At 69.2% G+C, this 56,615-nt stretch carries 54 protein-coding genes (2 of these 54 cut by a window edge); 22 read left to right on the forward strand and 32 right to left on the reverse strand.

The window, feature by feature from the left end; all coding sequences use genetic code 11:
* Both HOV77_RS22640 and HOV77_RS22645 read left to right on the forward strand, forming a co-directional pair.
* Positions 1-273 carry the final stretch of an ABC transporter permease subunit gene (locus tag HOV77_RS22640; protein WP_290864765.1) on the forward strand. It extends 774 nt beyond the left edge of the window, so the window shows 273 of its 1,047 coding nt (coding positions 775-1,047); its start codon lies beyond the left edge, outside the window; the stop codon is at positions 271-273.
* A gap of 89 nt (positions 274-362) precedes the next feature.
* Entirely contained in the window at positions 363-1,124 is a 762-nt protein-coding gene (locus HOV77_RS22645) for a GNAT family N-acetyltransferase (RefSeq protein WP_290864767.1), read from the forward strand.
* A gap of 3 nt (positions 1,125-1,127) precedes the next feature.
* Here HOV77_RS22645 and HOV77_RS22650 read toward each other — a convergent pair whose 3' ends face one another.
* Genes HOV77_RS22650 through HOV77_RS22680 form a run of 7 tightly spaced genes read right to left on the reverse strand, consistent with a single transcriptional unit; the run spans position 1,128 to position 7,707 of the window.
* Positions 1,128-2,072, reverse strand: a complete 945-nt coding sequence (locus HOV77_RS22650; protein ID WP_290864769.1) for an ABC transporter substrate-binding protein — start codon at positions 2,070-2,072, stop codon at positions 1,128-1,130.
* Positions 2,069-3,226, reverse strand: coding sequence for an LLM class flavin-dependent oxidoreductase (locus HOV77_RS22655; protein ID WP_290864771.1), 1,158 nt, complete (start codon positions 3,224-3,226; stop codon positions 2,069-2,071). Before HOV77_RS22655 ends, HOV77_RS22650 begins: the two co-directional genes overlap by 4 nt.
* Positions 3,227-3,229: 3 nt before the next feature.
* On the reverse strand, positions 3,230-4,117 hold the full coding sequence (locus HOV77_RS22660; protein ID WP_290864773.1) for an LLM class flavin-dependent oxidoreductase: 888 nt from the start codon (positions 4,115-4,117) through the stop codon (positions 3,230-3,232).
* Positions 4,114-5,145, reverse strand: a complete 1,032-nt coding sequence (locus HOV77_RS22665) for an ABC transporter substrate-binding protein (protein WP_290864775.1) — start codon at positions 5,143-5,145, stop codon at positions 4,114-4,116. Before HOV77_RS22665 ends, HOV77_RS22660 begins: the two co-directional genes overlap by 4 nt.
* Positions 5,142-5,861: an ABC transporter ATP-binding protein gene (locus HOV77_RS22670; protein WP_290864777.1), complete on the reverse strand. Its 720-nt coding sequence runs from the start codon at positions 5,859-5,861 to the stop codon at positions 5,142-5,144. The genes HOV77_RS22665 and HOV77_RS22670 overlap by 4 nt, the downstream gene beginning before the upstream one ends.
* A complete protein-coding gene (locus tag HOV77_RS22675) occupies positions 5,858-6,703 on the reverse strand; it encodes an ABC transporter permease (protein ID WP_290864779.1) in 846 nt (281 codons plus the stop codon). Before HOV77_RS22675 ends, HOV77_RS22670 begins: the two co-directional genes overlap by 4 nt.
* Positions 6,700-7,707, reverse strand: coding sequence for an NrtA/SsuA/CpmA family ABC transporter substrate-binding protein (locus HOV77_RS22680; protein WP_290864781.1), 1,008 nt, complete (start codon positions 7,705-7,707; stop codon positions 6,700-6,702). Before HOV77_RS22680 ends, HOV77_RS22675 begins: the two co-directional genes overlap by 4 nt.
* A 188-nt stretch (positions 7,708-7,895) precedes the next feature.
* On the opposite strand from HOV77_RS22680, the gene HOV77_RS22685 reads away from it, so the two are divergent.
* Genes HOV77_RS22685 through HOV77_RS22695 form a run of 3 tightly spaced genes read left to right on the forward strand, consistent with a single transcriptional unit; the run spans position 7,896 to position 11,987 of the window.
* Positions 7,896-9,875: an APC family permease gene (locus HOV77_RS22685; RefSeq protein WP_290864783.1), complete on the forward strand. Its 1,980-nt coding sequence runs from the start codon at positions 7,896-7,898 to the stop codon at positions 9,873-9,875.
* A gap of 10 nt (positions 9,876-9,885) precedes the next feature.
* Positions 9,886-11,310 (forward strand): ATP-binding protein, encoded by a 1,425-nt coding sequence (locus HOV77_RS22690; protein ID WP_290864785.1) that lies wholly within the window; start codon positions 9,886-9,888, stop codon positions 11,308-11,310.
* Positions 11,307-11,987, forward strand: a complete 681-nt coding sequence (locus HOV77_RS22695) for a response regulator (RefSeq protein ID WP_290864787.1) — start codon at positions 11,307-11,309, stop codon at positions 11,985-11,987. Before HOV77_RS22690 ends, HOV77_RS22695 begins: the two co-directional genes overlap by 4 nt.
* Here HOV77_RS22695 and HOV77_RS22700 read toward each other — a convergent pair.
* A complete protein-coding gene (locus HOV77_RS22700) occupies positions 11,966-13,378 on the reverse strand; it encodes an MFS transporter (RefSeq protein WP_290864789.1) in 1,413 nt (470 codons plus the stop codon). The genes HOV77_RS22695 and HOV77_RS22700 overlap by 22 nt on opposite strands.
* 88 nt (positions 13,379-13,466) lie before the next feature.
* Between HOV77_RS22700 and HOV77_RS22705 the strand changes: the two genes are divergently transcribed.
* Positions 13,467-14,210, forward strand: a complete 744-nt coding sequence (locus HOV77_RS22705; protein ID WP_290864790.1) for a TetR/AcrR family transcriptional regulator — start codon at positions 13,467-13,469, stop codon at positions 14,208-14,210.
* 29 nt (positions 14,211-14,239) lie between these two features.
* Positions 14,240-15,232: a DNA topoisomerase IB gene (locus HOV77_RS22710; RefSeq protein ID WP_290864793.1), complete on the forward strand. Its 993-nt coding sequence runs from the start codon at positions 14,240-14,242 to the stop codon at positions 15,230-15,232.
* 122 nt (positions 15,233-15,354) lie between these two features.
* Here the strand turns inward: HOV77_RS22710 and HOV77_RS22715 are convergent, their stop codons facing one another.
* Positions 15,355-16,224: a glucose 1-dehydrogenase gene (locus HOV77_RS22715; RefSeq protein ID WP_290864795.1), complete on the reverse strand. Its 870-nt coding sequence runs from the start codon at positions 16,222-16,224 to the stop codon at positions 15,355-15,357.
* A 220-nt stretch (positions 16,225-16,444) separates the two neighbouring features.
* Between HOV77_RS22715 and HOV77_RS22720 the strand changes: the two genes are divergently transcribed.
* The 3 genes from HOV77_RS22720 (at position 16,445) to HOV77_RS22730 (ending at position 18,989) form a co-directional block, all read left to right on the forward strand.
* Positions 16,445-17,710, forward strand: a complete 1,266-nt coding sequence (locus HOV77_RS22720; protein ID WP_290864797.1) for a glycosyltransferase — start codon at positions 16,445-16,447, stop codon at positions 17,708-17,710.
* Positions 17,711-17,798: 88 nt separating this feature from the next.
* A complete protein-coding gene (locus HOV77_RS22725) occupies positions 17,799-18,554 on the forward strand; it encodes an ATP-binding protein (RefSeq protein WP_290864799.1) in 756 nt (251 codons plus the stop codon).
* Positions 18,555-18,629: 75 nt separating this feature from the next.
* Positions 18,630-18,989, forward strand: coding sequence for an STAS domain-containing protein (locus HOV77_RS22730; protein ID WP_290864800.1), 360 nt, complete (start codon positions 18,630-18,632; stop codon positions 18,987-18,989).
* On the opposite strand, the gene HOV77_RS22735 is transcribed toward HOV77_RS22730, so the two are convergent.
* Both HOV77_RS22735 and HOV77_RS22740 read right to left on the reverse strand, forming a co-directional pair.
* Positions 18,959-19,843, reverse strand: a complete 885-nt coding sequence (locus HOV77_RS22735; RefSeq protein ID WP_363260758.1) for a GNAT family N-acetyltransferase — start codon at positions 19,841-19,843, stop codon at positions 18,959-18,961. The genes HOV77_RS22730 and HOV77_RS22735 overlap by 31 nt on opposite strands.
* Before the next feature lie 87 nt (positions 19,844-19,930).
* Entirely contained in the window at positions 19,931-20,827 is an 897-nt protein-coding gene (locus HOV77_RS22740; RefSeq protein WP_290864802.1) for a LysR family transcriptional regulator, read from the reverse strand.
* A gap of 170 nt (positions 20,828-20,997) precedes the next feature.
* Here HOV77_RS22740 and HOV77_RS22745 point away from each other — a divergent pair, with 170 nt between their 5' ends.
* Positions 20,998-21,450: a hypothetical protein gene (locus tag HOV77_RS22745; protein WP_290864804.1), complete on the forward strand. Its 453-nt coding sequence runs from the start codon at positions 20,998-21,000 to the stop codon at positions 21,448-21,450.
* Here the strand turns inward: HOV77_RS22745 and HOV77_RS22750 are convergent.
* Both HOV77_RS22750 and HOV77_RS22755 read right to left on the reverse strand, forming a co-directional pair.
* Positions 21,447-22,478, reverse strand: coding sequence for a magnesium and cobalt transport protein CorA (locus HOV77_RS22750; RefSeq protein ID WP_290864806.1), 1,032 nt, complete (start codon positions 22,476-22,478; stop codon positions 21,447-21,449). The two genes, HOV77_RS22745 and HOV77_RS22750, sit on opposite strands and share 4 nt — an antisense overlap.
* Before the next feature lie 46 nt (positions 22,479-22,524).
* Entirely contained in the window at positions 22,525-23,244 is a 720-nt protein-coding gene (locus tag HOV77_RS22755) for a 50S ribosomal protein L11 methyltransferase (protein WP_290864808.1), read from the reverse strand.
* Between the two features lie 115 nt (positions 23,245-23,359).
* Between HOV77_RS22755 and HOV77_RS22760 the strand changes: the two genes are divergently transcribed.
* From HOV77_RS22760 to HOV77_RS22775, 4 genes are all read left to right on the forward strand, one after another.
* Positions 23,360-23,563, forward strand: a complete 204-nt coding sequence (locus tag HOV77_RS22760) for a cold-shock protein (RefSeq protein ID WP_290864810.1) — start codon at positions 23,360-23,362, stop codon at positions 23,561-23,563.
* 157 nt (positions 23,564-23,720) lie between these two features.
* Positions 23,721-24,818 carry a phospho-N-acetylmuramoyl-pentapeptide-transferase gene (gene mraY, locus HOV77_RS22765; protein ID WP_290864812.1) on the forward strand — a complete coding sequence of 366 codons (1,098 nt, stop codon included), beginning with the start codon at positions 23,721-23,723 and terminating at the stop codon, positions 24,816-24,818.
* Between the two features lie 139 nt (positions 24,819-24,957).
* The gene (locus HOV77_RS22770) at positions 24,958-25,980 is read left to right on the forward strand and encodes a putative sulfate exporter family transporter (RefSeq protein WP_290864814.1); all 1,023 of its coding nucleotides are present in this window, start codon (positions 24,958-24,960) and stop codon (positions 25,978-25,980) included.
* A 38-nt stretch (positions 25,981-26,018) separates the two neighbouring features.
* Complete coding sequence (locus HOV77_RS22775; RefSeq protein ID WP_290864816.1) at positions 26,019-26,984, forward strand: LysR family transcriptional regulator; 966 nt, start codon at positions 26,019-26,021, stop codon at positions 26,982-26,984.
* 22 nt (positions 26,985-27,006) lie between these two features.
* On the opposite strand, the gene HOV77_RS22780 is transcribed toward HOV77_RS22775, so the two are convergent.
* A complete protein-coding gene (locus HOV77_RS22780; protein WP_290864818.1) occupies positions 27,007-28,158 on the reverse strand; it encodes an amidohydrolase in 1,152 nt (383 codons plus the stop codon).
* 207 nt (positions 28,159-28,365) lie between these two features.
* Between HOV77_RS22780 and HOV77_RS22785 the strand changes: the two genes are divergently transcribed.
* Both HOV77_RS22785 and HOV77_RS22790 read left to right on the forward strand, forming a co-directional pair.
* Entirely contained in the window at positions 28,366-29,925 is a 1,560-nt protein-coding gene (locus HOV77_RS22785; protein WP_290864820.1) for an RICIN domain-containing protein, read from the forward strand.
* A 361-nt stretch (positions 29,926-30,286) separates the two neighbouring features.
* Positions 30,287-31,195, forward strand: coding sequence for a helix-turn-helix transcriptional regulator (locus HOV77_RS22790; protein WP_290864822.1), 909 nt, complete (start codon positions 30,287-30,289; stop codon positions 31,193-31,195).
* A gap of 10 nt (positions 31,196-31,205) precedes the next feature.
* Here HOV77_RS22790 and HOV77_RS22795 read toward each other — a convergent pair whose 3' ends face one another.
* Positions 31,206-31,412, reverse strand: a complete 207-nt coding sequence (locus HOV77_RS22795) for a DUF397 domain-containing protein (RefSeq protein ID WP_290864824.1) — start codon at positions 31,410-31,412, stop codon at positions 31,206-31,208.
* Between the two features lie 451 nt (positions 31,413-31,863).
* Here HOV77_RS22795 and HOV77_RS22800 point away from each other — a divergent pair, with 451 nt between their 5' ends.
* The 3 genes from HOV77_RS22800 to HOV77_RS22810 all read left to right on the forward strand — a co-directional run bounded on the left by HOV77_RS22800 (position 31,864) and on the right by HOV77_RS22810 (position 32,800).
* Positions 31,864-32,034, forward strand: a complete 171-nt coding sequence (locus HOV77_RS22800) for a hypothetical protein (protein ID WP_290864825.1) — start codon at positions 31,864-31,866, stop codon at positions 32,032-32,034.
* Between the two features lie 156 nt (positions 32,035-32,190).
* Entirely contained in the window at positions 32,191-32,406 is a 216-nt protein-coding gene (locus HOV77_RS22805; protein ID WP_290864827.1) for a DUF5988 family protein, read from the forward strand.
* 16 nt (positions 32,407-32,422) lie between these two features.
* A complete protein-coding gene (locus HOV77_RS22810; RefSeq protein ID WP_290864829.1) occupies positions 32,423-32,800 on the forward strand; it encodes a VOC family protein in 378 nt (125 codons plus the stop codon).
* A 48-nt stretch (positions 32,801-32,848) separates the two neighbouring features.
* Here HOV77_RS22810 and HOV77_RS22815 read toward each other — a convergent pair whose 3' ends face one another.
* The 11 genes from HOV77_RS22815 to HOV77_RS22865 form a co-directional block, all read right to left on the reverse strand.
* Positions 32,849-33,511 carry a class I SAM-dependent methyltransferase gene (locus HOV77_RS22815; protein WP_290864831.1) on the reverse strand — a complete coding sequence of 221 codons (663 nt, stop codon included), beginning with the start codon at positions 33,509-33,511 and terminating at the stop codon, positions 32,849-32,851.
* Positions 33,495-34,604, reverse strand: coding sequence for an HAD-IIIC family phosphatase (locus HOV77_RS22820; RefSeq protein ID WP_290864833.1), 1,110 nt, complete (start codon positions 34,602-34,604; stop codon positions 33,495-33,497). The genes HOV77_RS22815 and HOV77_RS22820 overlap by 17 nt, the downstream gene beginning before the upstream one ends.
* Positions 34,601-35,725, reverse strand: coding sequence for an acyl-CoA dehydrogenase family protein (locus HOV77_RS22825; protein WP_290864835.1), 1,125 nt, complete (start codon positions 35,723-35,725; stop codon positions 34,601-34,603). The genes HOV77_RS22820 and HOV77_RS22825 overlap by 4 nt, the downstream gene beginning before the upstream one ends.
* Positions 35,703-36,008 (reverse strand): acyl carrier protein, encoded by a 306-nt coding sequence (locus HOV77_RS22830; protein ID WP_290864837.1) that lies wholly within the window; start codon positions 36,006-36,008, stop codon positions 35,703-35,705. The genes HOV77_RS22825 and HOV77_RS22830 overlap by 23 nt, the downstream gene beginning before the upstream one ends.
* Positions 36,005-36,880: a 3-hydroxyacyl-CoA dehydrogenase family protein gene (locus HOV77_RS22835; protein WP_290864839.1), complete on the reverse strand. Its 876-nt coding sequence runs from the start codon at positions 36,878-36,880 to the stop codon at positions 36,005-36,007. Before HOV77_RS22835 ends, HOV77_RS22830 begins: the two co-directional genes overlap by 4 nt.
* 73 nt (positions 36,881-36,953) lie before the next feature.
* Entirely contained in the window at positions 36,954-38,288 is a 1,335-nt protein-coding gene (locus HOV77_RS22840; protein WP_290864841.1) for a methylaspartate mutase, read from the reverse strand.
* Positions 38,285-38,716, reverse strand: a complete 432-nt coding sequence (locus tag HOV77_RS22845) for a cobalamin-dependent protein (RefSeq protein WP_363260766.1) — start codon at positions 38,714-38,716, stop codon at positions 38,285-38,287. The genes HOV77_RS22840 and HOV77_RS22845 overlap by 4 nt, the downstream gene beginning before the upstream one ends.
* Positions 38,717-38,765: 49 nt before the next feature.
* The gene (locus HOV77_RS22850) at positions 38,766-39,974 is read right to left on the reverse strand and encodes a type III PLP-dependent enzyme (protein ID WP_290864845.1); all 1,209 of its coding nucleotides are present in this window, start codon (positions 39,972-39,974) and stop codon (positions 38,766-38,768) included.
* On the reverse strand, positions 39,971-41,467 hold the full coding sequence (locus tag HOV77_RS22855; RefSeq protein WP_290864847.1) for an AMP-binding protein: 1,497 nt from the start codon (positions 41,465-41,467) through the stop codon (positions 39,971-39,973). The genes HOV77_RS22850 and HOV77_RS22855 overlap by 4 nt, the downstream gene beginning before the upstream one ends.
* Before the next feature lie 65 nt (positions 41,468-41,532).
* Complete coding sequence (locus HOV77_RS22860) at positions 41,533-41,742, reverse strand: ferredoxin (protein WP_290864849.1); 210 nt, start codon at positions 41,740-41,742, stop codon at positions 41,533-41,535.
* Between the two features lie 78 nt (positions 41,743-41,820).
* A complete protein-coding gene (locus HOV77_RS22865) occupies positions 41,821-43,311 on the reverse strand; it encodes an AMP-binding protein (RefSeq protein ID WP_290864851.1) in 1,491 nt (496 codons plus the stop codon).
* A gap of 119 nt (positions 43,312-43,430) precedes the next feature.
* Here HOV77_RS22865 and HOV77_RS22870 point away from each other — a divergent pair, with 119 nt between their 5' ends.
* Complete coding sequence (locus tag HOV77_RS22870; protein WP_290864853.1) at positions 43,431-43,679, forward strand: phosphopantetheine-binding protein; 249 nt, start codon at positions 43,431-43,433, stop codon at positions 43,677-43,679.
* A gap of 27 nt (positions 43,680-43,706) precedes the next feature.
* Here HOV77_RS22870 and HOV77_RS22875 read toward each other — a convergent pair whose 3' ends face one another.
* From HOV77_RS22875 to HOV77_RS22890, 4 genes are all read right to left on the reverse strand, one after another.
* Positions 43,707-44,699, reverse strand: coding sequence for an ACP S-malonyltransferase (locus tag HOV77_RS22875; RefSeq protein WP_363260769.1), 993 nt, complete (start codon positions 44,697-44,699; stop codon positions 43,707-43,709).
* Positions 44,700-44,767: 68 nt separating this feature from the next.
* Entirely contained in the window at positions 44,768-47,545 is a 2,778-nt protein-coding gene (locus HOV77_RS22880; RefSeq protein ID WP_290864855.1) for a helix-turn-helix transcriptional regulator, read from the reverse strand.
* A gap of 754 nt (positions 47,546-48,299) precedes the next feature.
* Positions 48,300-48,626 (reverse strand): hypothetical protein, encoded by a 327-nt coding sequence (locus HOV77_RS22885; RefSeq protein WP_290864857.1) that lies wholly within the window; start codon positions 48,624-48,626, stop codon positions 48,300-48,302.
* A 216-nt stretch (positions 48,627-48,842) separates the two neighbouring features.
* Positions 48,843-49,682, reverse strand: a complete 840-nt coding sequence (locus HOV77_RS22890; protein ID WP_290864871.1) for a metallophosphoesterase — start codon at positions 49,680-49,682, stop codon at positions 48,843-48,845.
* A gap of 108 nt (positions 49,683-49,790) precedes the next feature.
* Between HOV77_RS22890 and HOV77_RS22895 the strand changes: the two genes are divergently transcribed.
* Positions 49,791-50,552 carry an alpha/beta fold hydrolase gene (locus HOV77_RS22895; RefSeq protein WP_290864873.1) on the forward strand — a complete coding sequence of 254 codons (762 nt, stop codon included), beginning with the start codon at positions 49,791-49,793 and terminating at the stop codon, positions 50,550-50,552.
* 84 nt (positions 50,553-50,636) lie between these two features.
* Here HOV77_RS22895 and HOV77_RS22900 read toward each other — a convergent pair whose 3' ends face one another.
* Together HOV77_RS22900 and HOV77_RS22905 are read right to left on the reverse strand one after the other, a co-directional pair.
* On the reverse strand, positions 50,637-52,223 hold the full coding sequence (locus HOV77_RS22900; RefSeq protein ID WP_290864859.1) for an MFS transporter: 1,587 nt from the start codon (positions 52,221-52,223) through the stop codon (positions 50,637-50,639).
* 150 nt (positions 52,224-52,373) lie between these two features.
* Positions 52,374-56,615 carry the 3' end of a type I polyketide synthase gene (locus HOV77_RS22905; protein ID WP_290864861.1) on the reverse strand. The gene runs 5,961 nt beyond the window's last position, so 4,242 of the gene's 10,203 nt are visible here — the last part of the coding sequence; its start codon lies off the right edge, out of view — the gene reads right to left on this strand; the stop codon is at positions 52,374-52,376.

A 56,615-nucleotide genomic window follows, 5' to 3' on the forward strand; every position in this document is an offset into this window, starting at 1 on the left:
GGCCGGCCGCTCACCGACGACGTGCTCCACGCCGCCTGCCCGGGCCTCGACCAGGGCGGGGGCGGCGGGCCGGCCGGACCGGTGCCGGCTGACGTCGCCCAGCGCATGCACGACTGCGTCGCCAAGATCGGCGAGACCTACCACCAGGCCGTCTCCTATCAGCCCGGTGATCGCTACTGGATGTTCCAGTGGTGGGAACTCGGCGTGTTCGCCGCACTCTCGGTCTTGCTTTGCGCGTACGCGTTCCGCCGGTTGCACCGCCACGGCGGCTGACCGTCTTTCGCCGGAACGGTCAGCATGCAGGGCAAGGTACCGTCGTGGTGGTGGTACCCACGCAGCGATCGCGAGGGGAAGGGAGCCGGGTGACGGTGCGGAAGCTGACCGGCAGCGTGGAAGTCCTGCGAGCGACGGGCCGCGATCCGTTCGCGCTAGTGCGGTTCTCGGGCGACTGCGTGGCGTATCAGACGAAGGATGCGCTCGTCGTCGCGCGGCCGATCGCGGGCGGCGACGTCGTGATGCCCTGGCATGGCACTCACCAATCCGTGGAACTGCTGGCTCGGCTGACTGACGACGCGGTGATCCAGCCGGTCGTCGTCGAGGTGACGCGGGCGGGCCTGCCGTCGGTGGCGGACCGGCTGCCGCTGGGCGAGGTCACCGAGTGGAGTCTGCTGTGGACGGACACCCCAGACGGATCGCCGGACGGACCGGCGGACGATCACGCCGACGAGCGCATCGTCTCGCTCGGCGACCGCGATCACCCCGAGATCGACGAGATCTTCGACGAGGCGCTCCCCTACACGACCAACCGGCCCGGCGCGGGACGGCGGCAACGCGGCTGGTATGGCATCCGGATCGATGGGCGGCTCGCGGCCGTCGCCGTCGATCGCGAGGAAGCCGGGCTCGGCTACATCGCCGGCGTCGCGGTGCGGCCGGAGCACCAGGGTCAGGGGCTCGGGACGGCGTTGGTGCGTACGCTCACCGGCCGGCTCGTCGCCGAGTTCGGGCGCTGCGCGCTCGGCGTCGTCGACGGGAACCCGCGAGCGCTGGAGTTGTTCCAGCGCCTCGGTTACACCGGCCGGCAGGACCTGGCGTACGCCCGGGTCGTGCCGGCCGGTTCCCGGTAGCCGTCAGGCTGCGGCCGGTTGGGCCACCGGTGGCTCAGCCACTGCCGGGATGACGTCGGCCAGCTGCGGCAGCACGGCGTCGGTGACGGTGATCTGCTTGGGCAGCAAGCCGTTGGCGTACAGGAGGTCGGCGGCGCGCTGCTGTTCGAGAATGAAGTCCTCGCTGACCGGCAGTACGCCGAACGGCCGGTGCCGCAGGGCGTACTCCCACTCGTCGAGGTCGCCGCCACCGTCGGCGGCGAACAGTTCCGCCGCTTCGCGCGGGTTCTCGCGAATCCACGCGTCGGACTCCTGAAGCGCTGCCACGATGACGGTCAATTCGTCGGCCCGCTCGACGGCGAAGTCGCGCCGGGTGAACCACAGCGAGCGGTGGCTGAACAGTCCGTCGGTCGGGATCAGTTCGCGTACGCCGATCTGCTGCTCGACTCGGGTCAGCGACGGGTAGGAGCCGGTCCAAGCGTCGATCTCGCCGTCGAGGAACAACTGCGCGCCGTCGCTGCCGTTGAGGTCCACCGGCGTCACGTCGGACCAGGTGAGGCCGACCTTGTCGAGGGCGAACAACGCCAGGGTCGTCTGCCAGGAGCCGTGGCCGATGCCGATTCGCTTGCCGCGCAACTCTTCCAGCGACGTGATCGGCGAGTCCTCGCGTACCACGAATCTGCTGTTCTCGACGCGCGGCCCGGAGATGCCGACGTAGACGATGTCGTGGCCGTGGGCCTGCGCGGTGATAGGCGGGGTGAAGCCGGTGCCGATGAAGTCGTACGAGCCGTCGAACAAGCCGTCGCCGTGGCTGGTGGGCAGGCCGGCGGTGACGTCGGGACGCGGGCCCGGCGGCAGCGTGCGGATGTCCACCCACTCGACGTCCGGGATCGAGCGCTCGACGATGCCGCGGTGGCGCAGCACCCAGAGCGAGTTGTTGTGCGGGAAGTAGCCGATGCGAAGGGTCATTGCTCGTCCTTTCCAGGGATGGTGATGTCGTGGTCTCGGGCCAGCAGCGGCAAGACGTTCTCGCCGATCCGGTGCGCCTCCTCCAGATGCGGCACGCCCGCGAGGATGAAGGCGTCGACGCCGAGCCCGATCAGCTCGTCGAGCCGCTGAGCGACCTGCTGATAGCTGCCGACGAGGCCGAAGACCGGGCCGCCGCGCAGCAGGTGGAAGCCGCCCCAGACGTTCGGCGCGACTTCGAGGCCGCGGAATCCGGCGCTCGGGTCGCCGGTGAAGCCCCGGCTGCGAGCTGCGCCGACCGAGTCGCCACCGCCTTCGAAGGCGCGCAACGCCGCCGGGCTCAGGTTGGCGAAGCCGCGGCGTATCTCGTCCCAGGCCTCGTCCTCGGTCGGGCGGGCCAGGACGTCGAGGCGTACGGCGAACCGGGGCGTGCGGCCGATCGTCGCGGCGTCCGCCCGGACCTGGGCGAACTTGGCCGCGAGCGCGTCGAACGGCTCCAGCCACGACAGGTAGTAGTCGGCGTGCCGCCCGGCCGCCTCGATCGCGGCGGGCGAAGAGCCCGAGAAGTAGATCTCGGGGAACGGCTGCCCGGCCAGCTCCTTCGGCAGCCCGGCACCCTCGACCCGGTAGAACCGGCCCTCGTAGGAGAAGTCGCCGGCCCACACTCCCTTGAGGACGTCGAGGAACTCCGAGGTCCGCGCGTATCGGTCGTCGTGGTCGACCTTGTCGCCCCACCACAGCTGTGCGGGGCCACCGCCACCCGAGATGACGTTGTAGACGATGCGCCCGCCGGTCGCGGCTTGCAGGCTCGCGGTCAGTCGCGCGGCCTGCACCGGATGAAGAAATCCCGGCTGGTACGCGACCATGAAGCGGTAAGTGCGGCTCTCCTGCGCGAGCGTCGCGGCCAGCGCCCAGGGGTCGTCGGTGCCGGGGAACGACGGCAGCAGCCCGCCGACGAAGCCGGCCGTCTCGGAGGCGCGGACGACGTCGGCCACGTGATCGGCATAGCTATAACCGTCTGGTACGCCATCACGCAGCCCCGGAGCGAGCCGGCCCGGCACGGGAGTGTCGACGAAACCGCCGCGGCTTTGCGTACGCCGTCGCAGGGACGGCTGGTCGCCATGGGTGCCGACCCGCCAATAGATGTCGATGGACATGGGTCACGCTCCTTGAAGGGCGGGCTGCAGGTGCTCGCCGATGCGGTAGGTCTCCTCGATCCGGGGCCGGGCGTCGAGCACCACTGTGGACACCCCCTGCGCGGCGTACGCCCGCAGCAGCTCGGCCGCTTCGGCATAGGTCCCGGCGAAGTCGACCTCGTCTCGCTCGGGCGCGCCGGTCAGCTCGGCGGCGTCCTCGCGCAGCAGCACCGAGAGCTGCACCCCGATCGCGACGGTGCGACCGAGCGCGGCGGCTCGTTCGGTCAGCTCGGCGGCGGCCGCCAGCGTCGGCGGCGTGAACACGTGCAGGTCGCCGTGGTGAGCAGACAGCTCGAGCGCTCCCGGCGAGGCTCCGGTGAGCTGCACCTGGGGGAACGGCATCAGACTCAGCGGCGGGGCGAACCCACCGTCGAGGACGTCGAAGAACCGGCCTTCGAAAGTGAACCCGCCCTTCACGCCACCTGGGCCGGCGGCCTGGCCGCCGCGCCAGACGCCCCGGGCGATCTGGAGGAACTCGGCCGCCCGCAGATACCGATCGGACCCGACGGTGAAGTCGCCGTGCGCCCGGGCGACGGCTGGATCGAGGTCGACTGCGAGCCGCCAGGCCAGCCGCGCTCCTGAGAAGCGTTGCAACGACGCCGAGACCTTGGCCGCGTACACCGGAGTGCTGACGCCGGGGTGGAACTCCGCCGCGAGCGTCAGCCAGCGGGTGTCCCGGAGAGCGGCGGCCGCGACGCTCCAGCTCTCCAGTCCGTCCGCGTCGAACGGCACGACCGCCCCGGTCAGCGTGCCGAGTTCGGCGGCGCGGACGACTTCGCGCAGGTGCCCGAAGCCGTGGCGTACGCCCTCCGGCCGGGTCGGCAGGACGACATGTATGTCCACAGTGGTCACTTCGCGACCTCCCGCTGAGCGGCTTCGAGGATCTCGGGGGCGGCCCAGGCGTACACGTCGACGTCGGCGGCGAGGAAACCGTGCAGGGCGAGGAAACGCTGCTGCCGGTCGAGCAGGTCGAGGCGGTCGGCGTCGAGCGTCGGATGCAGCGTCCGGTGGAACCCCGACCGGTACGCCTTGACGACACCGTCCACACCGGACCGCGTTTCCCGGGCGAGCACCGCCCGCAGCTCGTCGAGGTGCGCGGCGGCCCAGTCGGCGGCCCGCAACGTCTGCACGAGGAACCGCACGACGAGCTCCGGCCGCTCGGCCAGCAGCCGTTCGTGGACGGTGATCGGCCGGGGCGTTCCGTTGTTCACGCGGTACTTCCGATCGGGGTGCTCGTCGAGGTCGACCGCGACCCGCAGACCCAGCCGGGCGGCGTCCTCGGCCTGCTTGGCACCCTTGACGTAGACGGCGTCGATCACACCGTCCGCGACCTCCGGCAGACCCGGCCACAGGCCGCTGCCGGCCCGGTTCCGGCCGATCTCCGTCGAGAGACTCGGCACGGTGACGGGGCGTACGTCGTCGAGGGTCAGCCCGGCGAGCGCGAGCGCGCCGTGGATGCCGTGCACCGCCATCGCCCGGGGGAAGCTCTGCCCCCGGGTCGGTCCCCAGCCGGGGATGGCGACGGTCGCCCCGGCCAGCCCGGCGGCGTCGGTGATCGGCGAGTCGGCCCGGACGAGGATGCTCTGCCACTCGTCGATCCAGGTCAGCCCGATCAGCCGAGTCTCGGCCCCTTCCGCCTTCGCAGCGAGCGCGGGAACGTTGCCGCCCTCGCGGAACAGGCCGAGCAGTTGGTGGTCGTAGTGATGGCGGGCCAGCTCCGGTCCGGCGTCCTGCAGTACGCCGACGTCGAGCCCGGCCGCGCCGAACTCGTCGGCCAGCCAGCCCAGGTTGAGCGCCAGGCCGCTGGCGGTCGGCACCGGGCACCGGGTGTACCAGACTTTATCCACAGTAGATTCGACTGGTTCGAGAACGACTGTCATGAGATGCCTTTCAGTTTCGGGATGCCCAGTTCGGCGAGGAAGTACCGGCGGTACTCGACGAACCGCGGGTCGCTGCGGTCGCGCGTACCAGGGAGGTCGATGAGCCGATCGGCGGCGAGCCGCCCGTCCCGGAGGACCGCGACCCGGTCGGCGAGCCGGACGGCCTCCTCGACGTCGTGCGTGACGAGGACGACGGCCGGCCGATGCCGCGCGACGAGGTCGCCGACCAGGTCCTGCATCTGGAGCCGAGTCAGGGCGTCGAGCGCGGCGAACGGCTCGTCCAGCAGCAGCAGTTGCGGACGGCGTACGAGGGCGCGGGCCAGCGCGACGCGTTGGGCCTCGCCGCCCGACAGCGTCACCGGCCACCGCCGGGCGGCGTCGGGCAAGCCGACCTCGGCCAGCGCCGACCGGCCGACCTCCCGGGCGCTGCGCGGCTGGCCGATCGTGACGTTGGGCAGCACTCGCCGGGCCGGGACGAGCCGCGGCTCCTGGAACACCGTGGTACGCCGCTCGGGCACGAGCACCTCGCCCGAGTCGGGCCGTTCGAGCCCGGCCAGGATGCGCAGCAGCGTCGTCTTGCCGGTGCCGCTCGGTCCCAGCAGCGCCAGGAACTCCCCGGCTTCGAGGTCGAGGCCGATGTCGTCCAGCACCGTCTTCGTGCCGAAGCGCTTGGTGAGCCCGCGAAGCTGGACAGCCGGCGGGCGTACGGGGCTCATCGGGCCTCCTGATGCCGCCGCCAAGGCATGGCCAGCCGCTCCAGTCCGCGTACGCCGAGATCGATCGCGATGCCGAGCACGGCGTACAGGAGGATGCAGAGCACCATGTAGTCGTTGCGGTAGTACTGCTGGGCCAGCGTCACGAGGTAGCCGATCCCGGCGGTCGCACCGACTTGCTCGGCCGCGATCAACCCGACGAGGCTGACGGACAGGCTGATCCGCAACGCCATCAGGATGTTCGGCAACGCGGTCGGCAGGATGACCCCGGCGACCAGGCGTACGCCGGACAACCCGAAGGTGCGCGCCGCCTCGACGAGCTTCCGGTCGACCCCGCGCACCCCGAGATACGTGTACGCATACATCGGGCTGGCGGTGGCGACCGCGATGAGGACGACCTTGAACAGCTCGTCGACGCCGAACCAGGAGATGAACAGCGGCACCAGCGCCAGGAACGGCACGGCTCGCTTCATCTGCATCACGGGGTCGGCGAGGCGCTCCCCGATCGCCGACAGCCCCGTCCACAGCCCGAGCAGCAGCCCGGCCAGTGTTCCGATGAGGACACCGGGAGCGGCCCGGGCGAAGGACGCGAGCAGGTAATCGGCGAGCTGCCCGGTCGCCGCCAGCTCGCGCAGCGCGCGCACGACCGCGCCCGGCCCGGCCAGCACCTCCTCGGAGATCAGACCGCGGCTTGTCGCGTACCACCAAAGGAAGAGGAGAAGCACCGGGACGACGAGCCGGGCTACCAGCGAGACCACCCGCCGAGGCCGCCGCGTGCCCAGAAAGCGCGGCGTGACCAGCGGCGCGGCGGGCGCGGTGAGCGGCGGATCGATGACGGCGGTCATGACAGCAGGAGGAAGACGTCGGCCGGCGCGACGGTGTCCTTGACCACGCCGTAGCGGGCGAACAGCTCCGAGACCGAGGTGACCGCCGCGCCGTCAGCCGTCGTGACCAGGCGCGGGACCTGCGCATAGCGAGCCTTCTCGATCTCCAGCTTGAGCCGGTCGCCGGTGATCGCGGTCGGACCCTGCTGGAGGAAGACGTTCTGGAACTTCTCCGGCTCGTGCTTGGCCTGCTGGGTCAGCTCGCGGAGGACGTCGAGGTAGACCTTGACCGCCTCCGGATGCTGCTGCAGCAACTCCAGCCGCGCGGCCACAATGGACAGATCCTGGTCCGGCAGGTCGCGACCGTGCACCAGGACCCGCGCGCCCTTCGCGACGACCTGCGGGTACGCGTTGACGATGGCCCACCAGGCGTCGACCTTGCCGGTGGCGAACGCGGAGGCCGCCTGATCGAGTCCAAGGTAGACACGTTCCACCTTGTCGACCGGGATGTTCGCCTGCTGCAACGCAAGCAACAGGAGGTATTCACCCCGGCCGCCCTTGTTGACGGCGACCCGCCTGCCGACCAGATCGGCGACCGACTTGATCGGGCTGTCGGCCGGGACGACCAGCCCGTCCGTCTGCGGAGCGGCGGTGTCGGTGACCGGATCGGTGACGGCGAAGACGCGGATGTCGGAGCTGTTGGCCAGATATCCGAGGACCGGCGAGATCGCACCGGCCAGCACGTTCACCGATCCGGCGTGGACGGCGTCGGCCGTGGCGGTGAACGAGGCGTACGAGCCGCCCCATTCGACCTTCGCATTCACCGCCGCCAGCCGCTTCTCCAGAATCCCCTCGCGTTTGGCGTACGCGAGCGGGCCGGCGTTGCCGGGATCCTGCAATTTCAGGACCGCCCCGCCCGAACCGGCGGCGGCGTCCGCTCCCGCGTCGCAGGCGCTGAGCCCGACGGCCGCGGCGGACAAGAGAGCGGTCGTGGCCGCGACGAGCAGCCTTCGGGGTACGCGCATGACGAGGAACTCCTTGACGACAGGTGATCAGGTAATTCCTATCGTTCCCATGGGAATTATGGGAATCAAGCGCGGTCCCAGGGGGCGGGATAACCAGTTTGTGAACGCGGCATCAAGATCCGGCGCCCACGCGTTAAGAAACCGTCAAGATCCGCGTCGCGAAACCAAGGCGGGCCTTCACTAGGGCCGTGTTCGAGGTATTCAAGCGCCTGGTCGTAGGCCGCCCCCTCCGCAGCGACCGGCTCGGCGAGCAGCTGCTCTCCAAGCGGATCGCACTGCCGGTCTTCGCCAGCGACCCCCTCTCCTCCGTCGCGTACGCCACTCAGGAGATCCTGCTCGTCCTGACGCTCGGCGGGTTGGCGTACCTGTATCTGGCGCCGTGGGTGGGGCTGGGGGTCATCGTCCTGCTGGCCGTCGTCGTGCTGTCGTACCGGCAGGTGGTGAAGGCGTACCCGAGCGGCGGCGGCTCGTATGAGGTGGCGAGCACCAACCTCGGGCCGTCGGCCGGGCTCGTCGTGGCGGCCGCGCTGCTCGTCGACTACGTGATGACCGTGGCCGTGTCGGTGGCGGCCGGCGTGGACAACATCATCTCGGCGTTCCCGGCGATGAATCCCTGGCGGGTGCCGGTCAATCTGGTCTTCGTCGCCATCCTCATGGCGATGAACCTGCGCGGCGTGAAGGAATCCGGGCGGATCTTCGCCGTGCCGACCTACATGTTCGTCGTCGGCGTGCTCATCATGATCGTGACCGGCTTCGTCCGGGTCGCCTTCGGGGATGCGCCGGTGGCCGAGAGCGCCGGGTGGAACGTCGTCGCCGAACCCGGGCACGTCGGGCTGTCCGGGTTGGCGCTGCTGTTCCTCGCGCTGCGAGCGTTCTCCTCGGGCTGCACGGCGCTGACCGGAGCCGAGGCGATCTCGAACGGCGTACCGGCGTTCAAGCCACCCAAGGGCGAAAACGCCGCCCGGACGATGGCCGCCATGGGTCTGCTGTCGATCGTCATGTTCGGCGGCATCACGGCGCTGGCCCTGGTGTCGAAGGTGCACTACGTCGAGAACACCTGCGATCTGGTCGGCTACCCGGGCGACTGCGCGAACGAGGCGCAGCGCACCGTCATCGCCCAGCTCGCGTCGGCGGTGTTCGGCGGATCCAGTTCGATCGGCTTCTTCTACATCCAGGCGGCGACCGCGCTGATCCTGATTCTGGCGGCGAACACTGCGTTCAACGGTTTCCCGCTGCTCGGCTCGATCCTCGCCGAGCACCGCTATCTGCCTCGCCAGCTGCATACGCGGGGCGACCGGCTGGCGTACTCGAACGGGATCATCCTGCTGGCCGTCATCGCCGGTGCGCTGATCTACGCGTACAAGGGCTCGGTCACCAGCCTCATCCAGCTCTACATCCTCGGGGTGTTCACCTCGTTCACCCTCTCCCAGACCGGCATGGTGCGGCATTGGAACCGGCTGCTGCGTACCGAGCGTGATCCGGGGCAGCGGCGGCGGATGCACCGCTCGAAGGCGATCAACGCGGTGGGGGCATGCTTCACCGGGTTGGTGCTCGTCATCGTCACGATCACGAAGTTCACGCATGGGGCGTACCTCGTGGTCATCGCGATCCCGGTGCTGTTCACGATGATGCGGGCGATCCGGCGGCACTATGACCGGGTCGCGACGGAGCTGACGCCGGAGCCGGGCGGCATGCTGCTGCCGCCGCGCATCCACGCGGTCGTGCTGGTCTCGCGGCTGCACCGGCCGACGATCCGGGCGCTCGGCTTCGCCCGCGCCACCCGGCCGGACACGCTCACCGCGCTGACCGTCGCGATCACGCCCGATGAGGTACGCAACCTCCAGCAGGAGTGGGACGCCCACGACATCCCCGTGGCGCTGACGATCGTCGACTCCCCCTATCGCGACATCACCGGCTCGGTCCTGAACTTCATCGCGCGCCTGCACGCCGAGCATCCGCAGGATCTGATCTCCATCTACATCCCCGAATACGTCGTCGGTCATTGGTGGGAGCATCTGCTGCACAACCAGTCTGCGCTGCGGCTCAAGGCGCGGTTGCTCTACAAGCGCGGGGTGATGGTCACGAGCGTGCCCTGGCAGCTCGCCTCGACCGGCACGCCCACGCCGGTCCCGGCCGAACTCCCCGCTCCGGCTGGGCATACCGGCTAATTTGGCGATGATGAGCGACGCGCCCGTTCCGGCGGCCCAGGCTCGCCGGGTGCGTACCGGCGCGCTGGTGGGGCTCGTCTGCCTGGCCGCGCTGACCGGCATCCTCTTGCCGCTGCGCGATCACGTCTCGCTGGCCAGCGTCATCCTGCTCTACCTGGTGGCGGTCGTGATCACGGCGATCGCGGGCGGCCTGGCCGTGTCGCTCGCCGCCGCGGTGGCGGCCAACCTGCTGATCAACTTCTTCTTCGTGCCGCCCTACCACACCTTCCGGGTCGCCAGCGGCGACAACGTGATCACCCTCGTCGTGTCGATCTCGGTCGCCATAACCGTCAGCGTCGCGATGGACCTGGCCGCGCGTCAACGCGCGGCCGCTGCGCGTACCGGGGTCGAGGCCGCCCTGCTCGCGCGGATCAGTGCCGAGCCGGCCGCGGCCGGGTCCACGGAGTCTCTTCTCACACGGGTACGCCAGACGCTGCGGATGGATGCCGCTGCTCTCGTGGAGACCGACGAGTCCGGAAAGGACCACGTCGTAGCGCAGTCGGGACGGAGCCTGACCGGTCAGCCGGTGCTCACCGTGCCGGCTGCCGCCGGGCTGAAGCTCGTGGTCGAGGGACCCGAGATCTTCGCGCCCGATCCCCGGTTCCTCGTCCGCATCGCCGCCGCGTCGGCCCGGGTGCTGCAGGCCGAACGGCTGGCCGCCGAAGCAGCCCAGGCCCGCGAGCTCGCCGAGATCGACCGTTTGCGATCAGCCCTGCTGGCGGCGGTCGGCCACGATCTGCGTACGCCGCTGGCCGGGATCAAGGCCGGCGTGTCCAGCCTGCGCGACCCCGACCTCCAGCTCGGCCCAGGTGAGCAGGCCGAACTGCTGGCGACGATCGAGGAGTCCGCCGACCGGATGGCCGACCTCGTCGAGAACCTCCTCGCGATGAGCCGCCTGCAAGCGGGCGCGCTCAGCGTCGACGCCCGCCCGATCGCCCTCGACGAAGTTGTCGCCGCGGCGATGTTGCACCAGCCGGAGCCCGGAGCTTCAGTGACCGTCGACGTCTCCGACGACCTGCCGTTGGCGTACGCCGATCCCGGGCTGCTCGAACGAGTCGTCGCGAACCTCATCGCCAACGCGGTGCACCACTGTCCACCCGGTACGCCGATCCTCGTCACCGCCGCGGCGACTGAAGACACCGTCGAACTTCGCGTCGTCGACCACGGGCCGGGCATCCTCCCCGCCGACCGGGATCGCGTCTTCGCCCCGTTCCAACGGCTGGGCGACCGCACGACGACCGGCGGGCTCGGCCTCGGGCTGGCGATCGCGCGCGGTTTCACCGAAGCCATGGACGGCACGCTGACCGCGTCGGACACCCCGGGTGGCGGTCTCACCGTGACCGTCGGCCTGCCTCGGGCCCAGCCGCCCGCCGTCGGTGGTGGAATCGACCGGTGACCCGAGTCCTGGTCGTCGACGACGATCGACAACTGCTCCGAGCCTTGCGCATCGCGCTGGCCGCCCGGGGGTACGAGGTCGTCCTCGCCCCCGACGGCACGACCGGGCTGGCCGCCGCCCAGCACACGCCGCCGGATCTCATGATCGTCGACCTCGGCCTGCCCGACCTCGACGGAGTCGCCGTAGTGCAGGCGATTCGCGGCTGGTCCAGCGTCCCCATCCTGGTGCTGTCGGCCCGGCTCACCGAACAGTCGAAGATCGACGCGCTCGACGCCGGGGCCGACGACTACGTCACCAAGCCGTTCGGCATGGGTGAACTACTCGCGCGCATCCGCGCGGCGATGCGGCGCACGACCCCGGCGGACACCCCCGCGGTCGTGACGACGGCCGCGTTCTCGGTGGACCTCGCCGCGAAGCGGGCCGTCGACGCCGCGGGTTCCGAAGTCCGGCTGACCCCGACCGAATGGCACCTGCTGGAGATGCTGCTACGCAATCCGGACCGCCTCATCACCCATCAGCAGCTGCTGCAGGAGGTGTGGGGGCCGCGGTACTCCACCGAGACCAACTACCTGCGGGTGCACATGGCCAATCTGCGGCGCAAACTCGAACCGGACCCGAGCCGGCCGCGCTATCTGCGTACCGACCCGGGACTGGGCTACCGCTTCGTCCCCGACTGACGCGTACGCCAGAATCCTCCGCCCACGAGCGCTGCGGCCGCGATCGTGAGCGTGACCCCCGCGATCGTCAGGGCTTGCCGGAACTCCGCCGTCTGGTGAGCGTTCCAGCCCGCGGCCGTGATGTTGCCAGTGAACATCGCCGCGACGATGGTGCCGGCGACCGCGATGCCGATGCCGGAGGGGACCTGGGTGGCGGTGTCGGTGAGGGCCGCGCCGATGGTCGTGCGGTTGTCCGGCAGGCCGCGGAGGACGTTGACCCCGGCGACCACGCCGACCACCCGCAGCCCGGCGGCGACCAGCACCAACGCGACCGCGACCCAGACGTAGCCGAGGTTGCCGAACAGGCCGTAGACGGCGAGCCCGAGCACGACGGCGGCGGCACTGATCCACGCGGCTCGATCGAGGCCGGCCCGCCGGACGAACGGGCCGATGAGCGCACCGCCCGCGATCAGGACGACCACCTGCGGCAACAGGCCGAGGGCCGCGAGCCCGGGCGCCCAGCCCCAGTCGAGTTGCAGCTGGAGGGTCACCAGGTAGCCGAGTCCGGCGATCGCGAGCCCGGCGGCGGCCTTGAACAGCAGCCCACCGGAGACCAGCGGGCGCGCGAGGAGTGCGAGGTCGAGCAGCGGATGGCGAGCCGTTCGCTCGCGGACGACGAAACCGATCGTCGCCAGCAGGGCGGCTGCCGTCACGAGCCACGGCGACCACGAGCCGAGGCCCTCCTCCACGAACAGCGTGGGCGCGATGAGGGCGAACCCGACGGAGGCCGTACCCAGCAGCGCACCGGCGACGTCGATCGGATCGCGATGAAGATCGGCGGCGACGTCGGCGGCGATGCCGAACCGCACCCCGAGGATCGCCAGTACGGCGATGGGCACGTTCACCAGCAGCAACACCTGCCAAGGCGCGACGGCGAGCACGAAACCGCCCACGGTCGGGCCGATCGCGAGCCCGACCAGTCCGACGGTCGAGATGAGCGTGGTCGCGTTCACCCGCAGGCGGTCGTCGTCGAACAGCCGGAAGGCCAGCGCCATCGAGCCGGGAGTAGTCATGGCGGCTGCGACGCCCATCGCGGCGCGTACGGCGATCAGCTGTTCCGCGGTGCTGACGAAGGCGGTGGCGAGGCTGGCGACGCCGAGGAGGGTCAGCCCGGCGAGCATGATCCGGCGACGGCCGAACCGGTCGGCGAGCGCGCCGAAGGCGAGCATCAAGCCGCCGAAGACGACTGCGTACGACCCCGTCACCCATTGCAGAGCGGCGGTCGAGGCGTGCAGGTCGCGGCCGATCGTGGGCAGCGCGACGTTGAGGATGGAGGTGTCCAGCATCTCGAAGAGGAACACCGCCGACAGCCCGGCGAGGGCCATCCAGGCTTCGCGCAGTGATCGATTCATGCTCCCAGTCTAGAACGGTGTTCTGATTTATACGAACGGTGTTCGACATGATGTGGAACACCGTTCGCCCACCCGCTAAACTGCGCATATGGCACCGACTCCGCACGAACGGCGCGCCGCCCGGCACCAGCTCGACACGTCGAACGCGCCCAAGGCCCGCCGTGGGCCGTCCGGCGGCAACAAGCAGCCGATCACGGTCGACGCCGTCGTCGCCACGGCCTTCGACCTCGTGCGGCGTGAGGGGTACGAGGCGCTCACGATGCGGCGGCTAGCCACTGCATTGGAGACCGGGCCCTCGTCGCTCTACGCCCACGTGGTCAACAAGGAGGATCTGGACGAGCTGCTCATCGGGCGGCTGTGCGCGGCGATCGAGTTGCCCGAGCCGGACCCCGCGAACTGGCGGCAGCAGATCGTCGACGTCTGCCGTCAGCTGCGCGATCAGTACCTGAGGTATCCGGGGATCTCGCAGGCGGCCTTCGCCGCCGCTCCGTCCAATCTCGACACATTGCGGGTCGCCGAGGGCATGCTCGCGATCCTGCTCGCCGGGGGCGTCGAGGCGCAGGCGGCGGCCTGGGCGATCGACTCGCTCGTGCTCTACGTCAACGCGTACAGCCTGGAGGTGTCGCTCGCCGAGCGGCGGACCGGCCATCGCCCGGAGGGCTGGGTGGTCGGCCGGGACGAACTGCTACGCCGATTCGCCGCGCTGCCCGACACGTTTCCGCAGACCAAGCGGTACGCCCCGGAGCTCACCGCCGGCACGGTCGACGACCGGTTCACCTTCACCCTCGGGCTGATGATCGACGGGTTGCCGGTCTCCCGGGCCGACCCGTAAACCGGCCGCGATCCGGGTATGGGACGCCCGTGCGACTACGCCGGAGTGACCTTTCCCAACCGGGGATCGAACGCCGTCGGCAGGGCCGGGGATTCTCCTACCGCTACCGAGGCCGGCCGGTCAGCGCCGCCGATCGGCAGCGGATCGAGGCACTCGTGCTGCCACCCGCGTGGACGGACGTCTGGATCAGCCCGGACGAGCGCGGTCACATCCAGGCGACCGGCGTCGACGCCGCCGGGCGTACGCAATATCGCTATCACGATCAGTGGCGGGAACGCCGGGACCGGGCGAAGTTCGCCCACGTCGAGGAGATGGCCCGGGCGTTGCCGAAGCTTCGCCGGGTGGTGAAGCAGGATCTGGCCACCCGGGGACTCAACCGGCGCCGGGTGCTGGCGGCCGGCGTACGGCTGCTCGATCGGGCCGCGCTTCGGGTCGGTGGCGAGGCGTACGCCGTCGACGACCCCGACCTGGGCGACGCGACCTTCGGACTGGCGACGCTGCGACGGGAGCATGTGAGCGTACGCGGGAAGGTGGTCCGGCTCTCGTTCCCGGGGAAGGGCGGCACCGCCACCGAGGTGACGATCGAAGACGCCGAGCTGGCGACCGTCATCCGCTCGTTGCTGCGCCGGCCCGACGACAACCCCGAGTTGCTGGCGTACTTCCACGGCCGCTCGTGGGTGGACGTCCGGAGCAGCGACGTCAACGACTATCTCCGGGACATCAGCGGAATGGACCTCACCGCGAAGGACTTCCGCACCTGGCACGGGACTGTCGCGGCGACGCTGAGCCTGTGCCGGGCCGGGCGCTGCGCTACGGCGTACGCCCGGCGGCGGGCGGTGTCGGCGGCGATGAAGGCTGCGGCGGAGGTGCTGGGCGACACCGCTTCCGTCGCTCGGAAGTCCTATGTCGACCCCCGGATCGTGGACGTCTTCGACTCCGGGAAGCTGCCTTCGGCTCCGGGTGCGGGTGCGGGGTGGCTGCTCGCCGAGAAGACCACCATGGCGGTGCTGGCGGCTGCCTGAGGTGGCCCCGCGGGCGACTCCATGATCAACGGAGCTTTTGTGGGGCTATGACACCGCGAAACTTCCGCTGATCATGGCCGCCGCGACCGCTGCGCCGCATCCGCCGCGACCGCTGCGCCGAGTCACAGGATCGGCTTGCCGCCCGTCACCGGGATGAGCGCACCGGACATGTAACTCGCCTCGTCCGAGGCCAGCAGCACGTACGCCGGAGCCACCTCCGCCGGCTGGCCGGCCCGGCCCAGCGGCGAGTTCTTTCCGAACTTCTCGACGTGGTCGGGCGGCATCGTGGACGGGATCAATGGAGTCCAGATCGGGCCGGGCGCGACCGCGTTGACTCGGATGCCGCGGTCGCCGAGCAACTGGGCCAGCCCCGCCGTGAAGTTCGCGATCGCGCCCTTCGTCGTCGCGTACGGCAAGAGGGTCGGCCGGGGCATGTCGGAGTTGATCGAACTCGTGTTGATGATCGACCCGCCCGCCTTCATGTGCGGCAACGCCGCCTTCACGAGGCGGAACATCGCGGTGATGTTGATGTCGAAGGTCCGCGTCCACTCCTCGTCGGTGATCTCCTCCACCGTCTCGTGCGTCATCTGGTACGCGGCGTTGTTGACGAGGACGTCGATGTGCCCGAAGGCGTCGACCGCCCGTGCGATCAGCTTCTCGCAGTGGGCTCGGTCGGCCAGGTCCCCGGAGACGAGCACGGCCTGCCGACCGGCCTCCTCGACGAGCCTCGCCGTGTCCCGGGCGTCGGAGTCCTCACTCAGGTACGCGATGAGCACATCCGCGCCTTCGCGGGCGTACGCGATGGCCACTGCGCGACCGATCCCGCTGTCGCCGCCGGTGATCACGGCCTTCTTCCCGGCCAGCCGACCGGAGCCCCGATACGACTCCTCGCCGTGATCGGGCTTGATCTGCATGGCGCTCAATGTGCCGGGTGGCTGTTGCGGCGGCTCCCCCGAGAAGTCGGACGGTGGGGCGGGCTTGGTCTCAGACATGCCGAACTCGTACCCGCCGATCGCGCGATCATGCGTCGACCACTCCACCGCCGGCTGCTTCGAGCGCCGGATCAGGGTTCCCGGTCGAATCTTGGCCGGAATACGACCCAGATCCGTGATCCGGCGGCCGTTTCTCCACACCGCGCCGATGAGAACCGCGGGGAGAACCGGCGCGGGGAGAACCGGTTTGAGCCGGTGGTGGCCGGGTAGCGCTGCTCGCATGACCGAGACTCCGCTCCGGGTGGCCTTGATCTCCGAACACGCGAACCCGCTCGCTCCACCCGGCGGGGTCGACGCCGGCGGCCAGAACGTCCACGTCGAGGCCTTGGCGACGGCGCTGGCCCGGCGAGGTCACGATGTCACGGTCTACACCCGCCGCGACGGCCCGCATCTGCCGCTGGAAGTCGACGCGCCGGGCGGCTTCCGGGTCGTGCACGTCCCGGCCGGTCCGCCCGAGCGCATACCCAGGGACGGTCTGCTGCCGTACATGGGCGCGTTCGGGCAGTGGCTCGCGGAGCAGTGGACCACCGGTCCGGCTCCGGACGCTGTGCATACGCACTTCTGGATGAGCGGCGTCGCGGCGCTGGAGGCGGCGAAGGCGTACCGGGGTCGGCCCGTTCCGCTCGTGTCGACCTTCCACGCGCTCGGCACGGTCAAACGGCGGATGCAGGGTGCGGCCGACACGAGTCCGGCCGATCGCATCGTCCTGGAGACGATGGTCGCCCGGAGCGCCGACCGAGTCATCGCGCAGTGCGCCGACGAGGTCGCCGAGCTGCTGCGCATGGGCGTACGCCGAGAGCGCATCGACGTCGTTCCGTCCGGAGTGGACACCGACGTGTTCCACCCGGCCGAGGGCGGTCCGTCGACGCGCCCGGACGGCCGTCCCGCCCGGCTGCTGAGCGTCGGCCGGCTCGTCGAACGCAAGGGGTACGCCGACATCGTGCAAACGCTGCGGACGTTGCCCGACGCGGAGCTCCTCATCGCGGGTGGTCCGGCCGAGGGCGATCTGCGGAGTGACCCGGAGGCTCAACGGCTGGTACGCACCGCCGCCGAATACGGCGTCGGCGACCGGCTGCGGCTGCTCGGAGCGGTCGACCGCTGGCGGATGCCCGCCCTGTATCAGGCGGTGGACGTGGTGATCTGCGCTCCGGCGTACGAGCCGTTCGGGATGACGCCGCTGGAGGCGATGGCCTGCGGTACGCCGGTCGTCGCGTACGCGGTCGGCGGGCTCACCGACTCGGTCATCCACGGCACCACCGGGTTGCTCGTCGAACCGCGGAACGTGGCGCAGCTGTCGGAGTCCATCGGCAGCCTGCTCGACGACGAGTCGCTCCGGTACGCCTACGCCACCGGCGGTCTCCGGCGAGTCCGCGGCCGCTATCCCTGGACGCGGATCGCCGAACAGGTGGAGGTGGTCTACCGCTCGGTCCGGGCTCCGGAACCCGCCGCCGGGCTGCCCTTCCGGCGGTTGGCGGGGGTTCGATGATGATCGCGGCGGGTATAGGGGTTCCGGAATCAGCCCAGCCGCGTACGCGGCCCGGCCGGAACTGGTGAGCACGACGAGCCTGACGACGGTGACCCGACAGGACCTGCGGACCGGGGTCTACGAGCTCCGCCCCACGGGTTCGCTCGACCTGTCAGGGACCGCCGCGCTCCGCCGTTCGGCCCTGAAAGTGCTGCCGGAACAACCCCGGGCCCTGCTGCTCGGCCTCGACGAGATCGACATCCGTGACCCGCTGAACTTGGCGGTGCTGCCCAGCATCGACAAGCGGGTGCGGCTCGACTGCGGCATCCGGCTTCAGTGTTACGCCGATCCGGCGACCGACACAGGCAGGCGCGTCCGGCAGGTCGTCGGCGGGCGGATCGCCCTGCACGACGACCGGCTCTCGGCGCTGGTCGCTGCGGATCAGGAGACCGTGGCGACGCAGCGGGCGTACCGGCATCTGACGCCCGGCGCCGGGGCGGTCCGCGAGGCTCGCGCGATCACCCAGGAATGCTGCCGGCGCTGGGGCATCCCGCAGATCTCCGACGCCGCCCAGCTCATCGTCTCGGAACTGATCACCAACGCCGTCCAGCACGCGCAGACCGAGATTGACCTCATCCTCACCCATCGGGGTCCCAGGCTGCATCTACAGGTACGCGATACCGCGTACGCACCCGCGTTGTTCCCCATCGAACCGGTCAGCAGCCTGATCTACCGCGTCGGGGACGACCGGATCGGTGGCCGGGGCTTGATGCTCGTCGCGATGTTGTCCGCGGCGTGCGGTACCACGGTCGGCGCCGACGCCAAGACTGTGTGGGCTTCGTTGCGCGTACGCCCCGAGGTGTGACGCGGCGTAAGCGTTGGAGAATCGGGCATTGCGTGAGAAAGGCGCTAGAATCGGGGACTAGCCCGATGGAGGCCGATGGTGACGCCGAGCGAGTTCGGGGCTTGGTCCGTCAGTGAGCCGAATGGTGACGTCACCGTGTTTCTGCGCGGTGAGCTCGACCTGTCCACCGCGGCACGGGCGAAAGACGCGTTGCTCGGTGCGGTCAGCCGTGGCGGTGGCCGGCTGACCATCGACGTCTCGCAGCTCTCGTTCATCGACGCAACCGGCGTTCGCGGCCTGATGAGCGCCCGGCTCGCCGCCGAAGCGGCCGGGCAGCCGATGCACGTGACCGGCGCCCACGGAGTCGTCGCGATCGTCCTCGAACTGCTGAACTTCCCCGTGCCCGACCGTCCTTTGGTGCCGGATCAGGGATCCGGGCCGAATCTTGAGGCGTGACCGACCCGAGTCACTGATCCGGCTGCTCCGGTGCCGGTGAGCGCGCCGGGCGCGGCATAGCGGCGAGTACGCCGCAGGAATCGGAAGCCCAGCTGACCGCGTAGGGCGATCAGACCGAGGTCGTCGTCGGCCGTGGCGGTCTGGATCTCGTCGACGTGCGGATGGATCTCGCGCAGTCGCTGGATGAGGGCGGCACTGACCCAGCGGCCCAGCCCGTGCCCTCGATGCGCGGCCAGCACGGCCGGTCCGTATTGAAGCGCGCGACGCTGCCAGGGCGGCCCGACGACGACCGTCGCGTACGCGGCGAGGTCGCCGTCGGCGTCCGCTGCGACCTGAACGGCGTGCCCCAACCGGTTCGGGTCGTCGAGCACGTCCGCGATCGCGGGGGCGTCGAGGATGGCTCCGGACCAGTCGGCCAGGCGATAGCCGGGGTGCTCGTCGTCGACCAGCTCGCTCACCCAGGCCTGATGAACGTCGCAATAGGTCAGCAGGTCATGCCGCCGCAATCCGGCCGGCTGGAAGCCGTGACGCCGATAGAGCGCCTCTTCCGGCGTACCTTCGGTCACGTCGGCGGCCAGAAGCCGACCGGCTGCCTGCTCGCGGACGGCGGCCAGGAGTCGCGATCCGATGCCCCGGTTCCGCCACTCGGCCGCGACGTGGAGGCTGACCTCGGAGGGCGCCTCTCGCGAGGAAGGCGGTTCACGGAAGGGTGGCATGACCAGGCTGGGCCGGAACGGAATGCCCGGGCGCAATCCGGCCACCCCGGCCGCGGACCCGTCTCCCGTCACGGCCTGCCACCGCGAGACGCCGAAGTCGTCCGACGCCGTCACGATGCCGACCAGCCGTTCGCTCATGCGAATCAGGATTCCGCCCGACCCGGCTGCGCAACAACGGGAAAGATCGAATCGCCGGTTAACCCACCGGTTATGAATCGTCGCCCGTCATCCGGCGTACGCGCGCGGGCCCATCGACTCCGCGATCTCCACGAAGGCTCGCGTACGCGGATGCAGGTCGTCGTCACGCCACACGAGCGCCCATTCGGTGACCGGCGCGTCCACCACCGGCAGCAGCACCAGGCCCGGATGCGAGTAGTACCGCGAATAGTGCTGGTTGAGCGGCGACAAGGCTTGGCCGGTCGACACCGCGTGCAGCACCTCGTGGAAGGTGTTGACCACCGGGCCCCGCCGGATCGGCCGCCCGCTGGGCGTCGTGTCCGGCAGCATGCTGCCGATCCAGTCCTCGGAGACATTGGGGCCGGTGTCGATGAACACCCGGTCGGCGAAGTCCTCCAACGACACCGACTCCCGGTCGGCCAGCTCGTGGCCGGCCCACACCGCCAGCAGACGGCCCTCGGTGAGCAGCACCGGGCCCTCGGTCAGACCGGGCTCTCGAATGGGTCGCCACACCAGCGACAAGTCCACCTCGCCGCGGCGCACCTCGCCGAACGGATCGCTGAAGTGGATCTCCCGGACCACCACGTCACAGCGTGGATAGCGGGTGCGGAACGCGTCGAAGACCGGGCTCAACTCGTGGCTGACCGCGCCCATCGTGCCCAGCCGAACCGTTCCCGACACGCCGCGGGCGGTCTCGGTCGCCCGTTCCACACCCCGTTGGATCGCCTGGTAGCCGGCCCGCAGATCCGCGCGCAGCTGCTCGCCGAGCGGGGTCAAGGCGACCGCCCGGCTGGTGCGCTCGAACAGCACTCCGCCGATCCGGCGTTCCTGCGCTTTGATCGACTGACTGACCCGCGCCTGCGTCACATGCAGCCGCTCGGCCGTGCGCCCGAAATGAAGCTCTTCGGCCAGCGTCAGGAAGATTTCGATGTCGCGCAACTCCACGTGGAACCCCAGGTCTGACGGCGGTACAGGCCCGGATCGTAACTTCCCCGGCTCAGCACCGCCCATAAGCCTGGGGTTATCCGGCGTTATCCAGGTTCTCGTTGTTCGCGCGTGCGCGGCTGCCGAAGACTGACTGCCGACCAGGAACAACGCAGCTAGAGGAGTCACTCATGACCGTATTCCTCGCCGACGCACCGGCTCCCGGCGTCGATCTGAGCCTGTTCGGCCAGTTCGCCGGCTCGTGGGAGCTGACCTGCACCGATCACGGCGTCGACGGTTCCACGACCGTCCGCCGGGGCGAGTGGCATTTCGGGTACGCCCTGGCCGGCCGGGCGACCACCGACGTCTGGATCCTGCCCGGCGTCGAGCACCGAGTCAGCGTGCGCTTCCCCAATCCCACCGCCGGTCCCGGCGTCTGGCGGTCGCTCTGGTTCGGCCCGGGGCGTGGCCGGAAACACATGTTCCTCGCCGGTCAGGTGGAGGAGCGGATCGTCCTCGAGGGCGGCGACCTTCGGTGGACGCTGCACGGCATCGAGTCCGACACGTTCTGCGGTCGCAACGAGGTGCGCCGGTCCGACGGGGAATGGCGTACGCGCCAGGAGTTCGAGGTGTGGCGCCGCTAGAGCCAGCCGGACTTGCGGAACAGCCGGTAGAGCCCGTACGCCGAACCGAACATGATCACGAGGATGGCCGGATAGCCGTACTGCCAGCGCAGTTCGGGCATGAAGTCGAAGTTCATGCCGTAGATCCCGGCGATCGCGGTCTGCAACGCGGCGATGCCGGCCCACGCGGCGATCTTGCGCATGTCGTTGTTCTGATCGACCGCGACCTGGGCCAGCCGCGCCTGCAACAGGGACTGCAGCATGTCGTCGAAGGCCGCGATCCGCTCGACGACGCGCTGGAGGGTGTTGTCGATCTGCCGGAAGCGCCGCCGGATCTCCTTGGGCACCTGGCCCGGATCGTCCACGATGGATGCCATCGGCCGCTGGAGCGGCGCGACCGCCCGCTTGAACTCCATCAACTCGCGCTTGAGCTGGTAGATGTGGGCGATGCGGCTGCTCGTCTCCCGGCCGAAGACGTGCGCCTCCAGCGCGTCGACGTCGGCCTCGATCGCCGTCGAAACGTCCAGGTAGTTGTCGACCATGCGCTGGCAGATGGCGTACGCGACGGCCCAGGGTCCGCGGGCCAACAGGTCCGGTTCCCTCTGCAGACTGGTACGCACCCCGCCGAGCGCGCCGGGGGCCCCGTGACGGATGGTGATCACATATCGGGCACCGAGGAAGACGGTGATCGAGCCGCTCTCGACGACCTCCGAGGTCGCAGTGAGCTCCGGGTGCTCGACATAGCTGGTCGTCCGCAGGGCGAAGTAGGTCACCTCGCCGAAGCGCTGGATGGTCGGACGGCTGTGCACGGTCAGCGCATGTTCGACGGCCAGATCGTCCAAGTCGAACACGATCGCGACGTCGGCCATGACCTCCGGAGTGGGCTCGTGCAAGCCGAGCCAGACGAACGCACCGGGGGTGTCCTGGGCGACCGCGTACGCATCCGGATAGGCGCGCGGGCCGCCGTCTCTGGCCCCCTCGACATAGACGGCGCAGTCCACCACGCCCGTCGGCGCCATCGCCCACCTCACTTCGGCCGTAGCGGTCATGCGCACTGTATCGACTGGGCGCATTCTCCGCGTCGGCCGAGTGGAGTCACCTCCGGGGCAGGCCGAACACCTGAGCCTTGTCGATGTACGCGTCGCCGAACGTCCCGATGCCGGGGTTCTGATAGGTCGCCAGCAGCTCCAGCTCGGCCTCCGGCAAGTGACCACGACCGGGGTCGCCGACCAGCACCTGACCGCCTGCGTCGCGTACGCGGCCGAGGTAGGGCAGGACGAGGGCAGCGATCTCGTCGTTGTAGAAGCCGTCCCCGACCAGCACGACCTCAGCCTCCCGGCCGTCGCCGGACAGCAGGTCACCCACGTGCGACGTCACGTCGACGTCGTTGGCCTCGGCGTTGAGGCTGATCGCAGCGCCGGCCAGCGGGTCGATGTCGTTCGCCACGACGGAACGCGCGCCCGCGCGGGCGGCGGCGATCGCGGCCAGCCCCGACCCCGATCCGATGTCGAGCACCGACTTACCGCGTACAACCTCCGGATGATCGAGGATGTAGCGGGCGACGGCCTGGCCCCCCGCCCAAGCCGAGGCCCAGAACGGCGCGGCGAGCCGGGACTTGGTCGCGGCCTCCAGCCGGGCCCAGAACAAGATCGCGTCCTGGGCCAGATAGAGCTGGACCTCGGGGACCATGGCCACCGGCAGGAGAACGAGCTGGTCACCGGCGGCCTCGAACCGGTCGCCGTCCACCAGGCCGCTGAGGAAATGACCGGCCGTCGGCGGGCTCTGCACCCGGACTCGGGTGGAAATGTCGGACACGATGGTTCTCCCAGCTCGATCGGCGACTACGGTGGACGGGTGCGGATTGGTCAAAGTGACATGGCCTTCGTTTCTACGTGGGTCTCAAACTCCGCACCCGAATGGGAGACGGCACATGGCAACGGGAACCGTGAAGTGGTTCAACGCCGACAAGGGGTTCGGTTTCATCCAGCAGGACGACGGTGGCCCCGACGTCTTCGTGCACTACTCAGCCATCGCCAGTGGTGGCTACCGGAGCCTCGATGAGGGCCAGAAGGTCCAGTTCGAGGTCAAGCAAGGACAGAAAGGCCCGCAGGCCGACAACGTAACCGTCGTCTAGTCCTTAAATGCTTCCGGGGCCGAACTGATCCGGCCCCGGAAGCGTATCTCACGGGCAGCCCGGGCCGTCGGCAGACACGAAGGAATCGGGCTGCCCGTACACTGGGCCGCTGACGATCTTGCCTCTGAAGATTCCCCCCTCCAGGAGGTACTCCCCGGTGGTCTCCTCGGTCGCCGCAGCCGCCGTGGCCTTCGTGTTCGCGCTGCTTTGCACTCCCCTGGCCGCCCGCGGCCTGGTCCGGCTCAAGGCCGGTCAGCCGATCCGGGACGTCAACCCGGAGGCGCACCAGGTCAAGCGGGGTACGCCGACCATGGGCGGGCTGGTCTTCATCGTCGGCACCGTGCTCGCGTACGTCGTCGGCCACCTCGTGATGAACGTGCTGCCGGAAGCGCAGATCGTGCCTCCGGGGCCGACCATGACGGGCTTCGTGCTGCTCGGGCTGATGGTGTTCTGCGGCGGCATCGGATTCGTCGACGACTTCCTGAAGGTCACGAAGAAGAACACCGCCGGGTTGAGCGGACGCTGGAAGCTGATTCTGCAGCTCGTCATCGGGGCCGGATTCGGCATCGTGGCGCTGGGTTTCCCGAGCACCGCCGGACTGTCGGTGGGCAGCACCCGGCTGTCGTTCGTACGGGAGATCGACTGGCTGAACGTCGGCAAGGTCGGCGCGGTGCTGGCGTTCATCGCGATCGTCATGGCGGCGACCAATGCGGTGAACCTCACCGACGGGCTCGACGGCCTGGCCACCGGGACGTCGATCGTCGTGCTGATGGCGTACGGGCTCATCTCGTTCTGGCAGTACCAGCACTGGTGCGCCGACCCGGCCGCGAAGGCCGAGTTCTGTTACGTCGCCCGCGACCCGCTGGAGACCGCGCTCGTCGCGGGTGCGGCGGCGGGGGCACTGCTCGGCTTCCTGTGGTGGAACACCTCGCCGGCGCGGATCATCATGGGTGACACCGGCTCGATGGCGCTGGGCGGGCTGATCGCCGGGGAGGCGGTCGCCACCCGGACGGTCCTGTTGCTGCCCATCCTGGCGGCGCTCTTCGTGGTGATCACGATGTCGCGCATCATCCAGTACACCTCGTACAAGACCACCAAGCGGCGGGTCTTCCGGATGTCGCCGCTGCACCACCACTTCGAAATGGTCGGCTGGCACGAAGTCACCATCGTGACCCGCTTCTGGATCATCGCGGGCGCGGGCGTGGTCGCCGGGCTGGGCCTGTTCTACGGCGACTTCCTCGGCCGCCTGCCCTGACGCTCGCGCCGATCCGCGCCTCGCCGCGCTCAGACGCGCGGCTCCGTGACCCCCGAGGGACGAGTCATAGGCGTTGTCTATGACTGTCGTCGGTGAATGACCGCTACCGGCGCGGCTGGCGGAGGCGAAGCCTGAACTGGTGATCGTTCTCACCGAGCCGGCCCGCCACCGGGCTCTGCTGTGGGCGGCCGGACTCGGGCTCGCCACACTTCTGGGCCTCTTCGCTACGGCGGTCGGCACCCTGCTCCCCGTCGTCGGCGCTCCGGTCATCGCAGTGCTCGTCGGAGGACTGCTGAGCCCGTACGCCCGGCGGCGAGCCGAGGCGGTCGAGCCCGGTCTCACCCTCGCCAAAGGCACTCTGTTGCAGCTCTCGGTCGTGCTGCTCGGCGCTCAGCTGTCGATCGCCGAAGTTCTACGCGTAGGCGCGGGATCGCTGCCGGTCATGCTCGGCACCCTCGCGGTATGCCTACTGCTGGCTTGGCAGCTCGGCCGCAAGCTCGGAGTCCCCCGGGATCTGCGTACGCTCATCGGCGTCGGCACGGGGATCTGCGGCGCGTCCGCCATCGCGGCCACCACTCCGGCGATCCGCGCCCGCAGCACCGACGTGGCGTACGCGATCTCGACGATCTTCCTGTTCAACGTGGCGGCCGTGGTCGTCTTCCCGCCGCTCGGGCGGGCCCTCGGACTGAGCGAGCACGCGTTCGGGCTGTTCGCTGGGACCGCGGTCAATGACACGAGTTCCGTGGTGGCCGCCGCTTCGGCCTACGGACCCGACGCCGCTCAGTACGCCGTCGTCGTCAAGCTGGCGCGTACATTGATGATCATCCCCATCGTCCTCGGCCTCACCGCGCTCACTCGCAGGCGCGACGGTCTGCCTTCCGCATCCGGGGCACGGCGGATGTTCTCGCTGATCCCGTGGTTCCTCCCGGCGTTCCTGGCCACCGCCGCGCTACACAGCGCCGGGTTGATTCCGGCTGCCGTCGGGCCCGTCGCCCACCAGGCTGCTCTACTGCTCATCGCGATCGCACTGGCGGCGGTCGGTTTGTCCACGGACGTCGCCGCGCTACGCCGGGCCGGGCCGCGGCCGCTGCTGCTCGGCCTCGTCCTGTGGGTCGCGGTCAGCGGAACCAGTCTGGCCCTCCAATTGCTCGTCGGCGGATGAGCGGCCTCGGCCCGGGCGACTGTGCCACACTGCGGACGATGCCACTGCCGCCCTGGATCAGCGATCTGCCCGCGCTCGATCTGCTCATCTCGGTCGCCGAGACGGGCAGTGTCGGCCGCGCCGCCCAGGTGCACGGCATCACGCAGCCCAGCGCCAGCGCTCGGCTGGCCAAGTTGGAGCGCCGGCTCGGGGTGCCGCTATTGGTGCGTACGCGGCGGGGCAGCCGGCTCACCCCGGCCGGTCAGGCCGTCGTCGCCTGGTCGCAGGCCGTGGTGGACGCCGCGCAGGCCCTGGCCGACGGCGTACTCACGCTCCGGGCCGATCGGCAGGCCCGGCTGCGGGTCTCGGCCAGCCTCACCGTCGCCGAGCACCTCCTGCCAGCGTGGCTGCTGAGCCTCCGCCGGACTCACCCCGGTCTCGACATCTCCGCCGCCGTCGCCAACAGCAACGGCGTCATCGATGCGGTACGCACCGGAGCAGCCGACCTGGGCTTCGTCGAGTCGCCGAACGTCCCGCCCGAGCTGAGTTCCCGGGTCGTGGGCGAGGACCGGCTGGCGCTCGTCGTGGCGGCCGGATATCCGCTGGCCGCCCATGCTTGGCGGCCGTTGCGCCCGACCGATCTCGCCGACCAGCCGCTGCTGCTCCGCGAACCGGGCTCGGGCACTCGCGACACCTTCCTCCAGGCGTTGGAACACGCCCTCGGCTTCGCACCGAAGCTGCCCCATGTGATCAGCCTCGGTTCGACGACGACGATCCTGGCGACCGTACGCGCGGGCGGTGGCATCGGCGTGATCAGCGCTCGGGCGGTCGCCACTGCGGTCGCCTCCGGTGAACTGGTCGAACTGCGACTCGACGACATGCCGCTGACCCGCCCGCTGCACGCTCTCTGGCTGGGGCGTACGCCCACCGCGCTCGCCGGCGAGCTCCTCGCGATCGCCGCGGCGACCCCCGTGCTCCCCGGCGCTGCCGCGAGCAATACGAGCTTCTCCGGCAACGGGTGCTGACTGCCCGCCGACGCCCGCGCCGTCAGCTGACGACGACTCCCCCAGCGATCACGGTCCGGTCGACGGGCCGCTGCGTGATCGCCTCGACGACGCTCTCGGCCGGGAGGAGCAGCAGGTTCGCCCGGCAACCCGGCTCCAGCCCGTAGTCCGGCAGGCCGAGAACGGCGGCACCGCCCTCCGTCGCGAGGCGAGCCGTCCGCTCGATGTCGGCGTCCTGGCGGTAGCCGGAGGTGACCGCCAGCATCAGCGCCTTGTCGAGCAGATCGCCGGTGCCATAAGGACTCCACAGATCGCGTACGCCGTCGTGGCCGAGCCCGACGCGGACGCCCGCCGCCATGAGCCGGGCCAGCGGCAGCTGCGGAGTCGTGCCCGGAACCGTCGTCGTGAGTGCGATGTCGGCCGCCGCCAGCAGTTCGATCAGGGAACCCTGGCGTACGTCGTCCACCGTGCTCAATGCGTAGCAGTGGGCGATAGTCACTCTGCCCGGCAACCCGAACGCCTTCGTACGCTCGGCGATCCGCTCGATCTGCCAGGCGCCGAGCGTTCCCCGGTCGTGCAGATGGATGTCGAGCCCGGCGTTCTTGTCCGCCGCGATCCCGAAGATGGTGTCCAGGTGCCGAATCGGATCGCCGTCGAACCCGGCCGGGTCGAGCCCACCGATCAGATGCGCGCCCGCGTCGATCGCCTCAGCCATGAGCTCAGCGGTACCTGCGCGGGTCAGCAGGCCGCTCTGCGGGAACGCGACGACTTCGACCGTGACCTGCCCGGCGCGGTCGGCCGCAGCGGCCAGCACACCGGCGACCGAGTCCAGCCCGATCGTCGGGTCCACGTCGACATGACTGCGCACATGCAGGACGCCCCGCTCGATGTGACGGTCGAGCAGTGCGCCGGCGCGTTCGCGTACGGGTCCGAGGTCACCGCGGTTGGCCCGCTCGTTGTCGATCAACGCGGCGAGCGTCGCTCCGGCCGAATGCGGGCGATACGGCGTACCCCATGAAGTCTTGTCCAGGTGGGCGTGCGCGTCGACCAGCGCGGGCAGCGCGATGCGGCCACCGCCGGCCACGACCGCGGCTTCCGGTCCGGCTGGGGCCGCGACGAACAGGCCGTCGACGACGTGAAGATCCGTGGCGGGTCCGCCCCACGGCCGCACATCTTTGATCCAGAGCGATGTCATCCCATGATCCTATGGGTACGCCGCACCGCCCGCCGACGAGCGCCGATGGATTGACAGCCGTCACCGCCGCCCGCAGAATGGCCGAAGTCGTTCGCACGTCGCCCGACCGGGAAGGGCGGCCGTTCCTCTGTTGGAGGCGGTCCCATGCCGGTTGCCGGAAAGATGGTCAGGCTTGCGGTTTTGACCCTGCTAGTGTCCGCTTCGGTGGTGAGCATTCAGACTCCGTCGGCGGCAGCGGTGACGACGCCCCCGATGGGATGGGCGTCCTGGAACACCTTCGCGGCGCAGATCAACTACAACGTCATCAAGGCGCAGACCGACGCGCTCGTCGCCAGTGGCCTCAAAGACGCCGGGTACCAGTACGTCAACATCGACGAGGGTTGGTGGCAGGGCACCCGGGACGCGGCCGGGAACATCACCGTCGACACCGGCGAATGGCCCGGCGGGATGAAGGCCATCGCCGATTACATTCACAGCAAGGGCTTGAAGGCCGGCATCTACACCGACGCAGGACGCGACGGCTGCGGCTACTACTACCCCACCGGCCGCCCGGCCGCGCCCGGCTCGGGCAGCGAAGGCCACTACGACCAGGACTTCCTGCAGTTCTCCCAGTGGGGCTTCGACTTCGTCAAGGTCGACTGGTGTGGCGGCGACGCCGAGGGCCTCGACGCCGGCGCCACCTATCAGGCGATCAGCGCCGCCATCGCCCGGGCGACCGCGCAGACCGGGCGCCCGATGGCGTTGTCGGTCTGCAACTGGGGCAAGCAGAGCCCGTGGAACTGGGCGCCGAGCCTGTCGGCGATGTGGCGTACCAGCGGCGACATCATCTATTTCGGCGAGAACGCGTCGATGGATCGGGTGTTCACCAACTTCGACTCCGCTCAGCATCCGTCGGCGCAGAGCCCCGGCCACTACAACGACCCCGACATGCTGATCGTCGGGATGCCCGCGTTCACCGCCGCCCAGAACCGCACGCACATGAGCCTCTGGGCCGTCTCCGGCGCGCCGCTGCTGGCCGGCAACAACCTGGCCACGATGAGCACGACCACCCGCGACATCCTCGCCAACCGCGAGGTGATCGCGATCGACCAGGATCCGCTCGGCCGGCAAGGCGTCAAGGTCGCCGAGGCCACCGCGGGATTGCAGGTCTACAGCAAGACGCTCACCGGTTCCGGCAAGCGCGCGGTCGTCCTGCTGAATCGGAACACTGCGGCCGCCCCGATCACCTTGCGCTTCGCCGACTTGGGCCTCGCCGCGACCGCATCGGTCCGCAACGTCTGGACCGCGACCGACCTCGGCAGCCTGAACACCAGCTACACGGTCACCGTCCCGGCCCGGGAGGCGGTGCTGCTCACCGTCAGCGGCACGGAGGCGCCCGCCACCACCGGGCGGATCGCCGGGCAGCAGTCCGGTCGCTGCGTCGACGTCAACAACTTCAGCACCACCAACGGTACGCAGGCCCAGCTCTGGGACTGCACCGGCGGCGCCAATCAGCGCTGGACCTACACCCCGTCCCGGCAGTTCACCGTGTACGGGACCAAGTGCCTCGACGCGTACGGGCAGGGCACGGCGAACGGGACCAAAGTCGTGATCTGGGATTGCAACGGCCAGTCCAATCAACAGTGGACGGTGAACTCCGACGGCACGATTCGCGGTGTCCAGTCAGGACTGTGTCTCGACGCGTCCGGCGCGGCGACCACGAACGGCACGAAGCTCATTCTGTGGGCCTGCGGCACCGGGACCAACCAACGCTGGGCGTTCCCCTAGACGAGATGCTCCGCGATTCATCCGGCCCGGCAGTCGGCCCTGCCGAATGGCCGATCGAATACTTGGTCGCCGACGCTTGTCGAAATAGCGCGTCAGCCAGGCGGACTAAGATCACCGTCGATGGGCGATGTGCCAACGGCATCTAGTCACATTCCCGCCCTGATTGCCCCATAGCCATTGGACCGCACGGGATTTCCGCCGACCGGCCGACCGACCCCGAGACATTTTCAGGGCTCTGAAAATCGGGTGAATGGGACACCCGCCTTGACGGGTTCTGCGCGTAGTGAGAACGTATGAAACTGCTACGTGCAGATCGCTGGTAGCAGAATGCAGCAGTCTGGATGCATCTGGATGCACACGTATGTTCAGCGAGCGTTGGGAGAACGCTATGCCTGAGGGAAACGGCCCGGCCGTTATTAGCCGGAGGCTCAGGCAACAACTGCGCGAACTACGGGAGAATGCCGGACTTTCCCAGCGAGAAGTCGTCGAGCAGTTCGATTGGTCTCTTTCGAAACTCGTGCGAATCGAGAACGGGCCCGTCGGCATCGCCGTTGCGGACCTCATGGTTCTCGCCGAACTCTACGGTGTTTCGCCTGACGCCAAAGACCACCTCCTGCGTCTCTTGCGGCAGACCAGACCGCAGACGAAACCCGAGCGATGGTGGATGGAGTATCGCGACGTCCTCCCGTCTCAGCTGCAGCAGTTCCTGGCCCTGGAGTACGACGCGTCGCAGATCTTCATGTTCCACCACTCGATCGTCCCCGGGCTTCTCCAGACCGATGACTACATCGAAGTCATCTGCCGGGAGACTGCGGTGCAGGAAATGGAGCCCAGCCGAGGGGAAAGACTCAAGGAGGTGCGTCGGCGACGGGCGAAGGAGCTCTTCGCCAAGGCCGCCCTCCCCCAGGTGGTCACGCTCCTGGACGAGGCAGTCCTTCGCCGGCCGGTCGGCGGTCCGGCCGGCATGACGGCGCAGCTCCGGCGACTGGCCCAGCTGACCGAGGACGACAAGATGTCCCTCGGCGTCGTCCCCTTCAGCAGTGACGCATACTTCGGCATGACCGGGGCATTCCACGTCATGGGGTTCTCTGGAGACCTCGACCACGACGTGCTCTATCTCGAGAACGCGCCAGGCTCGGGAAGCCTGCAAGACAAGCCCGACCTGGTCGCGTTCTATCGGCAGCGGTTCGACAAGATGTGGGACGGCGCGGTCAAGGGAACACACGCCATCGCATTCCTCGAAACGATCATCGCGGACTTCGCCCGGTAGCCACTCGCGATCAGGCGAGTTCCCCGGACGTCACCGCGTCGACGAACACCTGCCACTCCAGCCGGGTGAAGACGAGGGCCGGTCCGCCCGGGTCCTTCGAATCCCGCACCGCGACGAAGTCTTCGTGCATCGCTACCTCGACGCACCCCGCGTTCACCGTGTCGCAGCGCGCACTCCGACGCCACGCCACCTGTGACAAGTCGATGGCAGACACCATTCCTCCCCATAAGCACAGAGGCCAGTAGTTTGCGGTCTTGTCCGGCTATGGGGCAGATCGGCCATTCGCCCTCGCCGTATGCACACCGTAGCAGTTCGTTCACAGTGCGCATACAGTCATTCATCTCGCTGCGTATATATGACAGCGTCGCTGCATTTGCTATGAGCAGAATGCGGTAAGTAAAAAGCTTCGGCTGGTTCTGCCTCTTGCCAAAATGCCACTCTCGTCGCATAGTGTTCAGCGGCAGAAGTTCGCAAGGGACGGTGTGGACCCGCCAAATGTCCTAACACCACCGTCTATTGAGAATCGATGACCCGGCCGCTCTGCGTACCGAGCAATCCCGGAGAGCGGCGCGCTACCCGGCGGGCCGATCGCCACAAGCGATCCGGCTCACCTCAGCGTGAACACTTCACGCCCGGGGCCCCTCAACCTCGACAATGGAGTCGAACACATGGCTAAGGGCCAGTTTCGCTTCGCCGTTCCGCCGCCTGAGCCGCCATACATCGCCGCGACGATGATCGTCTTCGCGATCATCAACTCGCCCGGAACCGTCCTTGAGCGCGCGGTGCTCATCGTCGCCGCCACTCCCGTGATGGCGATCATGATTCGCGAGTCCCGCTGATCCATGAACGGGCTGACGCGGGACGTGCTGCGTCAGCCCTCACCGATCGCGCAGGCCCGCCCTGGTTAGGGGGTCACTAAGGGTATTCGGCCGGTGTACCGCCGATTATGTTCGCCTGGAACGGCCAGTCAGCAGTCGAGCGACGGAGGTCGTGCGATGACAGATCCTGCGAACATCATCGACGCGGTGCTGGAGGGCGGCCCGGTCGCCCTGCCGGCCGAGCTCCGCAGTCACCGCGTCTCGTGGGCGGAGAACAAGATCAAGGTATGCCACGGCGGCGGATACGAGCACTTCGAGCGAGATCCCGAGGGGACCGCCGAGGATACTCCCGTGATCTTCCGCTGGACCGGCCGCACCCGGATCGCGGAGTAGCGGAGCAGGTGCCGTGATGCGTACGCAGCAGCCGAAACCCGGACCACAGCTCACCGTGAGCGACGTCGCTCCGCTCATCGCGTTCTACGTCGACGTGTTCGACGCCGTCTCGACGGAGCGGGAGTGCCTGCTCGACGGGCGCGTCCTGCAGGCGGAGATGATCGTGGGCGGATACCACCTCACGGCGGTCGAGTGGTACGACGACCCCGCGATCGAAGGCGGCGACGGCCCGGCCGTGCTGACCGTCGCGCCGGACGACCCGCAACTGCTGATCGACCGCGCGCTCGCTGCCGGAGCGAAGCTCGAACCATCCCTCGACGGAGCAACCGGCGTGATGTTCCGGGATCCGGCGGGTCAGCGGTGGGCGGTCACCGGGGCGATTCTTCCTCAGTAGTGCACAACCATGCCGGGCCACCGCATTCGGTCGCCCGGCATCGTCCTGTCAGCGCTTGCGTACCAGGGTGACGCCGTCGGCGAACGGCAGCATCGCCAGATCCACCCGCGAGTCGCCGTGCATCGTCTCGTTGAGCCGGGCCACGGCCGTCGCATCGGCGTCGCCGGGTTCGGGGCTGAGGACGCGCCCGAAGAACAGCGTGTTGTCGACGACCATCAGGCCACCCGGGCGCAACAGTACGAGGCACTTCTCGTAGTACTCGGGGTAGTTGGCCTTGTCCGCATCGATGAACACCAGGTCGACGCTTGCGGAGCCGTTTTCGGCCTCGAGCTTGTCGAGCGTCTCCGCCGCCGGGCCGATGCGGAGGTCGATCCGATCGGCCACGCCGGACTGCTCCCAATACGGGATGCCGAGCGCCGGCCAGCGATTGGTGATGTCGCACGTGATGAGGCGACCGTCGGCGGGCAGTGCCCGCGCCATCCACAGCGCGCTGTAACCGGTGTAGGTGCCCAATTCGAGGACCGTACGCGCTCCGCACAGCCCGACGAGGAGCGCCAGCAGCTGGCCCTCTTCGGCCATCACCTGCATCGTCGTGCCACCGGGCAGCCCGGCCGTCTCGTCGCGGAGTGCTCGCAGGATGTCGTCTTCGCGCAGGGAGTGCTCCCGCACGTACGCGAGCAGGGCCGGAGAGCCCTCAAGCTGGCTGGCCATGCATACCCCTCAAGTCGGGTGCGTTGAGACGGACGGTCGAGGAGGCGTCGTGCATCACGGGAACGAGATGCAGACGCTCCACATCAGACGGATCTGGCGGCGGCAGTATGCCGAGGCAGTCACAGGTATCCGTGGTGTACCCGGCGAATCGGTACGCCACTTCCATCATCCGATTGCGCTCGTTGCGCCGGAAGTCGGCGGCCAAGTGGGCGTCGGCTCGCGCCGCCTGATCGGCGATCCAGTTCAGAATCAGCGTGCCGGCGCCGAGCGACACCACTCGGCACGACGTCGCGAGAAGTTTGAGGTTCCACACGTGCTCGTGCAGTTCCAGCAGCATCACGCCGACCGCGCCGTACGGGCCGAAACGATCGGACATCGTGACGGTCAGCACCCGATGACGCGGATCCTTCACGAGCGACGCCAGCATCTCGTGTGAGTAATGCACTCCGGTCGCGTTCATCTGACTAGTCCGCAGGGTCAACTCCTCGACCCGCAACAGCTCCTCGTCACCGGCCGGAGCGATGGTCGCCACGAGTTCCAGCGAGCGGAGGAACCGCTCGTCCGGCCCGGCGAACGTCTCCCGCTCGGCGTCGCGCCGCAGACCGGCCTGATACATCTCCCGACGCCGCCGGGAATCCTGGGTGACCACCGCGGGCGAGAACTCGGGCAGCCCGGCGAGCTCGGGCAGTTGCTCGGCGGCGTAACAGCGTACCTTCGGCAGGTGGAACTCGACCTCGGCGCGTTCGGCCGGCTGGTCGTCGACGAAGGCGATGGTGTCCTCGGCGAACTGCAGGCGCTCGGCGATGTCGCGTACGGCGGCGGACTTGGGTCCCCAGCCGATGGCCGGGTGGACGAAGTACTCCGCGACGCCGAGCTTCTCCAGCCGCTCCCAGGCGTCCGCGAAGTCGTTCTTGCTGCAGACCGATTGCAGGATTCCCCGTGCATCCAAAGTGGAGAGTAGCGTACGCGTCTCCTCGCTGAGCTGGACGTCGTCGCCCTCCAGCAGGACCCCTTGCCAGAGCGTGTTGTCCAGGTCCCACACCAGGCACTTGACCGTCTTCGTCGGCTCGGCCACGAGCTGTCTCCCCGTCATCCGTGTGCGGCTACGGCGTGCTGGGCCAGCAGCAGCTGGCAGATCTCGGTGCTGCCCTCGATGATCTCCATCATCTTGGCGTCGCGGTACGCCCGCGCGACGACGTGGCCGTCCTGCGAACCGGCGGAGGCGAGGACTTGCACGGCCGCGGACGCACCCTCCGCCGCGTGACGTGCGCTGACGTGCTTGGCGAGTACTGCGGCGAGCACCATGTCGGGTGAACGCGAGTCCCAGCTGCGGCTCGCTTCGAGGCACGCGTACGTCGAGGTGCGTTCGGCGGCGTACAGCTCGGCCAGGTGACGAGCGACCAATTGATGCTCCGCCAGCGGCTGCCCGAACTGCTTCCGAGTCCCGGCATGGGCGGCGGCGGATTCCAGGCAAGCCCGGAGGATGCCGACGCAGCCCCAGGCGACCGACATCCGGCCGTACGCCAACGCGGTGGTCACCAGCATCATCACGGGCCGGGCGGTCGCACCGAGGAGGTTGGCGGCGGGCAAGCGTACGCCGTCGAGCCGGATGTTCGCGTGCCCGGCCGCACGGCAGCCCATCGGGTCCGGGACCTTCGTCACGCGTACGCCGGGAGCATCGGACGGCACAACGACAGCCGCAGCGCCGTCGGCGTACCGGGCGACGATCACCAGGAGGTCGGCGTAGGACGCCGCCGTGGTCCACACCTTCTCGCCGGAGAGGACGATGTGATCCCCGTCGTCGTGAACCGTCGTGGTCATCCCGGCCAGATCGCTGCCCGCGTCGGGCTCGCTGAAGCCGACCGCCGCCAACCGGCCGCCGGCCAGCTCACCCAGATAGCGTCGCCGCTGGCCGAGGTCGCCGAACCGCTCGATCGTCCAGGCCGCCATGCCCACGGAGGTCATCACGCTGCGCAGGGAGCTGCAGAGCGCGCCGACGGACGCGGTGAACTCGCCGGTCTGCTCGCTGCTCAAGCCGCGCCCGCCGTACTGCCGTGGCACCTGGGTGCACAGCAGGCCACGGCCGCCGAGCGTGCGCAGCACGTCCTCCGGCAGCCGACCCGCCAGGTCCCACTCACCGGCGCGGCCGTCGACGAGGGTGCGTACGAGCTCGACGTCGTCCGCGAGGAGCTCAGATCCCGTCGGCAGGGTCACCCGCGGCCTCGCTGTCGTCCTTCAGCCGCAGCACCAGCTCGGTCATCTTGCCGATCGTGCGGAAGTTGTCCATCCGCAGGTCGGGGCCGACGATGGCGATGTCGTAGCTGCCTTCGAGGAAGACGACCAGCTGCATCGCGAACATCGACGACACCAGGCCACCGGCGAACAGGTCGGTGTCGGCCGCGCACGCCGCCTTCGTCTTCGACTTCAGGAACTCCGCGATCGTCGCCGTGACGGCCTCCGTGGTCACCGCCGACGCGGTCGCGCTCTCGATGGTCATACGGCTGCCTTTCCGTAGTCGTAGAAGCCCCGGCCCGTCTTCCGGCCGAGGTCGCCCTCGCGTACCTTGTCGAGCAGCAGGTCACACGGGCGGCAGGCGGGCTCGCCGGTCCGCTCGTACATCGCCGCCAGCGAGTCCACGAGGTTGTCGATGCCGATGAGGTCGGCGGTGCGAAGTGGGCCGGTCGGGTGCCCGAGGCAGCCCTGCATCAGGTCGTCGACCGCTGCGACGCTCGCGATTCCCTCGCCGACGATGCGCGCCGCCGAGTTGATCATCGGGTGGAGCAGCCGGCTCGTGACGAACCCCGGCGCGTCGCGTACGACGATCGGCTTGCGGTTCAGGCACCTCATCAGCCACTCGACGGAGCGCATCGTCGCTTCGCCGGTCCGGTCGCCCCGGATGACCTCGACCATCGAGATGGCGTACGCCGGGTTCATGAAGTGCGTGCCGACGAGGTCCTCCGGGCGCGACACCCATTCGGCCATCTCGTCGACCGGGATGCCGGATGTGTTGGAGATCAACGGCGTACCGGGGTCCACAATGGAGGAGATTTCGCCGAGGACTTTGGCCTTCGCACTCGGCGACTCGACAACGGCCTCGACGACCGCGATCGCGCGACCGCAGTCGTTCAGATCGACCGTCGTCGTGAGCTTCCCGGGCGTACGGTCCGGCGGCACCACACCCAGCAGCGTCGCGTGCCTGGACTGCTGAGCGATCTCCGCTCGGGCCCGGCTGAGGATCGACTCGTCCAGATCGACCAGGAGGACGTCGGCCCCTTGGCAGCGCGCCATGGTGGCGATCCCCGTGCCCATGACCCCCGCGCCGATGATGGCGATCGGGCGGGCCGTCCCACCGTCTTCGCTGGCAGACATGCCGCCCCTTTCCCACTCCGATACGCGATCCGACTACCGGCACGCTATTGACGGTCCTTGCGAGGGAACACCCCTACAGTGCGGTGCCGCCCCCTGTTATCGCGGTCGCCGAGGAGGTGCGGCTTCGCGCCGGAAGCGACGGCTGCTCGCTGTCGAACTTCTGCCGCACGTAGTTGAGATCGGCCAGCAGTCCGGACGCGGTCACCCGATGCCCGCCGACGGTGCGTACGAGCTTGCGCAGGGGCATCGCGCCGATCTCGGCCCACCGAAGCCGGCCGGTGTCGTCGATGTAGCCACGAGCCCGGCCCGCGTTGTCCGGATGCAGGCAATAGGGCACGTCGAGGTACCCGTGCTGGAAGGCGAGCACCAGTGCGCGTCCGACATCGCTGTCCAGGTTCAGCACTGCGCTGATGAGCGCGTACGCCTCGGCATAGATCTGCGAGTCCGGCGCCGGTGGCGGCACGTCGGCGACGCCGTAGGTGCGGGCCCAGTCCTCGGCCGTCTCCAGCGCCTCGACGTTCTCCTCGATCGTGGGAATCCGGATCGACTCCGCGACCGTCTTGACGATGAGGCGTTCCGATCCGGTGGCGGCCGCGACGCGTACCGCCTCGCCGAGCAACCGGCGCGCACCGGGCGGCGTCGTCGGATACACGCCCATGTACGCATAGATCACCACGTGCCAGTCCTCGGTGGGCAGCATCTCCGCGCAGAGCCGGCGGAGCGCCCCGACCGCTTCGATGTCCTGATCGAGGCTGGTCTGCTGGGCATAGCTGACCGAAACGCTGGACACGCCCCGGGAACAGAAGAACAACGCCTCCAAGACGGTCACCGCAACCAGCAGGCTCGGCGGGCACAGCTGCCCCATCAGGCAGCCTCCGAAGGTCTCCAGATGCGGCCGGGCGGCGGTGGTCAGCGACACGAAGAGGTCGACGCATTCCTCCCAGTTACGCACGGACTCCGCGAGCGGCGTCTGCCCGTAGGGAAGGCAGTAGGAGACCGGGCCGCCCTCGGTGGCGGTGATCCCGACCTGGGCGAGAGCGGTGAAGATGTGCTGGGGGACGGCGGATCCGTGCCGCACCTGGACCGGGAACGCCGGCTCGTGCAGATCTCGCAGAACGGCCGCCGTCGTGGCGGCGTCGTGGCTGGCGATCGGATAACCGTTGAGCCCGGTGCCGTCGCGCAGCGCCCGGCGGACCGCGTCCAGGTCGCCCACCCGGGTGAAGCTGTCCAGCGTGATGGTTCCGACGGTGGCCGCCCGCGCCCGTCTCGTGGCCAGCAATCCTGCCCGCATCTGCTCGGGACGGCCGAAACCCATCCGCGGCTGCACCACGAGATGACCGGCCGCTCGCATCCGGCGTACGTGGCGGCCGAAGTCGATTCCCGCCGGGCTCACGGCGTCTGCGGTCATGGCGTCAGGCTCGCCTCGATGGGCAGCCTCGACTGCCGCTCCGGCAGCGTACGCAGGAACTCGTGGAACTCGATGCCGTCCCGAGCGCCGTCGTCGAACACCGCGTCGAAGCCGCCTTCAAGCAGCTCGGCGACCCGGTCGCCCAACGGCGTACCGGTGATGCCGAGCTTGCCGCCGATGATCGTCGGCGTATCCTTCAGGCGGTCCTCGGACCGCAGTCGGCCGATCAGCCGCAGGCCGTCCTGGCAGCCGTGCCCGTTCACGCTGCTGATGACGATCAGCGTGGGCGCGATCCGCAGGCATTCCCGCACGAGCCGCTCGTCGGAGACGCACGAGCCGAGGTTGACGACCGAATAACCGAGCTCTTCCAGGAACAGCTGGAGGAAGACCAGGTTCCAGGTATGCGCGTCGGACGCGGTCGCGCTCACGACGACGGTTCCCAGACGAGGGACTGGTGGCGTTGCGTACGAGTTGGTTTCAGACGTCATAGGAACGCACATGCTCGACCCGCGACCTGGACTGGACCCGGCCGCCGCGGACGACGACCTCGAGCGGAGCCGGTCGGCCCAGGAACATCACGAGGCTCGCCGTGAGGCCGTATGCGCCGGCATTGGGGATGGCGACCAGGTCGCCCTCGCGCAGCGACGGCACGTCGATCTCGCGACCGAGCGCGTCCCCGGGTGTGCACAGTGGACCAACGAGGCTGGCCTTCTCCACCGGTTCGCCCTCGTCGCAGCCGACGGCGACCGGCAGGAGCCGGCCGAGGCCGGACATGCCGCCGAAGGTGTTGATGCCCGCGTCGAGGATGACGAACTTGCGGCCCCGGCTGACCTTGACGTTGGTGACCCGGGTCAGCAGCTTGCCGCTCGACCCGACGAGGAAGCGCCCGGACTCGCAGGCGATGCGCGGCTGCCCGGTACGCCATTGCGGAAACGCGCGATCCAGCGCCAGTTCCAGCGCCGGACCCAGACCCGGATAGCTCTCCCGGGACCCCGGTACGCCATAAGGAGCGTTGAAGCCGCCGCCGATGTCGAGGTACTCCAGGGCGAGGTCGTGCTTGCGTTCGAGATCCAAGGCGAGCTCGATGGTGTGCTCGAAGGCGCCGATCAGACTGGCCTCGTCGAGCGCGCCGCTCAGCGGGAAACAGTGCAGCCCCCGGATGCGCGCGCCCTCGACTTCGCGAAGCCGGGGCAACGTGTCGTCCAGCGCCTCGCTGTCGAAGCCGAACTGCGACGGTACGCCGGTCATGCGGATGCCGGTGGTCGCGTTGGCCGCGACGTTGTTGATCCGCAGCAGGCAGTCGGCGATTACGCCGTGCCGCCGTGCGACGCCCGCGACGCGCTCGAAGTCGGTGACCGAGTCCGTCGAGAACATCCGTACGCCTTGCCCGATCGCCTCGTCCAATTCGAGCGCGGTCTTGCCCGGTCCCGTGTAGAGGCAACGCTCCCCCGCGACTCCCGCCGTACGCACAGCGGCGAGCTCGCCGGAGGAACTGATCTCGAACCGGCAGACGCGGCCCTCACCCGAAGCCAGCTCCTTGATCAGCTCCGGATGCGGGTTCGCCTTCACCGCGTAGTAGAGCTCGATCGGTTCCGGCAACGCCGCGAACGCCGCGTCCCGCGCGTCGGCGACCTCGTCGAGGTCATAGACGTACGCCGGGGTGGGCAACTCCTGGCCGCCGATCATGCCGCACCGGTCAGGATCGCGTTCAGCGCCTCGCGCGCGTTCTTGCCGTGCGCCGTCAGCGGCAGCTCCCCGACCACCCGGCAGATCGCAGGCACCTTCGCCTTGTCGAGCCGCTGAGCCAGTTCCTTCAGCACCGTATGCGGCTCCAGCGTCGACTCGACGAAGATCACGAGATCGCGCTCGGCAGTCGGCGGCAGTACGGCGGCCGCCCGCACACCCGCGATGTCCAGCGCCGCCGCCTCGATCTCCAGGGTGCTCATGCGGATGCCCTTGCGCTTGAACATGTCGTCCCGGCGGCCCTCGAAGTACAGGTACCCGTCGCTGTCGAGGCTGCCGTAGTCGCCGGTGTGCAGGCGCTTCTCACCCGTCGCCGGGTCCGGCCGGAACGTCTGTGCGGTCAGCTCCGGCAAGCGCCAGTAGCCGGGCATCACGTGCGGCCCGGTCACGACGATCTCGCCGACCTCACCGGTCGGCACGGGCTGCCCTTCGGAGTCGAGGATGAGCACGCGAGTGCCGGGCAGCGGAAGACCGACCGAGGTCGGCCGGAGACCGTCCTCGTCGGGGGGCACGATGGAGACACGTTTGCACTCCGTCTGCCCGAATTGGCGTACCACTCGGGTGCCTGGGAAGTTCTCGCGCAAGGCGGCGATGGTGCTGTCGGGTAGCGCGGCCCCGGTGTTCGTGAACATCCGGACCGGAGGCTTGGCCGCGGTGTCGCGTTCGGACAGTGTGACGATCATCGTCGCCAGCGACGGCACGATCGGCACCACGGTCGCGCCCACTTCGCGCATCCGCGACAAGAGCGCCAGATCGGACTCCTCCCCCGCCAGGACGAGCGTCGACCGGCCGAGGAAGCAGAGCAGGATCTTGTAGAGGCCGTAGTCCCACGAGATCGGGAACCGGCAGAACACCACGTCGGTCGGACGGTACCCGAGGACTTGGTGGATCGACCGGGAGGCGAAGGTCATCTGCCGATGCGGGCAGATGACTGCCTTCGGCAAAGCCGTGCTGCCGGAGGTGTAGACCAGCGTGGCGACGTCGTCCGGAGCGACCTCCGCCGGAAGCTGAAGCGCCGTCCCGGCGGCCGCCACGATGGCCGGCCACAACGTCGTCGCGTCGTGCACCGGCACCTCGGTCAGGCCGCTCAGCTTGGCGGCGGCCTCTCCGGCGGCGATCACCAGGGACGGCTCCGAGTCCGCGAGGACCGCCCGTTGATGGAACTCGCGCATGTCCTTGTTCAGCGGAACGAAGACGACGCCGAGGCGTACTGCGCCGAGGAACATCGCCACCAGCTCGTGGCGGCTCGGCAACTGGACGACGAGCCGGTCGCCCCGGCCCACGCCCTGCTCGCGCAGCCAGGCGGCGAACGCCCAACTGAGGTCGACGAGCTCGCGGTAGGTCACGGAGGCGTCGGCGTCGCGTACGGCGCAATTTCCGGGGGCCTGGGCCGCCGCCTCATCGAGCAGGGTATGCACAAGATCGCTTGCGGCCACTCCAGGCTCCTCTTCGCCGAGGACACGGCAGCCGGATCAGCCACCCGGCCGCCAAGTCGAGGTCGTCAGTTCTCGATGAGGCTCAGGGCTCCGCCCGGGCATGCCAGCACGGCATCCCGCACGGCGGTACGCAGGCCGGCGTCGGGCTCGGCGGTCAGCAGGATCACCCGGCCGTCGTCCTCGTCCTGGTCGAAGACGGCCGGTAGCGCCATCGCGCACGATCCGGACGCGACACAACGTTCGCGATCGATCTCAACCTTCACGACTTCGGTCATGACTCCCTCTCGGCTCGCCGGACGCAGCGTGGCCACCCTAGGGAGCGCGCTGCCCGTAGCCGCGACCCCTAGGAGCCCCTAAATCTCGCGGGCCGCCGACGCGAGACGAGGCCGGTCGACCTTCCGATTGGCGTTCAACGGCAGGTCGTCAAGGTGATGAAAGGAGCGCGGGATCATGCGCTCGGGCAGGACGTCGCGGAGATGGCGTACCAGGGTCATGGCGGGCACCGGAGTTCCCGTGTAGAAGACGACCAGTTCCAGTCCACTCTCGGTCTCCCGAGTCACCGTGACCGCATCGGCGACCCCGGCACAGCCGCGTACGGCGTGGTCGATCTCGGCCAGCTCCACCCGCCAGCCCTGTACCTGCACCTGACTGTCGAGCCGGCCCAGGTACGCGTATTCGCCACCGTCGAGCCGGCGTACCCGGTCACCGGTCCGGTACCACCTCCGGCCGTCGAGTTCGAGGAATCGACCGATGCCGTCAGCCGGGTCGAGGTAGCCCGGCGTCAGCTGCGTACCGGTGACGCACAGTTCGCCGTCGCCGTCGGTGGGGCGGCCGTCCAGCCCGAGGACCAGGCAGTCGTGACCGGGGTGGATCGCGCCGATCGGCACCACGCCGTTGACCGCTCCCGCTTCGGAACGGTCGCCTTCCCACCGGTGCCGAGAAACGGTCACGGTCAGCTCGGTCGGGCCGTACAGGTTCTCCACTCTGGACTGATCGGCGGCCAGCTGCCATTCGGCCGCATCGGAGCACCGCAAGGCCTCACCGGCGAAGAAGCTCCATCTGAGGCCGGGCAACGACCCTTCCCGCAGCCCGCCGAGACGGCGCACCAGACCGATCGCGCTGGGCGTCGAGAACCACACCGTCATACGCCGCTCGCGTACGAAGGCCGGCAGATCACGATAGGCCTGGCCGGGCAACGGATGCACCGCCGCGCCCGCGCCCCAGGCGCAGAAGAGGTCGAACATCGCGCAGTCGAAGTTCAGGTCGAACGTCTGCGAGAAGACGTCTTCGCCGGTGAAGTCGTACCGGCTGTCCAGCAGGTCGAAGTAGTGGATCGCGTTGCCATGCGTGATCGGTACGCCCTTGGGCCGCCCGGTGGAGCCCGAGGTGAACAGCACGTACGCCACGTCCTGCGGATCGACGAGGCTGGGCTCGGTGAGCGCCCGGCCGGAGCCGAGCTCGTCCGGCAGCAGCAACGGCACCTGCGCCGTGATCTCGCCGAGCCGTCCCGCCAACGCAGCACCTTGGTCGTCGGCGATGAGGGCGGTGACCCTTACGGCTTCCAGCATGCTCCGCAGCCGCTCCGGCGGAAATGAGGGGTTCATGGGGACGACCGGGACACCGGCATACAGCCCCGCCAGCAGACCGGCGTACGCCGCCCGGGTCTTGCCGGCCAGCACGGCGACCGGACCGACTTCGGCTCGTTCGCGAAGCCGTCCGGCCCAGGTCGACGCCGTCGCATGGAGTTCGTCATAGGTGACGGTTCCGTCCGCGGCGTACAACGCCGGCCGGGCCGGGGAAGCCGACAGCCCGCGCAGCACCCGATGGTGCAGTCCGTGGTTCATCCGTCCTCGCAAACTAGGGGATCTGCCCGGCCGCCGTCGCGTGCTACTTTTCGCACGGCCACGCGGGTCGTATCTCGATAAACCCGTTAAACCCGATACACGATGAATCGGAGCCGACAATGAGAGATGAGCATTTCGACCAGACGCTCCGGAGCCACTTGCCGTTCCTGGGGCCGGGCGAGGCGCTGCACGACGACGCCGACCTGCGCGACCTTGGGCTCGACTCGCTGGGCACCGTGGAGCTGCTGGCGTCGCTGGAAAACCGTTACAACGTCCGGTTCGTCGACGACGCGCTGACGCTCGAGACGTTCGCGACGCCGGGCACTTTGTGGAACACCCTTTCGCGGATGGCCGGCACCGCGTCGTAGCAGGCATCGCGAAACCGCGGCATACCGTCAGGCCGCGTCGGCGAACGCACGCCGCCGGCGCGGCCGCAGGGCGGTCCGCGGCGAGATCGGTACAGTGTGGACGTTCCGGGTGGTCACCCCGACCCGGCCGAATAGACTGTCCGGGCCGGACACGTAGACCGTCTGAACGCCCTGTGCCACCAGCGTGGCCACCACCGACGGCCAGCGCACCGGGCGGACGAACCCCTCCGACAGCATCGCCCGCACACCGGCGCCGTCGCGTACCAGCCGCCCGTCTTGATCCGCGACGATCGGGATGGCCGGATCGGCGAAGGTGAGCTGCGCGAGGACCTCCGTGTCCATCAGCTCCCGCAGACCGCCGAAGACGCTGCAATGCATCGGCGGGCGCATCACGTACAGCGGCAGCGCCCCTTTCGCCCGCAGGCTGGCGGTCAGCCGGTCCGAGACTCGTTCGCGTACCGAGATCATGTAAAGGTCGTCGTCGACGTGGCAGGACATCTCATGCCACTCACCGTCCGCGTCGAGTTCCGCTTGCAGGGCCGCGAGCACGTCCGGCGGCGTCCGGGCGAAGGAATGCGTGATGACGTCCGTGTGCTCGGAGCTGAAGTACCGCTCCAGCACGCGCGCCCGCTGCACGGTCAGCCAGATCGCCTCCTCCACGGAGAGCACCCCCGTGTACGCCGCGGCGGCCTTGCCGCCGAAGCTCGGGCCGGCGCAGACGACCGGGCTGAGCCCGCTGGTCTCCTCCGCCCATCGAGCCAGCGCCAGGCAGACGATCAGGAACGCCACCTGGGCGTACTCGCTGTAGTCGCCGGTCGCCTCGTGATACCGGTCGAGCAGCGAGTCGCCCAGCACCTCGTCGGCGACGGCCGTCAGCTCGCGGGCGTACCGGTTGATGAGCATGAACCTCGCGGTCTCGTCATAGCGCATCGGCCCCATGCCGGGAAAGACGATCGCGGTCGCCTCGGAAACGCCGGTCTCCAACGCCTGCCCCCTTTCCGGCACGTGCTCTCGGGGCACGTACGGCCCCGCCAGGCTAAGCCGGGGCCGACTGCGCCTCCCACCCCTAGGCCGCCCCTAGCTTGGCGTCAGCTCGCGATCACCACCGGATGCCCGCCGCCCACCGCACCGTCGTCGAACGGATCTGCGTTCATCTCCACCGGAGACTCCTGTTGTCCTTCGAGTCCCGCCGACAGCCCGACTCGGCCGCTCACGCCGAGCTTCTTGTAGACCCGGGTCAGGTGCTGTTCGACGGTGCTCACGGTGATGTAGAGGCGACGGCCGATCTCGCGATTGGTGTGGCCCCGTGCGGCGAGCGCGGCCACGCGCCGCTCGGCCTCGCTCAACGTCGCCAGGTCGTTGACCGCGACGAGCGGGCTCGGCGGAGTGGGCGCGACCTCGGCGATGACCGGCTGCGTCGCGCCGCGCAGACCGGCGTCATCGCCTTGGTACGCCTCCAGAGCGGCCAGTACGCGAGCGAGCTCCAGCCGGTCGCCCGCCAGGCGAAGAAGCGGCACCGCCTTGTTCAGCAGCCGTTCGCGCTGCCCCGCATCGCTGGCGGTGGCCAGCACCCGCAGCGAGATGCCCTGCGTCCGATAGTCGTTGGGCTGGACCTTGTCCAGCTGCTGCGTCACCAGATCCCGGGCGAGCTGGGTGTGCCCCAGCCGCACGTACGCCTCGGCGAGATCGCTGCGGATGGGGATGAGCGCCGGCACGTCGATGCCACGCTCGCTCATCAGCTCGCCGCAGAACTGGAAGTCCCGGGCGGCGGCCAGCACCCGGTTGTCCGCCAGGTGGTAGTGGCCGCGAGCGTGCAGGTAACGCAGTCCGGCGATGGAGGTGAACATCGCGTCCGGCACCATTTGCGCGAACGTCTTGTCGGCGGAGTCCAGCTTGCCCTTCGCGGTGTTGGCCAACGCCTGCGTGGCCAGCGGCCAGCCGACGAGCACTCCCCAGCACCGCGCGTCGAGGAGCCCCAGCGCCGTGACCGAGTCGGCGAGCGCCTTGTCGATGTCGCCGCTGCGCAGCGCGATCTCAGCCTGGATGTTGTAGAGCAGGGCCTGCCACGTGACCGCGTTGCGCCGCGAGGCGTGTTCCATCAGCCGCTGACACCACACGGACGCCCGATCGAGCGCGCCACCGCAGACGAGCGCCAATAGCGCGCCGGTGACGACATCCACTGTGGAGTCCTCGAGGGAACAGCTGTGCAGCAGGTGCTCGGCGCTGGCGACGGCGGCCTCGCCCGGGCCGTCGGCCCACATGTAGGTGAGCGTTCGCAACGCGGTCACCCACGGGTCGTCCGACCGCTCCTGGGTGGTCGCCGACCCGGCCGAACCGTACCCGCCGGGCTCCTCGCCGTAGATCACGTGCCGGGCGAGGTCCAGTTCGGCCAGCACGCGCTTGTCACCCGGGTGCGGCGCGCGTTCCAGCGCCGCGACCGTCTTGTCGACCAAGGCGTTGTCGCCGTGCCACAACCCGTGGCGGAGCAGGGTGACCGCCTGGCGGCCGGAGAGCTTGCCGAGTTCCGCCGCGTCCTCCAGAACGCTCAGGTACGGCGCGACGGCCAGCGGCGCGTTACGCCACATCGCGCGGGTTAGGGCTTCGGTGATGACGACGCGCTCGCGGTCGTCCGCCGTCGCCGCCAGCGCCAGCTTCAGATAGCGGATGGCCAGATCGCTCTGCTCGCCGGTCATCGTCTCCGCCGCGGCGGCCTGGAGCATCAGCACCGGCCAGCCGCCGGTCACGTGACCGGACTCGGCGATGTGCGCCGCGACGTCGACGGCGGGACAGTTCTGCTGATAGAGCAGCTCGGCCGCCCGGCTGTGCAGAGCGGAGCGCGCGCAGGCGCTGAGCGTGCCGAGCGCGACCGCACGAGCGGCCTCATGACGGAACCGGCCGTCGCAGAGCACCCCGGCGAGGGCCAGGATCTCCATGATCTCCACGACGGAGGTCTGCCCGATGTCCAGCAGCCGCGACAGCGACTGAGGCGTGGCGTGCTTGTCGAGCACCGCGATCCCCTGTGCGACCGTCAGCAGCTGCGGGAACCAGCGGTGCAGGCAGGTGGCGATCGCCTGGCTGAACGCGGCGCCCACGACCGGCCGGCCCTCGTCTTTGAGCCGGCCGTCGCGCATCGCCGTGCGGTAGTCCTCCATGAGCGCGTTGACCAGCATCGGATTGCCGCCGGTCAACCGGTGATACGCCGGTGCCAGGTGTGCCGCGGCAGTCGGCCCGGCCGCCTTGGTCAGGGCCTCCGCGATCGCCGGTCCCGACATCGGCAGCAGCCGGAGCCGATGATGCGGCTGCCGGGTCAGCTCGGCGTGGAACTGCGAGTGCTCCGGCCGTGGGCGCTCGCATTCGGTCAGCACCATCATCACCGGCGCCGCGGCGATCCGCCGTCGCATGTAGAGCAGCAATTGCAGAGACGCGCTGTCGATGTGGTGCACGTCGTCCACCACGATGACGAGCGGCCGGTCGAGCGAGAGGCCCAGCACCGCACCGCACAACGCCTGCACGACCTGCACGACGGCGTACGCCGCCAGGAACGAGCCGTCGTCGGCGACCGAGTCCATCGCCTCGGCCCGGGTCAGGTCGGTGAGGCGCTGGAGGACCTCCTTGGGCAGCTCGGCGCTGCGCAGGAGCTGGTCGATGACGCCGAACTGGACCGGCCGCTCGGTCAGCGACCCGGCGGCGGTGAGGACGAGTGCACCCGCTGCCGCCGCCGCGCTGGAGAACTCGTGCATGAGCGTGGTCTTGCCGGTCATCAGGCCCCCGCTGACCAACACGACCTGCCCTGCTTTGTCGGTGATGCGGGTGAGGAGCCTCTCCAGCATCAGCCTGCCGTCGCGGATCCCGACGTAGTTCGTCATGCGCTACTCCCGGGCCTTCTCATCGGCGGCGCCGGCCGTCAGCGCGCCCGCTGCGGCGCACGTCCGATCGTCGATCCCTGCACGAGAGCCCGGCACAAGCTGCCAACACCCGCGGTATGTCTGGATACACGGATCCATAGCTGTCTCCCCCGAGAACGTCTTCATGTCGCACCGATGAACCAGGAAGGCTCCTAGATCACCAACCCACCCGCGGCCATCGGGGAGTGATCGTCCACTGCGCCACTGAGTCCACTCCAAAGTCGTTCATAAATATCGCTACGCGTGAATTGCCCGGCAGTCGGTTCCGATGGTATGACTGCCCGACATCTAAGCGCCGACATTGATGAGCCGCAACCCCCTAGGCAAGCACCTGTGGATAACACTGCGGTCGGACTTCCGATATTCCTCGATCACTCGCTCGGACGGACCAATTAGGACATCGGTACCGTCTCGGGAGGATTTCGAATTCGGCCGAATTCCCTTGGCGTACTTCCGCGAACCTCCGGCGCAACCTGCGCGTTTCAGTAGGTGCACAAGTCGCCTCTTCGGGCTTTCGTCACATTGCCGCAATGCAATCGACAACAGCGCGCAATGCCACCGCGGCGTACCAGCGTCATCGATCAAGTGTGAAACGATTACAGCAAGTCCACTTTGTCGCCAGAGTCGCACCGTTGCGGAAAGGAATGCCATGCGAAGGCCGGTGGAGCGACGCCCACCGGCCTTCGTGACGCTGGTTCGAGTGAGCCGCCCGGGTTCAGGCCTGGTCGCCGGCCGGCACCTCGGCGACGGCTCGGGTGCCGACGATCGACGTGGGCTTGAACACGCCGAGCTTCGCCGTGCCGTTGAGCGAGTCGCCGTCGATCTTGACCTTGTAGTGGATCGTCATCGACATCGGCTTGCTGAGCTTGATGGTCCAGGTCAGGTCGTCGCCGTCGACGACGCCGTCGACCAGCGGCTCGGGCCCGCTCGGACCGGTCAGGCTGCCGGTCAGGGTGGCGCCGGACGTGACGAGGATCAGTTCGCCCTGCATAGTGCCCATCGGAGTCTTCATGCTGACGTTCCAGGTGCCGTCGATGCTCATCGGGCCTCCGTTCGTTGGCGGTGATTGACGCGGACGGCCGTCCGCGACGGCCGGCCACCGGCGGGCCCGAGTGCGGCTTGGTCTTCCGGTCCGCGCCAGGGAATCGTCCACTTCGGCCAGTCTGGTCGCGCCCACCGTGGCGGTGATCGTAAGCCTGGTAGCAGAGGCGTGACGACCCGTAATGACCTGGGAGAAGTCGATCTTAGGGGGGTGCTGTCAACCGGTTTTGCCCGGCGCGAACACCCGGCGAAGTGGTTGCGGATCGGCCGTCCGCCGTTTCCATTCCCGGGGATAGCCCAAGGACACCTCCTCGAAGCGTACGCCTTCGTAGGTGGTCATCCGGGGAATGTGGAGGTGCCCGTAGACCGCGACGGCGGCCCGGAATCGCGTATGCCATCCGGCCGTACGCTCGGTGCCGCACCACTGGGCGAACTCGGGGAACCACAGCGGCTCAGTCGGTCTGCGGTCGAGCGGCCAGTGCGTGACCAGCACGGTGGGAACGGCCGGATCGACGGCGTTCAGCCGCCGTTCGGTCTCGGCGACCCGGTCGGCGCACCACGATTCGCGGTCGGGATAGGGATCGGGATGCAGCAACATCTCGTCCGCGCAGACGACACCGGCCTCGTACGCCTTCTTCAGCGACTCCTCCTTCGTCGTCGTGCCCGGCGCACGGAACGTGTAGTCGTAGAGCAGGAACAGTGGCGCGACGGTGACCGGGCCGCCGAAGCCGTCCCATTGGGCGTACTCGTCTTCGGGGGTGAGCACACCGATGTCACGGCACATCTGAACGAGGGCGCGGTATCGAAGGTCGCCGCGCAGGGTCACCGGGTCCTGGGGATGCGTCCAGAGCTCGTGGTTGCCGGGTGCCCAGATCACCTGGCGGAATCGCGTACGCAGCTGCCGCAGCGCCCACTCGACGTCTTCGAAGATCTCCCCGACGTCGCCCGCCACGATGAGCCAGTCCTCGTCGGACTCCGGTCGGATGCCCTCGACGATCCGGCGGTTCTCCGGATGCGCCACGTGCAGGTCGCTGACCGCGAACAGAGTACCCGCCATCACCATGTTTTCGAGCATATCCGCTGCTCTTCACCGACCTACCGTCCTCTGTGGCCATAGGGGCGGGTAGGGGTTGCCCGGCCATAGTCGATCGAGCATCGTGACATGATGGCGACAGTAGGTCTTTCCGCCGACGCTTGGCTGCGGCGTTTTCATCCCAAGAGCGCCGCCGGGGACGTCGTCGTGTGCTTCCCGCACGCGGGCGGCTCGGCGAGCTATTACTTTCCCTTCTCCGCCGCCATGCCGCCCGACGTCGACATGCTGACGATCCAGTATCCGGGGCGGCAGGAGCGGCGTGCCGAGCCGCCCGTCGAGTCCGTGCCGGAACTGGCCGATCAGATCGCCGAGCTGCTGGCCGGCTGGGCGGACAGCCGGCTGACCTTCTTCGGGCACAGCATGGGCGCGACCGTGGCGTTCGAGGTCGCCCGGCGACTGGAGGCCGGCGGAATCGCCGTGCACGGGCTGTTCGCGTCAGGCCGCCGAGCCCCGTCGACCCACCGCGTCGAGGGTCTGCACCTCGGCAGCGACGCCGCACTCATCGCCGAACTGCGGGATCTGAGCGGGATGCCGGTCGAGCTGCTCGCCGATCCGGAGGTCGTCCAGCTGATCCTTCCGGTGCTGCGCAACGATCTGCGGATCGCGGAGACCTATCGCTACGAGCCGGACGGCAGCGAGTTGCGCTGCCCGATCGTGGCGCTCGTCGGCGACCAGGATCCCAAGGTCGAGGTCGCCGAGGCCGCGGCCTGGCAGCGGCACACCACCGGCACGTTCGAGCTGCGTACGTTCTCCGGCGGGCACTTCTTCCTCGTCGAGCACAAGGCGGCGGTCGTCGAGGCTGTCACGAAGCACGCAGTCGCACGGAACTTCTGAGCCGGACATGATTCAGCGCCCTCCGCGGCGGGTGGCGGACCCGCGCGGAGGGCGCCGATCAGGGGACTGAGCCCGATCAGGAGACTAAGCCGAGGGAGCCGCGGCCAGGTCCTTCTCCTCGTCGTCCTTGTTCTCCTTGGCGCCGCCCGGGGTGATGTAGCCGACCGGCATCCGGCGCAGGATCACGAAGATGAGTACGCCCCACACGAGCGATACTCCGGCGCCGGTCAAGGCGGCGAAGTTCATGCCGTGCGTGAAGGCCTCCCGGGCGGCGGTCAGCAGTGGGCCGGCCACCTCCGGGGGCAGTGCGGCGGCGACCTGGAAGGCACCGCCGAGAGTGCTGTGCGCCGCGTCGACGGCCGCCGCCGGAGCGCCGGGAATGGCCGTGTCGAGCATCTGGTGGTGGTAGACCGCCGCACCGACGGTGCCGAGGATCGCCACACCCAATGCGGTGCCGAGCTCGTCACTGGTCTCGGCCAGGGCCGACGCCGCGCCCGCCCGTTCTGGCGGAGCCGCGGTGAGCACGAGGTCGGCGATCAACGGCGCGGTCATCATCATGCCGGCCGCCACCGCACCCGAGCCGACCAGCAGCTGCCAGAGTTCGGCGTCCGGAGCCAGCAGGTAGAGCACCCCGAAGCCGAGGGTCATCACGACCAGGCCCGTGCCGATGATCCGGCTGGGGCGTACCTTGGCGGCCAGCCCGACCGACAGGAACATGGCGACCATGACCGCCGGAATCGTGACGAGCGACCACAACGCCGCGGTGAACGGGCGCATCCCCATCACCAGCTGAAGGTACTGGTTGGCGTAGAGGCCGATGCCGGTGAGCCCGAAGCCGGTGATGACCTTGGTGAGGATCGACATGGTGAACGGGCTGTTCTTGAACAGCCTCATGTCGATCAGCGGGGCGGGATGTCCCAGCTGACGCCGGATGAACAGCAGCCCGAACGCCAGACCCACGACGACCGCCGCGAGCGGCACGATCTCGAAGCCCTCGACGGCCAGCTGCTTGATCCCGTAGATCACGGCCACGATGGCGAACAGCGAGATCGCCGCGCCCAGCAGGTCGAACCGGCCGTTCTCCGGGGACTTGAACTCCGGCAACAGGAACGGCGCGAGCACCAGCAGCAGCGCCATCGCCGGAAGGTTGATCATGAAGACGGAGCCCCACCAGAAATGGTCCAGCATCAGGCCGGCGATGATCGGGCCGAGCATGATGCCGCTGGTGAGGCTGCCGGTCCAGATGCCGATCGCCGACTTGCGTTCCTTCTCGTTGTGGAACATGTTGCGGATCAACGCCATGGTCGACGGCATCAACGTCGCCGCCGCGATGCCGAGCACCGCCCGGCTGGCGATCAGCAACTCGGCGCTGCCGGAGTACGCCGCGGCCACCGACACCGCGCCGAACGCGGCCGCCCCGATCAGGAGCAGCTTGCGCCGCCCGATCCGGTCCCCGAGGCTGCCCATCGTGATCAGCGCGCCGGCCAATCCGAATCCATAGGCGTCCATGATCCACAGTTGTTGGGTCGCCGTAGGCTGCAAGCCCTCACTGATGAACGGCAACGCCAGGAACAGGATGCTGACATCCATCGAGATGATCAGACAGGGCAGCACCAAGACGGCCAGCCCGATCCATTCCCGGCTCCCGGCCTTGGACTCCACGACCGTCATGGTCGACCTACCCCCACTCGCTCACGCGCGTATAAGTTGCCATCGGCTTAGTTGCGTATGCTGTACACTGTACCCAGCACTCTAAAGTGGTCACTTATCTCCGTCAACCCCTAAACCCGCGCTCCGAAGGCACCGGGAAATCGTTACGCATCAGTGCAGTTGCTCCAATTCCTGATCAAGGATGTCGAACAGTTCAGCCGCTGTGGCGCGGCTCAGATCGTCGGGCACCGCGGGCGCCTCGACGCCGAACAACCGCACGTCGAGGTACTCGGCGACGGCCGCGACGGACGGGTGGTCGAAGATCAGCGTCGCCGGAAGCCGGGTCCCCACCGCCTCCGACAACGCCGTCCGCAGTTCGATGGCGGTCAGTGAGTCGAACCCCAGCTCCAGGAACCCGCGCGACACGTCGATCCCACTCGGGTGGTCGTAACCGAGGATGGCGGCGGCGCGACCGCGTACCAGATCGAACAACGCGGCCCGCCGCTCCTGGACGGACATCCGGCCCAGATTGTCGAGCAGCACGGACGGCGCACCGGTTCCGCTACCCGCCCGGCGCTTGCTGCTGGTCCGGGCCAGACCGCGCAGCATCGGCGCGACGGTGGCCGCGGCCCGGAGCACCGTGAGATCCAGCTTCATCACCGCGAGGGCGGCTTCCGGCCGCGCACCAGCGACGGTGAAGGCCGCGAGACCGGCGGACGCGGGCAGCGCTCGCATGCCGTCGCGCCCCAGACGGCTGCGGTTGGTCGAGGTCAGGCCACCGGCCAGGCCCTCGTCGCTGTCCCACAGTCCCCAGCCGAGCGACTGCCCGACGAGACCCTGCGACCGTCGATGCGCCGCGAGCGCGTCGAGGTAGCTGTTGGCGGCCGCGTAGTTCGCCTGGCCGGGGCCGCCGAGGACCCCTGAGGCTGACGAGAACAGGACGAACGCGGTCAGGTCGTGGTCCCGAGTGAGCTCGTGCAGGTACCAGGCCGCGTCGACCTTGGGCCGCAGCACCTTGTCGAACGCCTCCGGGGTCAACGAACTGAGGACGCCGTCGGCGAGCACACCGGCGGCATGCACGATCCCGCGCAGCGGACGATCGGCCGGGATCGCGGCGATCAGGGCCGCCACGGCTTCGTGGTCGGCCACGTCGACTGCAGCGATCGTCACCTCCGCGCCCAGCTCGGCCAGCTCGTCTCGCAACTCCACTGCGCCCGGGGCGTCGAGCCCACTGCGGCTGGTGAGCAGCACGTGGCGTACGCCGTGCTCGGTGATCAGGTGCCGGGCGAAGAGCCGCCCCAGCATCCCCGTGCCGCCGGTGACCAGCACCGTCGCGTCGGAGTCGAAGACGCTCGCACCTTCCACTGAAGCCGCCGCACCGTCCACCGAGCCGGCGCGTTCCAACCTGGCCGCGTACGCCGTCCCGCCGCGCACGGCCACCTGCGGTTCGCCGGTGGCCAACGCGACGGCCAGATCGTCGGCGGTGCCGTCGACCAGGACGAAGCGGCCGGGATTCTCCGACTGCGCGGAGCGCATCAGTCCCCAGGCTGCTGCGCCAACCAGGTCGCTCACCGGCTCACCGGCCACCGAGACTGCGCCGTTGGTGCGTACCACCAGGATGGCGTCGGCGAAGCGCTCGTCCGCGATCCAGGCTTGCACGACCGGCAGCAACTGCTGAATCGCCGTACGCACAGCCGAAGGATCTTGGCCAGAGGTTACCTCGATCACCACCGACTCGGGGACGGGTCCTTCGTCGGTCAGCGCCTCCCAGTCCGCCCAGCCGAGCGGCCGTCCCGTCGCCGCAGCTTCGGTCCAGGCGGTCCGGAACAGCAGTTCGGTCCCGCCCGAACTGGCGGACAGGTTGGAATCCGGTTCCCGCAACAACAGCGAGCCCACCGACAACACCGGCAAGCCCGTCGTGTCGGTGGCGTCCAGCGACACCAGGCCTTCTCCGAGCGGCCGCACCCGTACGCGCACCGCCGAAGCGCCGATCGCGGACAGCGACACGTCCGTCCAGGAGAAGGGCAGCCGGACCTTGTCGCCCAGTTCCTCGTTGCAGGCGATCGCGTGCAGCGCGCCGTCGAGGAGAGCCGGATGAAGGCCGAATCGGGTGACGTCCGTGCCTTCCGGGAGGGCGATCTCGGCGTACACGTCGTCGCCGTGCCGCCAGGCTGCGGTGAGGCCACGGAACAGCGTGCCGTACGGCAGACCGGCGTCGGCCAGGCGCTCGTAGAAGTCCGACAAGTCGATCGCACTAGCGCCCGGCGGCGGCCAGCTGACCGCGTCGGCGGCGGTGCCGGGCGCGCTTTCGGCCACCACACCGGAGGCGTGCTGGATCCAGGGCGCCTCCAGATCAGTGGCCCGGGAGTAGATCGTCAGCGCTCGGCGACCCCGCTCGTCCGGTGCCGCGAGGACGAGTTGGAGAACGAGCGCCTCCCGCTCCGGCAGCACCAGAGGCGCATGCACCGTGAGCTCCTCGACCAGCTGACAGCCGGCCTGTTCCGCCGCCGCCAGCGCCAGCTCGACGAAGCCGGTGCCGGGGAACATCACCCGGCCCAGCACCACGTGCCCGGCCAGCCACGAATGCGTCGCCAGCGAGACCCGGCCGGTGAACACGACCGAGCCGGTGTCGGCCATCGGCACTGCCGCACCGAGGAAAGGATGCCCGACGGCGGCCTGCCCCAACGCCGACGGATCACCGGTGGCCCGATCGTCGGCGGCCCAGTAGCGCCGGTGCTCGAAGGCGTACGTGGGCAACGGGAGGTCGCTGTGCTCGTGCCCGGCGAACATCGTGGCCCAGTCGACCCGGAACCCCCGGGTATGCAGCTCGCCCGCCGAGACCAGCAGGCGCGCCGGCCCGCCGTCGTCGCGCCGGAGTGAGCCCGTGACGGCGACCTCGTCGGCGTGCTCGTCGAGGATCTGCTCGATGCCCGGCACCAGGACCGGATGCGGGCTGCATTCCACGAAGGCTCGGTGGCCGTCGGCGTACAGGTCGCGGACCGCCTGCTCGAACCGGACCGGCTCGCGGAGGTTCCGGAACCAGTACTCGGCGTCCAGTCCGGCGGTGTCCACCCGCCGACCCTCCACTGTCGAATAGAACGCGATCTCCGACGTACGCGGAGCGACCCCCGCGAGGTCGGCGAGAATCGTCGGCCGCAGTGCCTCGACGGCCGGCGAATGGGAGGCGTAGTCGACGGGAATGCGGCGAGCACGGACGGTCTGGCTTTCACACTCGGCGAGCAGTTCCGCCAACGCGTCGGCGTCACCGGAGACGACGGTGGTCGCCGGACCGTTCACGGCGGCGATTCCCAGGCGGCCGTCCCAGCGCCGAAGACGCTGGCCGACTCGTTCGGCCGATTCGGCCACCGAGACCATGCCGCCGGTGCCTGCGATCGTCAGCACCGCGCGACTGCGCAGAACGACCACCCGCAACGCGTCCGCCAGCGACAGACCACCAGCGACGTACGCCGCCGCGACCTCTCCCTGCGAGTGACCGACCACGACGTCGGGGGTCACACCTAGCGACCGCCAGACAGCGGCCAAACCCGCCATCATCACGAAGAGCACCGGCTGGACGACGTCCACTCGTTCCAACGACGGCGCGCCCGGCACATCCCGCAGCACATCGGCGGCCGACCAACCCGCCAAGTCCGCCAGCACCTCGTCGCAGTCGGCCACCACCTGCCGGAACACCGGCGAGTGGTCGAGCAACTCCGCACCCATGCCCAGCCACTGCGAACCCTGACCCGGGAACACCCAAACTAGGCCACCACCGCGGGTTGCCCGGCTCCGAGCCAGTCGGGGCGACGGGTCGCCGGAGGCCGCCGCTCGCAACGCAGTCAGCATGGATTCCCGGTCTTCGCCCACCACGACCAAGCGGTGTTCCTGAGTGGAGCGACCGGTCGCCAGCGAGGAGCCCACCTCGGCCAGCGAGAGATCCGGATGGTCGTCGACGAACGCGGCGAACCGGTCCGCGTACGCACGCAGCGCATCGGCTGACTTCGCGGAGAGCAGGAACGGCACCGCCGCCAACGGAGGGGCCGACGCAGGCGATTCCACGGCCGGGGCCTCTTCGATGATGAGGTGAGCGTTGGTTCCGCTGACCCCGAACGAGGACACACCCGCTCGCCGAGGACGCCCGGATGACGGCCAATCGCGGGCCTCGGTCAGCAGCTCGACCGAACCCGACGACCAGTCCACGTGCGTCGACGGCTTGTCGACGTGCAGCGTCTTCGGCAGTACGCCGTGCCGCATCGCCATGACCATCTTGATCACGCCGCCGACCCCGGACGCCGCCTGCGCGTGCCCGATGTTCGACTTCAGCGATCCGAGCCACAGTGGACTGACCCGATCCTGCCCGTACGTCGCCAGGAGCGCCTGCGCCTCGATCGGATCGCCCAGTGTCGTCCCAGT

It is taken from the genome of Hamadaea sp., from assembly GCF_013362815.1.
Classification (GTDB): domain Bacteria; phylum Actinomycetota; class Actinomycetes; order Mycobacteriales; family Micromonosporaceae; genus Hamadaea.

Coding starts and splice junctions, on each gene's coding strand:
- HOV77_RS22750 (WP_290864806.1), bottom strand. CDS start 22,478: ATGACCGCTACGGCCGAAGTGAGGTGGGCGATGGCGCCGACGGGCGTG.
- HOV77_RS22900 (WP_290864859.1), bottom strand. CDS start 52,223: ATGACGGTCGTGGAGTCCAAGGCCGGGAGCCGGGAATGGATCGGGCTG.
- HOV77_RS22870 (WP_290864853.1), top strand. CDS start 43,431: ATGAGAGATGAGCATTTCGACCAGACGCTCCGGAGCCACTTGCCGTTC.
- HOV77_RS22830 (WP_290864837.1), bottom strand. CDS start 36,008: ATGACCATCGAGAGCGCGACCGCGTCGGCGGTGACCACGGAGGCCGTC.
- HOV77_RS22795 (WP_290864824.1), bottom strand. CDS start 31,412: ATGGTGTCTGCCATCGACTTGTCACAGGTGGCGTGGCGTCGGAGTGCG.
- HOV77_RS22895 (WP_290864873.1), top strand. CDS start 49,791: ATGGCGACAGTAGGTCTTTCCGCCGACGCTTGGCTGCGGCGTTTTCAT.
- HOV77_RS22805 (WP_290864827.1), top strand. CDS start 32,191: ATGACAGATCCTGCGAACATCATCGACGCGGTGCTGGAGGGCGGCCCG.
- HOV77_RS22705 (WP_290864790.1), top strand. CDS start 13,467: ATGGCACCGACTCCGCACGAACGGCGCGCCGCCCGGCACCAGCTCGAC.
- HOV77_RS22835 (WP_290864839.1), bottom strand. CDS start 36,880: ATGTCTGCCAGCGAAGACGGTGGGACGGCCCGCCCGATCGCCATCATC.
- HOV77_RS22800 (WP_290864825.1), top strand. CDS start 31,864: ATGGCTAAGGGCCAGTTTCGCTTCGCCGTTCCGCCGCCTGAGCCGCCA.
- HOV77_RS22890 (WP_290864871.1), bottom strand. CDS start 49,682: ATGGCGGGTACTCTGTTCGCGGTCAGCGACCTGCACGTGGCGCATCCG.
- HOV77_RS22650 (WP_290864769.1), bottom strand. CDS start 2,072: ATGACCCTTCGCATCGGCTACTTCCCGCACAACAACTCGCTCTGGGTG.
- HOV77_RS22760 (WP_290864810.1), top strand. CDS start 23,360: ATGGCAACGGGAACCGTGAAGTGGTTCAACGCCGACAAGGGGTTCGGT.
- HOV77_RS22655 (WP_290864771.1), bottom strand. CDS start 3,226: ATGTCCATCGACATCTATTGGCGGGTCGGCACCCATGGCGACCAGCCG.
- HOV77_RS22715 (WP_290864795.1), bottom strand. CDS start 16,224: ATGTCTGAGACCAAGCCCGCCCCACCGTCCGACTTCTCGGGGGAGCCG.
- HOV77_RS22730 (WP_290864800.1), top strand. CDS start 18,630: ATGGTGACGCCGAGCGAGTTCGGGGCTTGGTCCGTCAGTGAGCCGAAT.
- HOV77_RS22885 (WP_290864857.1), bottom strand. CDS start 48,626: ATGAGCATCGACGGCACCTGGAACGTCAGCATGAAGACTCCGATGGGC.
- HOV77_RS22850 (WP_290864845.1), bottom strand. CDS start 39,974: ATGATCGGCGGCCAGGAGTTGCCCACCCCGGCGTACGTCTATGACCTC.
- HOV77_RS22840 (WP_290864841.1), bottom strand. CDS start 38,288: ATGACCGCAGACGCCGTGAGCCCGGCGGGAATCGACTTCGGCCGCCAC.
- HOV77_RS22820 (WP_290864833.1), bottom strand. CDS start 34,604: ATGACGGGGAGACAGCTCGTGGCCGAGCCGACGAAGACGGTCAAGTGC.
- HOV77_RS22865 (WP_290864851.1), bottom strand. CDS start 43,311: ATGAACCACGGACTGCACCATCGGGTGCTGCGCGGGCTGTCGGCTTCC.
- HOV77_RS22700 (WP_290864789.1), bottom strand. CDS start 13,378: ATGAATCGATCACTGCGCGAAGCCTGGATGGCCCTCGCCGGGCTGTCG.
- HOV77_RS22690 (WP_290864785.1), top strand. CDS start 9,886: ATGAGCGACGCGCCCGTTCCGGCGGCCCAGGCTCGCCGGGTGCGTACC.
- HOV77_RS22860 (WP_290864849.1), bottom strand. CDS start 41,742: ATGACCGAAGTCGTGAAGGTTGAGATCGATCGCGAACGTTGTGTCGCG.
- HOV77_RS22735 (WP_363260758.1), bottom strand. CDS start 19,843: ATGAGCGAACGGCTGGTCGGCATCGTGACGGCGTCGGACGACTTCGGC.
- HOV77_RS22670 (WP_290864777.1), bottom strand. CDS start 5,861: ATGAGCCCCGTACGCCCGCCGGCTGTCCAGCTTCGCGGGCTCACCAAG.
- HOV77_RS22745 (WP_290864804.1), top strand. CDS start 20,998: ATGACCGTATTCCTCGCCGACGCACCGGCTCCCGGCGTCGATCTGAGC.
- HOV77_RS22815 (WP_290864831.1), bottom strand. CDS start 33,511: ATGGCCAGCCAGCTTGAGGGCTCTCCGGCCCTGCTCGCGTACGTGCGG.
- HOV77_RS22665 (WP_290864775.1), bottom strand. CDS start 5,145: ATGACAGTCGTTCTCGAACCAGTCGAATCTACTGTGGATAAAGTCTGG.
- HOV77_RS22880 (WP_290864855.1), bottom strand. CDS start 47,545: ATGACGAACTACGTCGGGATCCGCGACGGCAGGCTGATGCTGGAGAGG.
- HOV77_RS22675 (WP_290864779.1), bottom strand. CDS start 6,703: ATGACCGCCGTCATCGATCCGCCGCTCACCGCGCCCGCCGCGCCGCTG.
- HOV77_RS22775 (WP_290864816.1), top strand. CDS start 26,019: ATGCCACTGCCGCCCTGGATCAGCGATCTGCCCGCGCTCGATCTGCTC.
- HOV77_RS22780 (WP_290864818.1), bottom strand. CDS start 28,158: ATGACATCGCTCTGGATCAAAGATGTGCGGCCGTGGGGCGGACCCGCC.
- HOV77_RS22790 (WP_290864822.1), top strand. CDS start 30,287: ATGTTCAGCGAGCGTTGGGAGAACGCTATGCCTGAGGGAAACGGCCCG.
- HOV77_RS22810 (WP_290864829.1), top strand. CDS start 32,423: ATGCGTACGCAGCAGCCGAAACCCGGACCACAGCTCACCGTGAGCGAC.
- HOV77_RS22680 (WP_290864781.1), bottom strand. CDS start 7,707: ATGCGCGTACCCCGAAGGCTGCTCGTCGCGGCCACGACCGCTCTCTTG.
- HOV77_RS22720 (WP_290864797.1), top strand. CDS start 16,445: ATGACCGAGACTCCGCTCCGGGTGGCCTTGATCTCCGAACACGCGAAC.